52 protein-coding genes (2 of these 52 only partly in view) are annotated in these 57,671 nt (G+C 52.4%); 27 read left to right on the top strand and 25 right to left on the bottom strand.

What is annotated here, in order from left to right:
* From EHSB41UT_RS02515 to EHSB41UT_RS02490, 6 genes are all read right to left on the bottom strand, one after another.
* Positions 1-390, bottom strand: partial view of a LutB/LldF family L-lactate oxidation iron-sulfur protein gene (locus EHSB41UT_RS02515; RefSeq protein WP_087106550.1) — the start only. Its footprint begins 1,056 nt before the window's first position; the window shows 390 of its 1,446 coding nt (coding positions 1-390); it begins with the start codon at positions 388-390; its stop codon lies beyond the left edge, outside the window.
* The gene (locus EHSB41UT_RS02510; protein WP_087106547.1) at positions 383-1,249 is read right to left on the bottom strand and encodes a (Fe-S)-binding protein; all 867 of its coding nucleotides are present in this window, start codon (positions 1,247-1,249) and stop codon (positions 383-385) included. Before EHSB41UT_RS02510 ends, EHSB41UT_RS02515 begins: the two co-directional genes overlap by 8 nt.
* Before the next feature lie 178 nt (positions 1,250-1,427).
* Positions 1,428-2,708, bottom strand: a complete 1,281-nt coding sequence (locus EHSB41UT_RS02505) for an NAD(P)/FAD-dependent oxidoreductase (RefSeq protein ID WP_087106545.1) — start codon at positions 2,706-2,708, stop codon at positions 1,428-1,430.
* A 103-nt stretch (positions 2,709-2,811) separates the two neighbouring features.
* A complete protein-coding gene (locus tag EHSB41UT_RS02500) occupies positions 2,812-4,113 on the bottom strand; it encodes an ATP-binding protein (protein WP_087106543.1) in 1,302 nt (433 codons plus the stop codon).
* A gap of 19 nt (positions 4,114-4,132) precedes the next feature.
* A complete protein-coding gene (locus EHSB41UT_RS02495) occupies positions 4,133-4,786 on the bottom strand; it encodes a response regulator transcription factor (RefSeq protein WP_087106541.1) in 654 nt (217 codons plus the stop codon).
* Positions 4,783-5,109, bottom strand: a complete 327-nt coding sequence (locus tag EHSB41UT_RS02490; protein ID WP_087106540.1) for a PepSY domain-containing protein — start codon at positions 5,107-5,109, stop codon at positions 4,783-4,785. Before EHSB41UT_RS02490 ends, EHSB41UT_RS02495 begins: the two co-directional genes overlap by 4 nt.
* Before the next feature lie 45 nt (positions 5,110-5,154).
* Here EHSB41UT_RS02490 and EHSB41UT_RS02485 point away from each other — a divergent pair, with 45 nt between their 5' ends.
* Positions 5,155-5,481, top strand: coding sequence for a PepSY domain-containing protein (locus EHSB41UT_RS02485; RefSeq protein ID WP_087106538.1), 327 nt, complete (start codon positions 5,155-5,157; stop codon positions 5,479-5,481).
* Between the two features lie 29 nt (positions 5,482-5,510).
* On the opposite strand, the gene EHSB41UT_RS02480 is transcribed toward EHSB41UT_RS02485, so the two are convergent.
* Positions 5,511-5,870 (bottom strand): NirD/YgiW/YdeI family stress tolerance protein, encoded by a 360-nt coding sequence (locus EHSB41UT_RS02480; RefSeq protein WP_087106536.1) that lies wholly within the window; start codon positions 5,868-5,870, stop codon positions 5,511-5,513.
* Positions 5,871-6,074: 204 nt separating this feature from the next.
* Between EHSB41UT_RS02480 and EHSB41UT_RS02475 the strand changes: the two genes are divergently transcribed.
* Positions 6,075-7,769: an aspartate:alanine antiporter gene (locus EHSB41UT_RS02475; RefSeq protein WP_278248134.1), complete on the top strand. Its 1,695-nt coding sequence runs from the start codon at positions 6,075-6,077 to the stop codon at positions 7,767-7,769.
* A 476-nt stretch (positions 7,770-8,245) separates the two neighbouring features.
* Here EHSB41UT_RS02475 and narL read toward each other — a convergent pair whose 3' ends face one another.
* A complete protein-coding gene (gene narL, locus EHSB41UT_RS02465) occupies positions 8,246-8,899 on the bottom strand; it encodes a two-component system response regulator NarL (protein ID WP_087106532.1) in 654 nt (217 codons plus the stop codon).
* The gene (locus tag EHSB41UT_RS02460) at positions 8,896-10,740 is read right to left on the bottom strand and encodes a histidine kinase (RefSeq protein WP_087106530.1); all 1,845 of its coding nucleotides are present in this window, start codon (positions 10,738-10,740) and stop codon (positions 8,896-8,898) included. The genes narL and EHSB41UT_RS02460 overlap by 4 nt, the downstream gene beginning before the upstream one ends.
* Positions 10,741-11,009: 269 nt before the next feature.
* Between EHSB41UT_RS02460 and napF the strand changes: the two genes are divergently transcribed.
* The 10 genes from napF to EHSB41UT_RS02410 all read left to right on the top strand — a co-directional run bounded on the left by napF (position 11,010) and on the right by EHSB41UT_RS02410 (position 19,370).
* The gene (gene napF / locus EHSB41UT_RS02455; RefSeq protein ID WP_087106528.1) at positions 11,010-11,543 is read left to right on the top strand and encodes a ferredoxin-type protein NapF; all 534 of its coding nucleotides are present in this window, start codon (positions 11,010-11,012) and stop codon (positions 11,541-11,543) included.
* Entirely contained in the window at positions 11,530-11,808 is a 279-nt protein-coding gene (locus EHSB41UT_RS02450) for a chaperone NapD (protein WP_087106527.1), read from the top strand. The genes napF and EHSB41UT_RS02450 overlap by 14 nt, the downstream gene beginning before the upstream one ends.
* Positions 11,805-14,354: a nitrate reductase catalytic subunit NapA gene (gene napA / locus EHSB41UT_RS02445; RefSeq protein ID WP_087106525.1), complete on the top strand. Its 2,550-nt coding sequence runs from the start codon at positions 11,805-11,807 to the stop codon at positions 14,352-14,354. Before EHSB41UT_RS02450 ends, napA begins: the two co-directional genes overlap by 4 nt.
* A 65-nt stretch (positions 14,355-14,419) precedes the next feature.
* Entirely contained in the window at positions 14,420-15,181 is a 762-nt protein-coding gene (gene napG / locus EHSB41UT_RS02440; RefSeq protein ID WP_087106523.1) for a ferredoxin-type protein NapG, read from the top strand.
* Positions 15,178-16,131 (top strand): quinol dehydrogenase ferredoxin subunit NapH, encoded by a 954-nt coding sequence (gene napH, locus EHSB41UT_RS02435; protein ID WP_087106521.1) that lies wholly within the window; start codon positions 15,178-15,180, stop codon positions 16,129-16,131. The genes napG and napH overlap by 4 nt, the downstream gene beginning before the upstream one ends.
* Positions 16,128-16,601 (top strand): nitrate reductase cytochrome c-type subunit, encoded by a 474-nt coding sequence (locus tag EHSB41UT_RS02430; RefSeq protein WP_207626542.1) that lies wholly within the window; start codon positions 16,128-16,130, stop codon positions 16,599-16,601. Before napH ends, EHSB41UT_RS02430 begins: the two co-directional genes overlap by 4 nt.
* 36 nt (positions 16,602-16,637) lie before the next feature.
* Positions 16,638-17,231 (top strand): NapC/NirT family cytochrome c, encoded by a 594-nt coding sequence (locus tag EHSB41UT_RS02425; protein WP_087106520.1) that lies wholly within the window; start codon positions 16,638-16,640, stop codon positions 17,229-17,231.
* 14 nt (positions 17,232-17,245) lie between these two features.
* Complete coding sequence (locus tag EHSB41UT_RS24315) at positions 17,246-17,374, top strand: TIGR02808 family protein (protein ID WP_106408267.1); 129 nt, start codon at positions 17,246-17,248, stop codon at positions 17,372-17,374.
* Between the two features lie 194 nt (positions 17,375-17,568).
* Positions 17,569-18,273, top strand: a complete 705-nt coding sequence (locus EHSB41UT_RS02420; RefSeq protein WP_133060365.1) for a hypothetical protein — start codon at positions 17,569-17,571, stop codon at positions 18,271-18,273.
* An 86-nt stretch (positions 18,274-18,359) separates the two neighbouring features.
* Positions 18,360-19,370: a hypothetical protein gene (locus EHSB41UT_RS02410; protein WP_133060364.1), complete on the top strand. Its 1,011-nt coding sequence runs from the start codon at positions 18,360-18,362 to the stop codon at positions 19,368-19,370.
* A gap of 97 nt (positions 19,371-19,467) precedes the next feature.
* On the opposite strand, the gene EHSB41UT_RS02405 is transcribed toward EHSB41UT_RS02410, so the two are convergent.
* From EHSB41UT_RS02405 to ald, 3 genes are all read right to left on the bottom strand, one after another.
* Entirely contained in the window at positions 19,468-20,688 is a 1,221-nt protein-coding gene (locus EHSB41UT_RS02405) for a M24 family metallopeptidase (protein ID WP_087106512.1), read from the bottom strand.
* 120 nt (positions 20,689-20,808) lie between these two features.
* Positions 20,809-22,215: a hypothetical protein gene (locus tag EHSB41UT_RS02400; RefSeq protein WP_087106510.1), complete on the bottom strand. Its 1,407-nt coding sequence runs from the start codon at positions 22,213-22,215 to the stop codon at positions 20,809-20,811.
* Between the two features lie 442 nt (positions 22,216-22,657).
* On the bottom strand, positions 22,658-23,779 hold the full coding sequence (gene ald / locus EHSB41UT_RS02395) for an alanine dehydrogenase (protein WP_087106508.1): 1,122 nt from the start codon (positions 23,777-23,779) through the stop codon (positions 22,658-22,660).
* Between the two features lie 312 nt (positions 23,780-24,091).
* On the opposite strand from ald, the gene EHSB41UT_RS02390 reads away from it, so the two are divergent.
* Positions 24,092-24,964 (top strand): prepilin peptidase, encoded by an 873-nt coding sequence (locus tag EHSB41UT_RS02390; protein ID WP_207626541.1) that lies wholly within the window; start codon positions 24,092-24,094, stop codon positions 24,962-24,964.
* 66 nt (positions 24,965-25,030) lie between these two features.
* Here EHSB41UT_RS02390 and EHSB41UT_RS02385 read toward each other — a convergent pair whose 3' ends face one another.
* Positions 25,031-25,924: a carbon-nitrogen hydrolase gene (locus EHSB41UT_RS02385; protein ID WP_087106506.1), complete on the bottom strand. Its 894-nt coding sequence runs from the start codon at positions 25,922-25,924 to the stop codon at positions 25,031-25,033.
* An 11-nt stretch (positions 25,925-25,935) separates the two neighbouring features.
* Positions 25,936-27,009 (bottom strand): agmatine deiminase family protein, encoded by a 1,074-nt coding sequence (locus EHSB41UT_RS02380; protein WP_242667227.1) that lies wholly within the window; start codon positions 27,007-27,009, stop codon positions 25,936-25,938.
* Positions 27,010-27,098: 89 nt separating this feature from the next.
* On the opposite strand from EHSB41UT_RS02380, the gene coaE reads away from it, so the two are divergent.
* Positions 27,099-27,698, top strand: a complete 600-nt coding sequence (gene coaE / locus EHSB41UT_RS02375) for a dephospho-CoA kinase (protein ID WP_087106504.1) — start codon at positions 27,099-27,101, stop codon at positions 27,696-27,698.
* 3 nt (positions 27,699-27,701) lie between these two features.
* Here the strand turns inward: coaE and EHSB41UT_RS02370 are convergent, their stop codons facing one another.
* Both EHSB41UT_RS02370 and EHSB41UT_RS02365 read right to left on the bottom strand, forming a co-directional pair.
* The gene (locus tag EHSB41UT_RS02370; protein ID WP_165767124.1) at positions 27,702-28,346 is read right to left on the bottom strand and encodes a histidine phosphatase family protein; all 645 of its coding nucleotides are present in this window, start codon (positions 28,344-28,346) and stop codon (positions 27,702-27,704) included.
* Between the two features lie 222 nt (positions 28,347-28,568).
* A complete protein-coding gene (locus EHSB41UT_RS02365; RefSeq protein ID WP_165767123.1) occupies positions 28,569-29,228 on the bottom strand; it encodes a TetR/AcrR family transcriptional regulator in 660 nt (219 codons plus the stop codon).
* A 107-nt stretch (positions 29,229-29,335) separates the two neighbouring features.
* On the opposite strand from EHSB41UT_RS02365, the gene EHSB41UT_RS02360 reads away from it, so the two are divergent.
* Positions 29,336-30,124 (top strand): hypothetical protein, encoded by a 789-nt coding sequence (locus tag EHSB41UT_RS02360; protein ID WP_087106499.1) that lies wholly within the window; start codon positions 29,336-29,338, stop codon positions 30,122-30,124.
* A gap of 125 nt (positions 30,125-30,249) precedes the next feature.
* The gene (locus tag EHSB41UT_RS02355) at positions 30,250-31,491 is read left to right on the top strand and encodes a dicarboxylate/amino acid:cation symporter (RefSeq protein ID WP_087106496.1); all 1,242 of its coding nucleotides are present in this window, start codon (positions 30,250-30,252) and stop codon (positions 31,489-31,491) included.
* A 19-nt stretch (positions 31,492-31,510) separates the two neighbouring features.
* Here the strand turns inward: EHSB41UT_RS02355 and bioA are convergent, their stop codons facing one another.
* Entirely contained in the window at positions 31,511-32,839 is a 1,329-nt protein-coding gene (gene bioA, locus EHSB41UT_RS02350) for an adenosylmethionine--8-amino-7-oxononanoate transaminase (protein ID WP_341350344.1), read from the bottom strand.
* 170 nt (positions 32,840-33,009) lie between these two features.
* Here bioA and EHSB41UT_RS02345 point away from each other — a divergent pair, with 170 nt between their 5' ends.
* On the top strand, positions 33,010-34,146 hold the full coding sequence (locus EHSB41UT_RS02345) for an endonuclease/exonuclease/phosphatase family protein (protein WP_087106494.1): 1,137 nt from the start codon (positions 33,010-33,012) through the stop codon (positions 34,144-34,146).
* Between the two features lie 46 nt (positions 34,147-34,192).
* Positions 34,193-35,047 carry a 6-pyruvoyl trahydropterin synthase family protein gene (locus EHSB41UT_RS02340; protein ID WP_087106492.1) on the top strand — a complete coding sequence of 285 codons (855 nt, stop codon included), beginning with the start codon at positions 34,193-34,195 and terminating at the stop codon, positions 35,045-35,047.
* 15 nt (positions 35,048-35,062) lie between these two features.
* Here EHSB41UT_RS02340 and EHSB41UT_RS02335 read toward each other — a convergent pair whose 3' ends face one another.
* The 6 genes from EHSB41UT_RS02335 to EHSB41UT_RS02310 form a co-directional block, all read right to left on the bottom strand.
* The gene (locus tag EHSB41UT_RS02335; RefSeq protein ID WP_087106490.1) at positions 35,063-36,787 is read right to left on the bottom strand and encodes a hypothetical protein; all 1,725 of its coding nucleotides are present in this window, start codon (positions 36,785-36,787) and stop codon (positions 35,063-35,065) included.
* 155 nt (positions 36,788-36,942) lie between these two features.
* Entirely contained in the window at positions 36,943-38,583 is a 1,641-nt protein-coding gene (gene groL, locus EHSB41UT_RS02330; RefSeq protein WP_087106488.1) for a chaperonin GroEL, read from the bottom strand.
* 37 nt (positions 38,584-38,620) lie between these two features.
* The gene (locus EHSB41UT_RS02325) at positions 38,621-38,917 is read right to left on the bottom strand and encodes a co-chaperone GroES (protein ID WP_087106486.1); all 297 of its coding nucleotides are present in this window, start codon (positions 38,915-38,917) and stop codon (positions 38,621-38,623) included.
* Between the two features lie 294 nt (positions 38,918-39,211).
* On the bottom strand, positions 39,212-39,691 hold the full coding sequence (locus EHSB41UT_RS02320; RefSeq protein WP_087106484.1) for an FxsA family protein: 480 nt from the start codon (positions 39,689-39,691) through the stop codon (positions 39,212-39,214).
* Between the two features lie 74 nt (positions 39,692-39,765).
* Complete coding sequence (locus EHSB41UT_RS02315; RefSeq protein ID WP_133060363.1) at positions 39,766-41,592, bottom strand: hypothetical protein; 1,827 nt, start codon at positions 41,590-41,592, stop codon at positions 39,766-39,768.
* Positions 41,593-41,792: 200 nt separating this feature from the next.
* Positions 41,793-42,500, bottom strand: coding sequence for a HugZ family pyridoxamine 5'-phosphate oxidase (locus EHSB41UT_RS02310; protein WP_087106481.1), 708 nt, complete (start codon positions 42,498-42,500; stop codon positions 41,793-41,795).
* 186 nt (positions 42,501-42,686) lie between these two features.
* On the opposite strand from EHSB41UT_RS02310, the gene EHSB41UT_RS02305 reads away from it, so the two are divergent.
* The 8 genes from EHSB41UT_RS02305 (at position 42,687) to EHSB41UT_RS02270 (ending at position 52,759) form a co-directional block, all read left to right on the top strand.
* Complete coding sequence (locus EHSB41UT_RS02305; protein ID WP_341350343.1) at positions 42,687-44,543, top strand: acyclic terpene utilization AtuA family protein; 1,857 nt, start codon at positions 42,687-42,689, stop codon at positions 44,541-44,543.
* Between the two features lie 163 nt (positions 44,544-44,706).
* Positions 44,707-45,588, top strand: a complete 882-nt coding sequence (locus EHSB41UT_RS02300) for an SDR family oxidoreductase (protein WP_087106479.1) — start codon at positions 44,707-44,709, stop codon at positions 45,586-45,588.
* A gap of 3 nt (positions 45,589-45,591) precedes the next feature.
* Positions 45,592-47,208 (top strand): acyl-CoA carboxylase subunit beta, encoded by a 1,617-nt coding sequence (locus EHSB41UT_RS02295; RefSeq protein WP_087106477.1) that lies wholly within the window; start codon positions 45,592-45,594, stop codon positions 47,206-47,208.
* A gap of 27 nt (positions 47,209-47,235) precedes the next feature.
* Positions 47,236-48,393 carry an acyl-CoA dehydrogenase family protein gene (locus tag EHSB41UT_RS02290; RefSeq protein ID WP_087106475.1) on the top strand — a complete coding sequence of 386 codons (1,158 nt, stop codon included), beginning with the start codon at positions 47,236-47,238 and terminating at the stop codon, positions 48,391-48,393.
* A gap of 11 nt (positions 48,394-48,404) precedes the next feature.
* Positions 48,405-49,295, top strand: coding sequence for an enoyl-CoA hydratase/isomerase family protein (locus EHSB41UT_RS02285; protein ID WP_087106473.1), 891 nt, complete (start codon positions 48,405-48,407; stop codon positions 49,293-49,295).
* A complete protein-coding gene (locus tag EHSB41UT_RS02280) occupies positions 49,292-51,259 on the top strand; it encodes an acetyl/propionyl/methylcrotonyl-CoA carboxylase subunit alpha (RefSeq protein ID WP_087106471.1) in 1,968 nt (655 codons plus the stop codon). Before EHSB41UT_RS02285 ends, EHSB41UT_RS02280 begins: the two co-directional genes overlap by 4 nt.
* The gene (locus EHSB41UT_RS02275) at positions 51,256-51,861 is read left to right on the top strand and encodes a TetR/AcrR family transcriptional regulator (RefSeq protein ID WP_087106469.1); all 606 of its coding nucleotides are present in this window, start codon (positions 51,256-51,258) and stop codon (positions 51,859-51,861) included. The genes EHSB41UT_RS02280 and EHSB41UT_RS02275 overlap by 4 nt, the downstream gene beginning before the upstream one ends.
* 64 nt (positions 51,862-51,925) lie before the next feature.
* Positions 51,926-52,759, top strand: a complete 834-nt coding sequence (locus EHSB41UT_RS02270; protein ID WP_087106467.1) for an SDR family oxidoreductase — start codon at positions 51,926-51,928, stop codon at positions 52,757-52,759.
* A gap of 1,069 nt (positions 52,760-53,828) precedes the next feature.
* Here the strand turns inward: EHSB41UT_RS02270 and EHSB41UT_RS02265 are convergent.
* Positions 53,829-54,599: an SDR family NAD(P)-dependent oxidoreductase gene (locus tag EHSB41UT_RS02265; protein WP_087106465.1), complete on the bottom strand. Its 771-nt coding sequence runs from the start codon at positions 54,597-54,599 to the stop codon at positions 53,829-53,831.
* Positions 54,600-54,666: 67 nt separating this feature from the next.
* The gene (rssA, locus tag EHSB41UT_RS02260; RefSeq protein ID WP_087106463.1) at positions 54,667-55,662 is read right to left on the bottom strand and encodes a patatin-like phospholipase RssA; all 996 of its coding nucleotides are present in this window, start codon (positions 55,660-55,662) and stop codon (positions 54,667-54,669) included.
* 148 nt (positions 55,663-55,810) lie between these two features.
* On the opposite strand from rssA, the gene EHSB41UT_RS02255 reads away from it, so the two are divergent.
* Positions 55,811-57,671: the 5' portion of an alpha/beta hydrolase gene (locus EHSB41UT_RS02255; protein WP_133060362.1), read on the top strand. 416 nt of this gene lie beyond the right edge of the window; 1,861 of the gene's 2,277 nt are visible here — the first part of the coding sequence; the start codon lies at positions 55,811-55,813; its stop codon lies off the right edge, out of view.

Raw genomic sequence — 57,671 nt, 5'->3', positions numbered from 1 at the left:
ATGCTCCAGAAACTCGTTCAGCTCGGTTTCCTCACTGACCATGGACTTGCCCTTGATCATGGTGCGGGCATTATGATGGCGGGCAATATCAAGAACGATCTGGTTGGCCTGCTCCGGAGTTTCTGCCCAGTGCACACGAATGCCGTTGGCACGCAGTTTCTCTTCGAGCGCTTCCAGAAGGTCCGGAAGTTTGGAGAGGGCCCGACGCCGGATACTGGCCCCCAGGTCTCTTAACTCTTGCAACTGGTCATAGTCTGGAAACTGCCCGCTGCGCTTATCCATCAGGAAGTCCATGGCTTCCCGAAAGTTCGTGCGTAGCAACGGGTTATTGAGGTCCCGCTCTACTCGCTCATCAAAGCTCAGCTCTTTAATAGGAATCGTATCAGCCATTGCTCGACTCCCCTGCACTATTGACTGTCGTTCTCTGCCAAAGATAAGAGGCAATATGTTCGCCCTTAAGCGGCAGGTTCCGATACTCCATCGCGCCATTGATATTCATCAGGCAGCCATAATCGGCACTGATCAAACGGTCGACTTGTGTCGCAGAGATGGCATCAACTTTGTCGTTCACCATAGCACCGGAAATATCCGGATAACGTACACAGAAGGAGCCGCCAAACCCACAGCATTCAAACTCATGGTCATGAACAACGCGGGAGACGTTCTTCAGCTGGTCGATCAATGCCCAGCCGGTCTTGTGAACATTCATCTCGCGGCGAGCCGTGCATGAAGTATGAACGGCAACGGTTTCCTGTTCGCCCTGATCGTCTGGCTGATAGCCCAGCACATGCACCAGGAACTCGGTGAATTCAAACACCCGCTCCGCAAACTTGATGGCCTGTTGCTCTTCCGGCTGTCCGGCAAACATCTTCGGGTAATGATGATGCATCATGCCTCCACAGGAGCCGGACAGAATCACTACCGGCCAGTCTCCAGGCATGGCTTCCATCTGTAGACTGGCTACGGCACGGGCTTCATCATCATAGCCGGAGGTGTAGGCTGGCTGGCCGCAGCAAGTCTGCTGCTCGGCAAAAACGACATTGATTCCTTCCCGCTCCAAAAGCTTGAGCGCATCAAGCCCGGCCTGGGGCTGAAGAAGATCAATCAGACAGGTGCCATAGAGATAAACGGTCTGTGGCCGGGATGGGTAGTCTCGATCTAAATCATGAGTCGTATGATGAGTGTCAGCTGAAGCCGACTTGCCAGTACCCGTAGCTTCAGGCATGGCATTAGTGAACAGTTCCGGCATATTTACACGACGCCAACTATTTAATTTTAATTATCAGGAACTTGGGTATTGAGCCGGAGATTAGTCATTCGCGCCAAGCATTGTCAATGCGGCCAATGATTTTTACACAATAGGTAACAAAAGAAAGGAGAAATACCGATGGAGTGCAGTACCCCATCGGCAGATTTATAGTCGGTAATCAGGAAGCCAGTGCGTCTTCCAGCTCGGCTTTCCAGATCGCCATGGCCAGAGCCGGCTTGCGCAGCACCTTCGGCGTAGGAATCCACTTGTGCTTGATGCGGGAGAACACATCAAAGCGCTCGGCATTGCCTGCCATAGCCTCGGCCACAACTCGTCCGGCAATATTGGTCAGAGAAACACCATGGCCGGTGTAACCATGAGCGGCGTAAATATCATTACCCAGATGCTCGATCTGCGGCATGTATTCACGGGTCACCGCAAACAGACCACCCCAGTGATATTCCATCTTCACATCATCTAGCTGCGGGAAGACTTTCACCATGCGTTGGCGGCAACGTTCCATGGAGTCCTTGTATTCACCATTCAGAGGATGGTTCACACCACCAAACAGGATGCGGCCATCGGCAGTCGGACGGAAATAATCCAGACTGCTGTTCAGGTCAGACATCGCCATCTTATTGGAGATAGGCTGACGATCACCCAACTGTTCGGTCACAGCCATATAGGAAACCACCGGCAGAGTCTTGTTTTCTGCCTTCTTGAACAGACCATCGATATAAGCATTGCAGGCCAGCAGAACCTGTTTGGCCTTCACGCTGCCTTTGGCAGTACGAATCTGATTTGGTGAACCCTTAACAACCTTGATCGCACGGCTGTGTTCGTAAACCTTCACACCCAGATCAATCGCAGCCTTGGCCAGACCAAGCGTGTAGTTCAGCGGATGGATATGAGCACTGTTGGTGTCGTACAGGCCGCCCAGATAACGGTCAGCGGTCGTTACTTCCTGAATTTTCTTGGCATCCCACCATTCGGCACTGGTATAGGCATAGTGCCCATCCATCAGGCGCTTATAAGCTTCAAGCTCCTCGATCTGATCTTTATTCAGACCGACTTCAATGCAGCCCGGTTGGAAATCACAGTTAATGTTGAATTCTGCAATCCGCTCGCGAACGACATCCAGCGCTTCACAGGAGAGATCCCACAGCTGCTTGCCCCACTCAGGGCCAAACTCAGCATCTACATCGTGCAGGCCCAGGCAGTAACCCACCAGACACATGCCGCCATTACGGCCGGACGCGCCCCAGGACAGACGACCGGCTTCCAGCAGAGCCACCTCATAACCTTTTTTACGCAGCTCGATAGCCGCGTTAAAACCGGTCATACCACCACCAATGATGCACACATCAGCTGTGATATCTTCGGTCAGCTCTGGCTGTTGAGGCACAACATGGGAGGTCGCCTGATACCAGGAGTCAATGTATTCGAGGGGTTGGCTCATTGTGAAAACTCAACACAAAGAAGGAGGGAAAATGACGAGGGATTATCTGCCTCGAATCTGTATCTGACAATTGAGCAAAATCACTATCCGTGTCTGCTGACGGTTAGCCGAAAACAGGTATGCTCAGGCGTGCACTTAACCCACCTAAACGACTTTGATCCAGTGTCAGGGCTCCGCGATAGCTGTGCACAACATCGACTACGATACTTAAACCCAATCCGCTGCCGGGTGTCAGTTCATCAATACGCGCTCCACGGTTCAGCACGGACTGTCGCTGTTCAGCAGGAATACCTTGTCCATCGTCGTCAATAATTAGCGTCAGCTGGTCTTCTTCCTGACAGCTGTAGACCCGGATCAAGCCACTGGCCCACTTAAAGGCATTTTCAATCAGATTGCCAAGCATCTCTTCAAGGTCACGGGCATCCACGGCGACACTCAACTCACTGTCCAGCTCATTAACCAGCACCACATCCCGATGAAAATAGGCTTTTTCCATTGCACTGGTAATCGTATCGACAACTTCCGCAGGATTGCTGTGAACGGCAAGAATACCCGCCGTTCCCGCAACCCGCGCCCGTGACAGGTGATAATCAATACGATCCTGCAACTGCACAATGGAAGGCATAACCGCCTGTTTTTCATCTGCCGGCAACTGCTCCACATGATTACGAATCACGCTAAGCGGAGTTTTCAGGGCATGGGCCAGATTACCGATATGTGTACGCGCCCTTTCCAACAGCTCCCGGTAATGGAACAGCAGTTTGTTCAGATCATTAACCAGAGCCAGGACTTCATTCGGATACTCACCATCCAGGCTTTCCGCCTGCCCATCACGCACCTGCAACATATCCGCCCGCAATTGTTTCAGCGGTTTCAGAGACCACTGAATCTGCAGCCAGACCAGCAACACCATGCCCAAACCTATCGCTCCCAGCACCATCAGCACCAGAGAGGTAAGACGTTGATAGCTTTCTTTAACCGGTGCAGGATCAATGGCCACAACCAGGTTTATGGGCTGATCGCTACTCCCGAAATGTATGGTTCGCGCGGTTACGGCCAGAGGTTCTTCCCGCGGCCCCAGACCATTTGCAAGTTCAACAGAGGCATCCCATAGTGAACGGGAATCCAGCGTTTGGTTATCCGAGCTGATCTGCCAGTAATAACCGCTATAAGGCTGGTTAAACCGAGGATCTGGCAATGGCGCCAGCAATGACACCTGCCCCTCATTGTTCACCTCAACATAGGCACTCAGCTCATCCAGATAGAGTTCACTCTGATTATAAAGCTGCTGATAAAGAAACGATTGAATCTCGGCAGGAATATAGAAAGCGGCAAAGATCAGAACCAGACTGACCCACAACAACGCACTGCCCAATAATCGCCGATGCAGAGAAAGACGACGCATTCCAGTCTTGGGCAACGGGTTAATCAAGCCGATACCCCATGCCGCGTACCGTGGTAATAATATCGCCATCAATCTTGGTACGAATGCGGCGAATAAACACCTCAATAGTGTTGGAATCCCGGTCAAAGTCCTGCCGGTAGATATGCTCGATCAGCTCGGTACGGGAGACCAGCTTGCCACGGTTATGTAGCAGATAAGACAGCACCTTGAACTCCAGCGCAGTCAGTTTAACTGGATCGCCATGCCAATAAACGGCGGAGGTTCGGGTATCCAGCATAAGACCACCCGCTGTTAAGACTGGCGACGACTGCCCGGTTCCTCTGCGCAACTGCGCCCGCAGCCGAGCAATAAGTTCAGCCATCTGAAAAGGCTTGCACAGGTAATCATCGGCTCCGGCATTCAAGCCATCGATGCGATCGCCCAAGGCGCTACGGGCACTCAGGATAATCACCGGCCAGCTATGCTCCTGATTTCGCAGGGCATGCAGAACACTTAATCCATCCAGCTTGGGGAGTCCCAGATCCAGCACCATGGCATCAAAGCTTTCCTCGGTGGCCCGATACAAACCATCCAGACCATCAACAGCCAGTTCGGCCACCCAGCCGGCCTGTTCAATAGCCTCAACAATCTGACCAGCCAAAGCCGGTTCATCTTCTACAACCAGAATCTTCATAATGCTTTAACGACGGTTTCCAAACTGCGCCCTTCGATCTCAAGAACCTGCAACGTACGGGCATTCAACTCCATCTCCACAACCCGGCCATCGTCCTGTAACAGACGTAGTTCATAGATCCAGATACCATCATCCTTTTCCATCTCAACCCGGATAATCCGCCCGTAAAAACGCTGTCGTATGCTGCTTTCCAGAACGTCATAGCTTACGGCATCCCCTTTATCCACAGCCTCGCGCGCCTTATGGCTATCAAGGTCATAGTCACGGGCCTGCGCCGCCAAAGGCAGACAGAAAATCAGTAAAGCAAGAAGGAGTTGTTTCATTTGTCAGAACAGCCGCTGGAAACGTAAACTGCCCGATCGTTCACGATGGGATTGGGTCACGATGAGGTTGGCGAAGTGTATTCCCGGATTAAGTCTCTGAAAAGAGCTGCTGCTATCGGTATAACCCTTTCTACCCTGTTCAGCCTGCCTCTTCAGGCAGCAGATATTCAACAGCCTGAAGCACAACAACCAATTGATCTGCACCAGGTAGTTCGGATACTTCAGGATCAGGGCTTTCATGATATTCGCAGCATTGAGTTCAACGATTCACGACAGCAGTACGAAGTCGATGCCCGTAATCAAAGAGGGAAGAAAGTTGATATTGAGCTGGATGCCAACAACGGCAAGATACTGAAAGTCGAGAGAGACTGAAAAGGGGCGCAAGGCCCCTCTTCTCTGAATCAGCTGTTGGTGCTGAGAACCTGCAGCTGCTCCACTTCGATTTCCTTATCCATACCTGCGTCATACTCACCAAACAGGCGAACACGAACGTTTTCGTTCAGGCCTTCTGCCGGCAGGCGGATATCGTCGTCCAGCTCAATCATCATCTCACCCGTGCCATCACTGAACATAAAGGTGTCGTGATTGATCTGGCGAACAATATGACCTTCCACAACCACATCCTGATCGCTGAGGGTAAAGCCCTGCAGGTCTTTAAGAGCGGTGATTTCAACCGGCCCCTGGTAAGTACCCGGATTGGCCAGAACCAGAGATGGAGTCAGAACGGCAGCAGCAACAAAAGCCAGAATCATATTACGCATGGTGAAAACTCTCGGGGTTGTTCGTTTCGATGGGGCTATTGAAACAAACCCTCCCTGAACAAACCCTTAAGCTGTTGTTCATCTTCCGTTCATTTTTCCAATAAATAACTCGCACAGAAAAATAATCTCACTGAATGCAGAACTATTGATCTAACCAATAGTTATGTTCTCAAAGCAGGCCTATTATGCGCGCCCAATTTCCCCATGCCTCGGCCCGCTGCTGTGACCATTAATCTCTTGTCACTACTTAAACAAAGTCCGGAAATGCTGATATTCCTGATACTGGGAATCGGTCTTCTTATCGGAAAGCTCTCCATCGGCTCATTTAAACCCGGAGCCACCATCGGGGTTTTGATTACGGCTTTGTTTTTTGGCGAGATGGGGTTCACGCTGCCGGGAGGCATAGAAAGTATCGGCTTTATGCTGTTTATTTTCTGTGTCGGCATTGAAGCAGGTCCACACTTCTTCAGTGCCTTTCTCCGCGATGGTAAATATTACGTAGCGTTATCCCTCTTTCTGACTGCCTGTGCGGTTCTGCTTTCCGTACTCCTCTCCCGTATCTTTGGTTTCGATAAAGGCCTGACCGCTGGCCTTCTGGCCGGTTCCCTCACGTCCACCCCCGCACTGGTTGGCGCCCAAGAAGCCCTTCGCAACCTGTTTGCCGGTGACAGCGCCCAGCTCTCAACCATGCAGGATAACCTTGGGGTAGGTTACGCCCTGACTTACCTGTTCGGTCTGATCGGCCTGATGGTGGTTGTTCGTTATCTGCCGTCTATTGCCAGAGTCGATCTTGTTGATGAGGCCAAGACCATTGCCCGTGAACGCGGTATAGACGACAGTGAAAACCAAAAGGTATACCTTCCGATCACCCGCGCCTATCGAGTCAGTAAAGAGCTGGTTGAAGCGTTTGAGGAACAGAATCTTAGGGAAATTGGTATCTATCGCCGAACCGGCTGCTACATCGGCAAGATCCGCCGCCGAGGCATCCTGGCTGTACCAACCGGCGATGCCGTACTGCAGGAAGGTGATGAGATCGCCCTGATCGGTTATCCCGACAGCCATGCCATGCTGGATCCTCTGTTCCGGGAAGGCAGCGAAGTCTTTGACCGCGATTTGCTGGATCTTCAGCTGGTCACAGAAGATATCGTACTCAAGAACGATCACTACGTCGGCAAGCACCTGACTGAGCTGAACCTGACGGAAAAAGGAATCTTCCTTAACCGAATCACCCGCTCTCAGATCGAGATGCCGGTGGATCGGGATATCATCCTGAACAAAGGAGATGTGCTGCGGGTCAGTGGGGAAAAACGACGGGTTTCCGATGAAGCCAACCGCTTTGGTTTTATCAGTATTCACAGTAAGGTCACTGATCTGGTGGCGTTTTCCGCCTTCCTTATCTTGGGTCTGTTTATCGGCAAGATCGCTTTCCAGATCAACACATTCCAGTACCTGATTGGTAATGCCACCGGCCTGCTGATTTCAGGCATTATGATGGGTTATGTGCGAGCCATGCACCCAACCATCGGCCATATTCCTGATGCTGCTTTGCGGTTACTGAAAGATATGGGTCTACAGGTCTTTATGGTAGGCATCGGTCTCAAAGCGGGTCAGGGTATTTTCTCCCACCTCTCCGCCATTGGTCCGGTGATGATTTTCTCCGGCCTGCTGGTTGGTACCGTCCCCGTAGTTCTGAGTTATGTCTTTGGTCGCTTTGTACTGAAAATGAACCCGGCCCTTCTTCTGGGAGCCATTACCGGCGCCCGTACCTGCGCTCCGGCCATGGAAACCGTTAACGATCTGTCCAACAGCAATATTCCGTCTCTGGGTTATGTGGGCACTTATGCACTGGCCAATGTGTTGTTCACTTTTGCCGGCTCGATCATCGTCGGGGTGTTCTAGAACTTACCGTTCAACCTCGATCAAAGAAAAGGCGCTGATGATATAAATTCATTCAGCGCCTTTTCCATTATTACTGTAAAACCCTGCATCAAATCTCATTCTGTAAAGATCCCTTACAAACACAACCAGACTGACGCCCATCAACATTTTGCTGATCAAAGAGTATTAGATTCCCGCCCAGACTCCTCTCGTCTCATGCCATTGATCGCCATGTTTTACAAACAGTCGTTTCTGTCAGGTTCTGCTCTTACCAGCCTTATTCAGGGTTGCATGATTATTGCCGGCACGGTTGCAGTTTCCGCTTATTCTTCCAGCACAGAATCCTGTATATCCTGTGCTCCAACCGCTGTTTTACTCACACAGAAAGCTCCCGCCAACGTAGGATTTATGCCTGAAGCGGCATGGGCGGAATGGCTGCGGTCTTCTTTATAGTCTCACTTTTATCAGACAGACAGCCGCTAAGATAAGTTGAAGCTTTAGACGACCCGATCGGAGATTCTGCGATTCTGGTTCACAACCCAGACTGCGGCCTCAACCCGGGACTTCATATTCAGCTTCTTGAGCAGATGCTTAACGTGAACCTTGACCGTCGCTTCGGTCACATCCAGTTCCCGGGCAATCATTTTGTTAGACAGACCATCGGCAATCAGCATCAGAATGTCGTGCTGCCGACTGGTCAGAGCATCCAGCAAACTGCTCTCTTCACGCTCAGGGCGCAGTACACTAGCCAACACCGATGCCAGACGATCATCGACAACAATCTTGCCTGAAGCCGCATTCCGAATGCATTCAATCATGTCATCCGGTTCCATATCCTTAAGCAGATAACCATCTGCCCCGGCTTTAAACAGTGCGGCAACATCATCCTTGTGATCAGACACCGTCAACATAACGATCCGACTGGCAATCCCGTGATTGCGCATGGCCCGCAAAGTATCCAGCCCGTCCATCCCTTTCATATTGAGATCGAGCAAAATCAGATCCGGCTTGAGAGACTCTGCCAGTTCCAGCCCGGACTTGCCATTACCGGCTTCACCGATCACTTCCAGATCCGGATAGTCGCTGATTAGCTGCCGAAGTCCTTTCCGCAACAGGGGATGATCATCAATCAACAGCACAGATGCAGTCACTGACTGACCTCCGCATCATGCTTTTTATTTATATCGTTGTTCATATCTTGTTCTTCTGTTTCGGCAACAGGAAAGCGTAATTCTACCCTGACTCCACCTGCCGCCGTGCTGACATATGACATATGTCCGCCCAGACTGTTTGCCCTCTCGGACATGATTGAGAGTCCATAGTGCCCGGCTTTCTCAGGAGACTCACTCAAACCACAGCCATTATCCGTGACCGAGACGACAATTTCATGATCCTCCTGATAACAGCGAACCGTAGAACGGGTCGCCTGAGAGTGCTGAACGACATTGTTCAACGCTTCCCGAATAATTTGCAGAATATGAACTTCCTGATGAGCATCGAGAGGCAAAAAGCGGATACGGTAATCAAGATCGAAGGTGAGAGATTTACTTTGTTTGGAAAAGCCTTCCAGGGTTCGTTCAATATTCTCCCGCAGGGTTCCATCGCCCATACTCAGGCGGAAGGTGACCAGCAACTCCCTGAGGTGCTTGTAGGCTGAAGCCACAGCCTCCTGCAGATCCTCAACAATAACCTTAACCTTCTCCGGGTCCTCCCCCTGCTGAGTCAGTCGTTGAATACGTGCCAGCTGTATTTTTTGATACGACAACGACTGTGCAAGAGAATCATGCAGCTCCCGGGCAATCACCGTTCTCTCTTCCATCAAAAGGATACGCCGGTCCAGCTCCCGCTTGCGATACTGACCAAGCGCCTTGCCGATCACATCCACAAACAGCTGTATCCATTGTCGCTCTTCTTCCGTGAGTAGCTGATCCCGTGCCGGAGTAGCCCGCAGGAACCCATATTCCATGCTGCCGCCACTGCCTTTGATCACAAACTGAATTGAAGCCAGACTATCACCACCCGCAGAGAGCTTATCCCCACAGCTCAAACAGCTTGAACAGTGTCCGTCAGCGCAGGTCATCATCAGGCTTCCCGGTGCGGCTATACGCTCCAGCCAGTCCATATCCTGCTGAGTGGTCAAACAGACATAACACTCCTGAAGATTTAACAGTTTCTGCCAGCGTCCCAGGTAGGCTTTTAGCACCTCTTGATTGAAAGGGTTACTGGCCAGCATTTCCGAACTTTCATACAACAATTCAAGAGCGGCATTCGATTGGGTTAATGCCTTGGTCTGTTCAGCAACTTTCTCTTCCAGCTGCTGATAATAAAGCTTGAGATCAGAGGCCATTTTGGTAAATGCACCGGATAAATGACCCAGCTCATTATTACCCCGGTAAGGGATATGAATATCAAACGTTCCCTTTCGTACATCACGTGAGGCCTGCATCAACAAACGCACCGGGGTCAGGATATTTCTACGCACATCCCAGAAAATCAGTATGGAGATAAACAGAAGTAATCCCAACGCCACCAGCATGGCAGTGAACAACACATTTAATTTTTCTTCATTATCCTGCTGCAGGCTGAACACCATGCGGTCAATTTTATCTACGAAAGCAGGGACATCTTCGACATAACCGGCAAAATTCCGATGCACCAGCCGAGGGCGCATCACTTGCTCCCACTGGAAAACCACATCCTGATACTGCTCTTGAATTTTGCCACCTCGCTGATTGAGCAGAGTCAGGGAGGGACGATGAATACTCAAGTCATACACATCGACCAGCGGGGCAAGAATCTCTTCTGTCACTAACTCCGCAACCACTACATGCTCTGCAATACGCCAAGTCTGCATGCGTAGTGAACCGGCAACATTAATGGCGGCTGCATCGGTTTCCGATTGCTCAATAAACGTCAAAGAGATTCCAATCACTGTAGCGGCCAGCGCAGTGATAGAAAGAATCATCAGACGAAGTCGGGAATGGATAGTCATTGTCTTTTTTACAGTTGACCTTAATCAATATTTGCTTCGATTTATGGCCTTACCACCAAAGAGCTGGATAAGCGCTACAACACACTCAAAAACACCCGGAATACCATGATACAGCCCGCCCTTAAAAAAACACTTACCACTAAAGTGGTAGTTCGTACCTACCCCCTCCTTTAAACAGTCATTTCAGCATCTTTTTTTGATTTTTTGCCCGTTTAACATGAGCTCAAAAGCAGCCAAAAACCACAAGCCAATCAATAAATAACGGGATCATGGAACAGGCAGTCAATCTCTCACGCAGACGCTTCTTCCGGGCTCAAACCGGAAACAGTCATGCTATCCGCCCTCCCTGGAGTGTTGCGGAGCAGACTTTTTTTAGCCTCTGCCAGCGTTGTGATGATTGCGTTAAAGCTTGTGAAACCGGGCTGTTAAAACGTGGGGACGGTGGTTACCCGGAAGCAGACTTCAATCGTGGTGAGTGCACCTTCTGCCAGCAATGTGTCGAAGCCTGCCAGCATGAAGCCCTGCTCTACAGCCCGGACAGCCAACCCTGGCGTATCAAAGCGGCAATAAAAGACAGCTGTCTGGCACGAAACGGTATTCATTGCCGTACCTGCGCCGAACGCTGCGATCTGGAAGCCATCACCTTTCGCCTGATGCCCGGCGGCATTGCCCAGCCGACTCTGGATACGGAGGCATGCACAGGCTGTGGCGCCTGTGTTGCAGATTGCCCAAGCCGCTCAATAACCATGAACAACGAACAACAGACTCATGATTCGGGAACACAAAACCATGGAAGCTGCTGATAAGCCCCTTCCGCAAGAGCTTTCTGTGACCGGCCTGGTCGTCATGGCCACACCGGGAATGGTCGATACCGTCAAACCTCAGCTGGAGATGATTCCGGGCGTCGAGGTTCACGGGGCATCACCGGAAGGCAAGATGGTCGTCACCATCGAAGAACTGCCGGGCCAGAAAATCATGGTCGACACAATTACTCAAATCAGCCTGGTGGACGGGGTGTTGTCTACTGCGCTGGTCTATTCGCACACTGAAGACTGGAGTGACGCATGACACGCTCTCTGAAAAATAAGGTTGGGGATACACTATCCCGCCTCGTCCCCCAGAGCCGCAGGGATTTCATCAAGACCAGCGCCGCTGCCGCAACTGCCGCTGCCGCAGGTGTTTCCCTGCCAGCCTCCGCCACCAACCTGATTACCAGCAGTAAAGAGACTGAGATTCACTGGGACAAAGCGCCTTGCCGCTTCTGCGGTACCGGCTGCTCTGTTCTGGTCGGCACACAGAATGGTCGCGTGGTTGCGACTCAAGGTGACCCGGAAGCACCGGTCAATAAAGGCCTGAACTGCATCAAGGGTTACTTCCTTGGCAAGATCATGTACGGCGAGGATCGCCTGAACCAGCCGCTGCTGCGGATGACAGATGGCGTCTACGACAAAGAAGGTGAGTTCCAGCCAATCTCCTGGGATCAGGCCTTCGACATCATGGCCGAGAAGTGGAAAGCCGCTATCGCGCCGGTTCGTAACAGCGAAGCCATGCCGCCCGTCGGTATGTTCGGTTCTGGTCAGTGGACTGTCTGGGAAGGTTATGCCGCATCCAAGCTGATGAAGGCCGGCTTCCGCTCCAACCATATCGACCCTAACGCCCGTCACTGTATGGCGTCTGCGGTTGTAGGCTTTATGCGCACATTCGGTATGGATGAGCCGATGGGCTGTTACAACGACTTTGAGCATGCCGATGCGTTTGTTCTCTGGGGTGCCAATATGGCCGAGATGCACCCAGTGCTCTGGTCCCGTATTACTGACCGCGCCCTGTCGTACGACCATGTAAAAGTTGCCGTACTCTCTACCTTCAAACACCGCTCTTTCGAGCTGGCTGATAACCCAATCGTCTTTGCTCCACAGTCCGATCTGGCGATTGGTAACTACGTGTGTAATTACCTGATCCAGAACGACGCCATCAACAAAGACTTTATCAAGAAACATACCCACTTCCGTATGGGTGTAACAGATATCGGCTACGGTCTGCGTCCTGAAGACCCCCGTGAACAGGCTGCCGCTAACGCAGGCAACGGTGGTTCCAAAGAGATCGACTTTGACGCATTTGCCAAGTTCGTCAGCGAGTACACCGTTGAGAAGGCCTCCGAGATTTCCGGCGTACCGGTCAAGAATCTGGAAGAGCTGGCCAAACTCTATGCCGACCCTAAACGCAAGGTGATGTCCCTGTGGACCATGGGCGTAAACCAGCACACCCGTGGCGTATGGATGAACAACATCATCTATAACATCCACCTGCTCACCGGCAAGATTTCCGAACCGGGTAATGGCCCGTTCTCCCTGACCGGCCAGCCATCTGCCTGTGGTACCGCCCGTGAAGTGGGCACCTTTGCCCACCGCCTGCCAGCCGATATGGTTGTCGCTAACAAGAAGCATCGTGATTTCGCAGAAAAAGTCTGGAAACTGCCGGAAGGCACTATTCCGGGCAAGGTCGGTTTCCACGCCGTACTGCAGAGTCGGATGCTGAAAGACAGCAAGCTGAACTGCTACTGGACCCTGTGTACCAACAATATGCAGGCCGGGCCTAACGTCAACAACGAGCTATTGCCTGGTTGGCGTAATCCGGACAACTTTATTGTTGTCTCCGACCCTTACCCAACTGTTTCTGCGCAAGCCGCCGACCTGATTCTGCCAACTGCCATGTGGGTTGAGAAGGAAGGTGCCTACGGTAACGCCGAGCGTCGTACCCAGTTCTGGCATCAACAGGTTGAGCCACACGGTCAGGCCCGCTCTGATGTCTGGCAGATGATGGAGTTCTCCAAGCGCTTCAAAGTGGAAGAAGTCTGGTCCGATGAACTGCTGGCCAAAGCGCCTGAGTACAAAGGCAAGACACTCTTTGATGTGCTCTACGCCAACGGCCAGGTCGACAAGTTCCCGAAAGAAGAATGCGCCGGCCGTATGAACAATGAAAACGACCACTTCGGTTTCTATGTCCAGAAAGGTCTGTTTGAAGAGTACGCTGTCTTTGGCCGCGGCAAGGCTCACGATCTGGCACCGTTCGATATGTACCACCAGAGTCGTGGACTGCGCTGGCCGGTTGTCGATGGCAAGGAAACCCTGTGGCGTTACCGTGAAGGTTATGACCCATACGTGAAAGCCGGCGAGGAAGTGAGCTTCTACGGCAAGCCGGACAAGAAGGCCTGGATCTTCGCACTGCCTTACGAGCCACCACACGAAATGCCGGATAAAGAGTATGACCTGTGGATGTCCACCGGCCGTGTTCTGGAACACTGGCATACCGGTTCCATGACCCGCCGCGTAGCCGAGCTCTATCGCTCCTTCCCGGATGCCGTGCTGTTTATGCACCCGGACGATGCCAAGGCCCGAGGCATGCGCCGCGGCATGGAAGTGAAGGTTACCTCCCGTCAGGGCTCAGTCACTACCCGTCTGGAAACCCGGGGCCGTAACCGTGTACCGAAGGGGCTGGTGTTTATGCCTTTCTTCGATGCCGGCCAGCTGGTCAACAAACTGGTTCTGGATGCGACCGATCCGCTTTCCAAAGAAACAGACTTTAAGAAAACCGCGGTGAAGGTTGAGATTGCCTGACGGCAATCTCCCCACTGGCAAGAGCAGATGTAAACAGGACGCTGTGGCATAAGAAGGGCGATGGCATGAGTAAACAAGACGACAAAGTAAAATCGTTGGCACGACGGAGGTTCCTGACCGATACCGCTCAGGCCGCCTGTGCAACCGGCCTTTTGGGGCTGGGGCTGACGTATGTTGCTGAGAAGTCCAAAGCTCATGATGCTCTTGCTCTTCGTCCGCCGGGTGCGCTGCCGGAAGAAGAGTTTCTGGCATCCTGCCTGCGCTGTGGACTGTGTGTGCGTGACTGCCCCTGGGACACCCTGAAGCTGGCAACACCGGAGGATCTGATTGCCTCCGGCACGCCTTACTTCACCGCCCGGGAGATTCCCTGCGAACTGTGTGAAGACATTCCCTGCGTGTTGGCCTGCCCAAGTGGTGCCCTTGATCCTGCGCTGACCGATATCAATGACTCCCGCATGGGGCTGGCGGCTTTGGTTGATCGAACCAACTGCCTCAGCCTGCAGGGGCTGCGCTGCGAAGTGTGTTATCGGATCTGCCCGTTGATTGATGAGGCAATCACCCTGAAGCGCACCCGCAATGAGCGTACCGGTGTCCATACGGCTTTCGAGCCGGTGATCAATCCGGATGTCTGCACTGGTTGTGGCAAGTGTGAGGAAGCCTGTGTGCTGGAGGAAGCAGCGATCAAGATCTTCCCGCGGGATCTGGCACTGGGGCAATTAGGCGAGCACTACCGTCTGGGCTGGGAAGAAGCGGCGAAAGCCGGTAAATCCTTTACCCCGGATATCCTCGATCTTCCTGACCGTCTGCCGGAAGGAGTGACGTTATGAGTACTCTGAAAAGCAACGCTCCTAAAAATAAACGCACTGAACGCAATCCCGGCAAAGAAGCAACAGAGACTCTGGGTTGGTGGGCTGCCCACCGATTCCTGATTCTTCGTCGTCTGTCACAGCTGACCGTACTGACTCTGTTCCTGATCACTCCGCTGATCAGCGTCAAGCTGATTGAAGGGAATCTGTCGTCCAGTCGCATCCTTGGCACGGTGCCAATGACCGACCCACTGCTGGCGCTGCAAACCCTGACAGCTCTGCATGCCCTTGAGCTGACCGCTGTCGTTGGTGCCCTGATCGTTGCTGGCCTGTACTGGCTGGTTGGTGGTCGGGCGTTCTGCAGCTGGGTCTGTCCGGTGAATCCAATTACCGACCTTGCCGCCTACCTGCGCCGCAAACTGGAGATACGCAACAGTCATCGTCTGCCCCGCAATGCCCGCTACTGGGTGCTGGGGCTGGTACTGGTGCTGCCTCTGGTGACCGGTGTGCTGGTATGGGAACTGGTGAACCCGGTAGCGATGGTTTATCGGGGCCTGCTGTTCGGTATGGGCAGTGGCTGGATGCTGATTGTCGCCATCTTTCTGTTTGACCTGCTGGTCAGCCAGAAAGGCTGGTGCGGTCATATCTGTCCGCTTGGTGCCTTCTACGGTCTGATCGGCAAGGTCAGCCCGCTGACTGTTTCCGCCGTTCAACGGGAGAAGTGCGATGACTGTATGGATTGCTATGCCATCTGCCCCGAGCCTCAAATTCTGCCAGCGGCTTTGAAGCCGGCCAAAGGCGACGGCCCTCTGCTCAACACCCAGGACTGCACACGCTGCGGACGCTGTATTGATGTCTGCTCGCAACAGGTTTTTTCGTTCCAGATTAATAAGCCCGACTCTACGGACAGCCAATGCCGAACACAGGCGGGCCAGCAAACAATCACTGACCAAGTGAGTGAAACACCATGAGAACACGTAACTCTGATTTTCGCGTCGGCCTGAAAGGCCTTCTGGCAACCCTTGCTGTTTGCATGAGCATGGTCAGTTTTCAGGCCACAGCTGCTCCTGCCGGTGAAAGTTCAATACGCAACAACAGTGATCTGACCACAGATGCGCCGGCTGAGCCCATGAAGAAAATGGTGGATACCGACGTTACTTTCGATCGTGACTTTGTCGAGCAGCCACCGCTGATCCCGCACGATATCCGTGGCTACCAGGTCGACAAGAACGTGAACAAGTGTCTGACCTGCCACAGCTGGAAAAATGCCAAGAAGTGGAAAGCGACACGCATCAGCATCACCCACTTTAAGGATCGCGATGGCAACCAGCTGGCTGATGTTGCCCCAAATCGCTACTTCTGTTTGCAATGCCATGTTCCTCAGGCTGATACCAAGCCGTTGATTGAGAACAAGTTCAAGCCTGTTGAGTCCCTGAAGTGATGGCCATGGGCAGACATAAATTCAAGGGGAAACATTATGGCTAAGGAATTTTTTGTAAAACGTTACTGGAAGATGCTGAAGCGTCCGGTCTCCGTGGCGTTCGGGTTAATCCTCCTGTTTGGCTTCGGCGCCGGCATTATTTTCTGGGGCGGCCTGCATACCGGTCTGGAAATGACCAATACCGAAGAGTTCTGCATTGGCTGCCACGAGATGCGGGACAACGTTTACGAGGAATACAAGACCACCGTTCATTACAGCAACGCCTCCGGTGTAAGAGCGGAATGTTCTGACTGTCACGTGCCTCAGGAATGGGGACCAAAGATGGTGCGTAAGATTCAGGCCAGCAAGGAGCTCTGGGGCAAGATCGCCGGCACCATCGATACCCGTGAGAAGTTCCTCGACCACCGCCTGGAAATGGCCAGCCGGGAATGGGCCCGCATGAAGGAAAACGACTCCCAGGAATGCCGTAACTGCCACAACTTCGAGTTTATGGATTATTCCATGCAGTCCAATCGCGCCATGGATATCCACTACCAGGCCCAGAAGAACGGCGACACCTGTATCGACTGCCACAAGGGTATTGCTCACGAGCTGCCTGATATGAGCGGTGTCGCGGACTGGGAAGGCTGATAAAGGAGATTATTATGAGTGAGTTTATCTGGCTGTTTCTGGGTTATTCCGCCACTCCGGCTATCCTGCTGTTTGGCTTCCTGACCACTGCCGCAGTTGGCTGCTTTCTGGTCGAGCTGATCAAGGGCAAACAGACCCATTAACCGAAAGTCTCAGTTCCAATAAAAACACGGGAGTTAACCTCTGGTTAAGTCCCGTGTTTTTATTAAGCGACTTTTTCCTACCAAGGTTTTAGCCTGCCAAAACACCATCCGACCTAAGCCTGATTCCTGACAGGCTCATACCTCCTGTAGCTTGGTTTTCACAAACAAAACACCAGGGACACGGAGGTCTCGTTATGACAGCACCAATGAAAGTTGAAGGAAACCAGTTTGGTAATCTCGCCTTCCATACAGATGGAAAGAACGATCATGCGTACATCAGGATTTTTGGCAAAATCTTTCACGCTGTCGTCGATACCCCAAAGCTTATGACGGAGCAGGAAGCTCTGGCGAAAAAGAGCAAGCTGATGAAAAAGTATCGGGTGACCAGATTCGATCGTTTCTGCTTTTTCTTCCGCAAACTCAAAAAGCATCCTGCAAAAGTAGCTCTCAAGCACGCCAAGGCCATGACCTGGGAAACCAACGTCAAGCTGAGACTGGCATCGTTAAAGAAGCGCTATATCAAAGCTGACCGGGATATGACGGAAGCCATGTTACGCCGCAACAAAGGTATTAACGACACTATACCAACAGGTGCAGTTCAATTTGTTTCAGCGACAGCCCCCGGTGCGGGTGGAGACAGGCAGATTCCCGTGATGAGCCCGGCTCTCAGAGGTGACCTTGCGGCAAGGCTTGCAGGTGAACTCTGCACCCGTTCTGCAATGAGCCAACAGACTCCGCAGGAAAAGGAAAAACTGAAACAGTGTCTTTCGGTGTTGATGACAGAGCATATTGTCGGCAGGGTCTACCACAAGACCGTTGAAGAGACTCATAATCTCTGCGGCCTGCTGGGAATCGCTCCCCAACAAACGATGCAGTTTCTGAATATCCTTAAAACCTGATCTTTCCTCGAAAGCGTCTGTCACTCGACAGGCGCTTTTATTTTATCGTCAGCCCTGCCAACACTCTCGTTACCAACAGATTCCCAATGCTCTGTCTAAAGGTCTTTCGTTCCTCCAATGGTGACACCGATATGACCTTCCCTAAAACCCTGAGCGCAGTCTTTTTTGCAATCACATTCTTGATGAGTAGCCATACCATTGCAGCAGATGCAGACAGTGAGTGTAGCTTCCGCATATTAACTATCACCCTGTCCAATTCCTCTACTGACAGAACATACCCATCAGTGCTGAAGCGCTTGCGCGGTGATGCTCCCGACTGTTTCATTGAGGAGCCGATCGACCAGTGCGCCAGCATCGAGACCGAAAGCGACCTGCTGAATGAAATCAAAGAGACATGGATCAAATCCCCCACATGCTCAAGAGACAGGCTGGATACCCTGTTCGAGAACCTGTTAAGCCAGGAACCGCTCGTGCAGGCCAGCCTTAAAGACATGATGAAAGCGGCCTTCGAGAGCCACGAACTTCCAAGCTTTGAGCACATCCTTATCCGAACTCGTAGCGATGGCCATGAAGAGCCGGTTCTGAGCCAGCTGTTCAAACCCTCACGTTTTACCCTGTCTATCGCACGTCGCCACAAGACAGATACGGCACTGACATTACTTAATCGGTTTGAGGGTGGTTTGACCGGAGGCAGCGACAGCGAGCAGAACAATCGCGCCAGTGTAGCTGTTGAGATGGCTCCAACCGGTGATCTTGTAGCACCGGCTGATACCAATCTTGCTGTTCTCATTAACCCCGACAGCGAGAAGACCTACTGGCGTGATGAACTGGCACATCTTGGTAAAGAAACTCAGGTGGAAGGCATCTTTTTCGTATTGTCCGGTAATAACAGAGATGAGGTCATGGATGCGATGGCAGAGGTGCTGCCAAGGTTCCAGCTGCAGGGTGAGAGTTCTGATACCGGGAAGCTGGCCAGGCCGTTCAGCAAACTGGAAGGCGCTGCCACTCATTCACTCTATAGGGATGTGCTGTTTTTCCGCCGAACCGTCATGCTTGATCTGTCCGATATTCAGCAGCGTATGTCACAGCTTCAATAAGCATCTATCTCCTTACTCCGTCCCACCTAAACAAATGCCCCACTACGACAGTTCATCGTGGTGGGGCATTTTCGTTCTGCCATCAAACGCTCTTATATCAAGCCTTCAGGGCGAACGGATCATCGATCGATAAAGAAGGTTCGGTAAACCAGCGTGGACCCTCGTCTGTCATATAGAAGTGATCTTCCAGACGAATGCCGAACTCACCCGGTAACACCAGCATTGGCTCATTGGAGAAGCACATGCCGGTAGCCAGAGGCTTAGTATTTGACCGCACCAGATAGGGCCACTCATGGATATCCAGACCAATGCCATGGCCGGTACGGTGCGGGCATCCCGGTGTTTCATAATCTGGCCCCATGCCCTGGCTGGCCAGATAAGCACGGGCAGCAACATCCACCTCACCGCCGGGAACGCCAGGTTTGGCAGCTGCAAACGCGGCCGCCTGGGCATTCTTTTCCACCTGCCACATGGCCCGCTGACGCTCCGTCGGCTCACCGAATACATAGGTGCGGGTAATATCGGAAAGGTATTCCTTCACCTGACAGCCGGTATCAATCAGTACCACATCGCCTGCTTCCAAATTCTTGGGGGTTTTCACACCATGGGGGAAGGCGCTATCTGGGCCGAACAGAACGATGCAAAAATAGGAACCCGCCGGAGCTCCGACCTTGCGGTGAGCCTCATCAATAAAGGCCGTCACCTCAGCCACAGAGATGCCTTCGTAAAGAATGCTGGCAGTGGCCTTGTGTACTTCCAGAGTCATATCCATGGCCCGCTGCATCAGTGCCAGTTCATTCGGAGATTTGCGGCCACGGCATTCTGCTGTCACCGGTGTGGCGCTGGTCAGCTGCCAGCTATCACTCAGAGATTGACGAAGACCATCCGAGACAAAGAATTGAGTGGATTCATCAATGCCCAGCTTACCGCTTTCACCAAACTGCTCCTGCAGCCACTGAGCAGTGAGATGATATGGGTCTTCGTGCTCCTGCCAGGTCAGCAGCGGTGCTTCAATCAGACTGTGCTGCTTGAAGGTATCCAGTTCAAAGTGAGGGACGATATAAACCAGCTCGCCTTCGACAGGCAGAACCGCACCTACCATACGTTCGCTGGCGCGCCAGCGGGTGCCGGTAAAGTAATAAAGATTGGTTCCCGCATTCAGGTATATAGCATCAAGCCCCTGCTCCTTCATCAAGGCCTGGGCTTTGTGAATACGTGTATGGAATTCACTCAGGGGAATATCCTGAAGATCACCGGTCATATCAGACAGCAGACTTAATGCTTCTGCCGGCGTCTTGCCCCCAACACCTATGGTCATTCGGCTACCTTTTACTGGCTGGTTTTAATAATCGTTGTTGCCAGTAAAAATACCCCGAACGCCGTGAGGCTGCCAACAGGAAATCAGCAGCCTTTGTCGTATTTTTGCAACAGGGAAGAGTTAACTGTCATCCTCTTCAGGAATCGCACGACCGATCTTTCTCACGACAGAGCCACGAACTTCCAGAAGCGTTTCTGCGTAAAGTTCTGCCCGAGCTTTACGCTTACGGCTTCGAGCTTCTGACTTTTCCAGCGCCTGGTCCTTTTCCATCAGCTCACGCTCCAGATTGTAAATGCGTTTGATCAGCTCATCTTTGGTATAAGCATAGTAACGCGTGCCATCGGCATTCAGCTCTGCCAGTTCAATCTCCCTCTTTAATTGTCGGGACAGGGTGCGCCAGTTAAAGGTTGGTCTATAGAGATTCTCACTGCCGCGCTCGGCGTTATCGAAGGCCAGAGCCACGGTCCAGTCCAACCAGAGTTGAAGTAGCTGTACCGGCTTACTCTCAGGAGAGTCGTCATACCGCTTTTGCAGATTATCAAGCCATTTCACCAACTCACTATGATCGCGGAGAATAAGCTGACGGATATGCGAGGTCTTACTGCTCATAAACAGCTTACCACCCAGCTTATTCACCAGCCGGTCGGCAAATTGCACAATCTTTTCCCAATCATCCACTGAAATATTGGCCCTACGTACATCCAATGTATGGTCTCTGGCGTTCAGCAATTTATTAAGATGGAACTGTTTGGCAAAGACTTCAACGCTCTTTGAGGCAGGAACATACTGGTCGCAGAATGGTATCTCAGTTATCCGCCGGGGAGATCGGGCCTTTCTTCGGCTACCACCTTCCGAACAGCTGCTACTCGTACTTTTGCGGCGTTTTTTCTCCGCTCGCAGCGCTTGCAGATGGCCCTTTTTGGAGCCCTCGCCCTCATTCCGATTCTTTCGTTTATCTGCGGCACGTGCGCGCATTCGTCTAGGCTGAGAGCCGATCTCTGCATCAGGAGTAGCGACCTTAATCTGACGCCAGTCAAACTGTACATCAGACATATCACCAGTCGTGGTATTCGCCAGAGAGTGAGCCACCATATAATCCAGACAGGCTGCCAGTCTTGGATCAGCCTGCTTTGCCTCTATTTCCATGGCATACCGACCAAGAGCTTCCAGTGTTTCGGGACTCTCTTGTTGAATCAGTTCCTCCACCTCTTCTTGTTTACCCTCTGCAGCCTTTTTCTTATTCTCCAGAATCAGTGTTTCCAGCTGCTGATAAATAGCGACGGAACGATCGTCGAGATGGGTACCCACCACGCTGGAATTAAACCCTGTTGTACGCAGAACAGTGTTCACTGTTTTACGGCAAGAAGCATAATCCGGACGGTGATGACTGACCCGGTGCAGAGCTGTCGAGGCGACAGGTGTGCCGGAATCACCATAAGTGTCTTCTGGTTCTGTTTTGATGGTCTGTTGAATAGTATGCGTCGGCGACGCGATCGGTGTTCCCTGTGCTGCAAGATGCCTTTCCACTGCCTAAATCCTCACTGCTGAACGATTCAAAGCCGATTAGACAGTCAGCAGGCGCTGACAGGGCAGTCAAAGCTGTCAGTTTCACTGACCAAAGCCCATAAAAAAACGCCACCCGATGCGAGGAACCGGATGGCGTTGAAAAGTACGAGGGACTTCTGAAGCTAGGGGCTGTTCACAATTAAACATCGAACTCAGCATTCCCAAGAGTTTTCATGGTTAGGCACAGCTTTGCAGGAAGGCTTGCTGCCTTTCAAAAAGCTGCAACGCAGCCATGGAGACTCTTGGGAATGCCCTTCGGGTGGAGCTGAAAACCGCCACTCGCTGCGTCGAGCTTGTTTAATGTAGGTCAACTACGATTTTCACAAGCTCTTCTAACGATTGGTGGTTTTCAGTTCCACTGAGTCGCATGTTTAATTGTGAACAGCCCCTATATGAAAGAGGTTTAGATCTCTTTCAGCATATCTGCCGGGCTGCGGTACTCAAGGCCTTGGGCTTCGGCTACGCTTTCGCAGGTGATAATACCCTTGCAGACATTGAGGCCGTTGAGCAGGTGAGCGTTTTCTTCCAGTGCCTTACGCGTGCCCTTATTAGCTAATTCAAGCACAAATGGCAGCGTTGCGTTGTTCAGGGCCATGGTGGAGGTACGGGCCACAGCGCCTGGCATGTTGGCAACACAGTAGTGCACAACATCATCCACAACATAAACCGGATCAGCGTGAGTGGTAGCGTGGGCAGTTTCTGCACAGCCGCCCTGATCGATGGCTACGTCCACAATCACGGAGCCCGGCTTCATCTTGCTGACCAGCTCACGGGTAATCAGCTTAGGAGCGGCTGCGCCAGGAATCAGAACACCACCGATCACCAGATCCGCTTCGGTCACATACTGCTCGATAGCAGCTTTGGTGGAGAAGACAGTCTTGATACGGTTGCCATACTGGGCATCCAGACGACGCAGTACATCAACAGAGCGGTCCAGAACCACAACATCAGCACCCATGCCAACAGCCATAGCAGCTGCGTTAGCACCAACAACACCACCACCGATCACAACAACCTTGCCTGGCTCAACACCGGGAACACCACCCAGCAGAACACCACGGCCACCGCGGGCTTTTTCCAGACAGTGTGCACCGGCCTGGATAGACATACGACCAGCTACTTCAGACATCGGAGCCAGCAGAGGCAGACGACCAAAGCTGTCGGTTACGGTTTCATAGGCGATGCAGGTTGCGCCGGAAGCAATCAGATCATTGGTCTGCGGAACATCCGGAGCCAGGTGCAGGTAGGTGAACAGCGTCTGTTCAGGACGCAGCTGCTTGCGCTCAACTTCCTGAGGCTCTTTGACCTTAACAACCATGTCAGCACGGGCGAAGATCTCTTCAGCCGTGTTCACAATCTCTGCGCCGGCAGCGGTGTAATCTTCGTTCATAAAGCCGATAGAGGCACCGGCATTGGTTTCAATAATAACGCTGTGACCGTTGCTGACCAGCTCCTGTACGGAGGTTGGTGTCAGACCTACACGGTATTCGTGATTTTTGATTTCCTTAGGTACGCCTACCAGCATTATTCTCTTCCCCGCTCTTCGTAATAAGTATTTATACCCAGTTTATGACATGACAGGCAGTGAATGATTCTGTTTTTTATTGATTAACAGAGATTCCCTCGAGCAACCCAAATGAAAACAGGGGGCCAACAGGAAAATTATCTGATGGGTTATTTTTTGCTCAGTCGCAGTTAAAAAACACCCTGCCTATTCTCTTTCGATAAGCCTGGTGCATCACATAGGAGCGATTTCGTGCCTGTGAATGGCTGCAGCAACTCCCTATAATCACCAAAACAGTAAAAGCGGATATAACGCTAACAGAGGGACGGGTCTGTGACCGACGCAATAATTTTTCTCAGTGATCCCGTGTATTGGAACGGGACTGCACTGGTGCTTGGCCTGCTGGTCGGCAGCTTTTTGAATGTGGTTATCCATCGTCTGCCAATAATGATGGAGCGGGAATTTAAGCAGGAGTGTCAGCTGGCTTTGTCCGGTGAGCAGGATCAGGAACCAGCCCCTCAGGAGCGTTATAACCTGATTGTGCCAGCCTCGACCTGCCCAAAGTGCCAGCACAAGATCAAGCCCTGGGAAAATATTCCTGTTATCAGCTATCTGTTTTTGCGTGGTAAATGCAGCGGCTGTCAGACACCGATTTCTGCCCGTTACCCTATTATCGAACTGGTTTCCGGCCTTCTGGCTCTGATGTGTGCGGTTATCTACGGGCCGGGTATGACATCATTTATGGTGATAGTCCTGTGCTGGCTGCTTCTGTCCATGTCGATGATTGATATCGACCATCAATTGTTACCGGACTCTCTCACTCTTCCACTGCTCTGGCTGGGCCTGCTGGCAAATACCACAGGCATGTTTACTACGTTGGAAGAGGCTGTTTACGGCGCGGTGGCCGGTTATCTTACGCTCTGGTCGGTGTACTGGCTGTTCAAGCTGGTAACAGGCAAGGAAGGAATGGGTTACGGTGACTTTAAACTGCTGGCGGCACTCGGCGCCTGGATGGGCTGGCAGTATCTCCCACTAATTATTCTACTCTCGTCGTTTGTTGGTGCCTTTGTCGGTATCGCCATGATTGTGATTCGTGGCCGTGATCGCAATATTCCAATCCCATTTGGCCCTTATCTGGCAGCTGCAGGACTGATCGCGATGTTCTGGGGTGATGCCATTCTCAAGACGTATCTGGGCTCGTTTTAAAAGCTCACTGGCACCACACACAAAGGGCAGCGTAAAAGCTGCCCTCTTCATGACTACGGTTATAACTCAGTCACGCCAGCGTTTGGTCAGATCACCATAGGCATCGATACGACGATCACGGAAAAACGGCCAGATGCGTTTCACATCCTCACCGCGCCCCATATCCAGCTCCACCAGCAGGTTCTCTTCATTCTCTGTTGATGCCTTGGCCAGCACCTCGCCTTGGGGTCCGGCGATAAAGCTCTGTCCCCAGAACTGAATACCGGGATCGCCTTCTACCGGAGATGCTTCAAAACCGGTTCGGTTGGCTACCACCACCGGAACACCGTTGGCTACAGCATGACTGCGCTGGATTGTTTCCCAGGCTCCATGCTGGCGTGTTTTTTCGTCTGCAGAGTCACGGTTATCCCAACCGATAGCGGTTGGATAAAGCAAAAGATCTGCCCCGGCCATAGCCATTAGCCGTGCAGCTTCCGGATACCATTGATCCCAGCACACCAGCACACCGAGTTTACCGACACTGGTTTCTACCGGGGTAAAGCCCAGGTCTCCCGGAGTGAAGAAGAACTTCTCGTAGAAGCCCGGATCATCAGGGATATGCATCTTCCGGTATTTGCCGACCATACCTTTATCCCGATCAAACACGACAGCGGTATTGTGATAAAGACCAGCAGCACGCTTCTCAAACAGAGACGTCACCAAAACAATATTTAACTGGCGGGCCAGCTGTTCAAAGAAGCTTGTAGCTTCGCCTGGGATTGTCTCGGCCAGATCAAAACAGTCGGTATTTTCTTCCTGACAGAAATACAGGGTGCCGTGCAGTTCCTGCAGCATCACCAACTCTGCGCCCTGTTCAGCGAGTCGGGTTACCTGTTCAGCCGAGCGTTGCCAGTTACGGTGCTTATCATTATCCGCAACCGCCTGTTGAACCAGACCAACCTTAAGAGTGGCTTTTTCCATAGCAATTCTTTTTAACCTGTTTCAATAATTCCCTGACCCGCCTTACCGATAATATCGGCGCGCAGCATGCCCTTCGGGATTTGCATGGTTATACAATGCAGACTGCCAGCCTGCATCGGCAAAATTCTGCAGTCCACAGGCACAATGCGGTACCCGGGGTAGGCCTGAGCCATAACCGACAGAGCCTCTTCATCTTCCGGCTCCCGATAGACCGGCATCATAATCTGATCATTATTAATGAGAAAATTGGCGTAGGACGCAGGTACGCGTCTGCCTTCAGCATTTGTGAGTAAAGACAGCGGCAGTTCAAACAAGGTGTGTTCAGGAAATGCGGCTACCAGTTCTTGCGCCATAGTCTGCAATGTATAGCAGTGATCATCATCCGGCCGGTTCGAGCTACCTTGATAAACAATACCGCGATTCGGGGTAAAGCGAGCCAGTGTATCAATATGACCATCGGTATCATCGCCATCGAGATACCCGTGTTCGAGAAAAGTAACCGATGACACGCCCAGGGTATTGATAAACAGTTGGCGATACCCCTCCAGAGACAGACGACCGTTGCGTTCCGGGTTCAACAGGCATTTCGCCGTCGAAAGCAGATGACCGTCATCATCCACCTCCAGCGCGCCCCCCTCACAGACCGCAGGACTTGATCGTATGGGGGAACGTAATAAAGCCGACAAGGCACTTTGGTTGACGGCATTATCCTTGTTACTGATAAATTTATTGCCCCAGCCATTGAAGGCAAACTCAAAAGCTACCGGGCTCTGCTCACCCTGCAAAGACAGGACCCCATAATCCCGCACCCAGGTATCGTTATAATCCGCCTCGACCAACAGTACTGAGGTTATCCCGCCAGCCTTCTCAGCCAACTGCCGAAAGGCTGCCTTTTCCTGATTGCGAAGCAACAGCACCACCGCACAGTTGTTAGTGTTGATCGCCCTGATCAAAGCCAGATAAACCTGCTGCACCTCACCCAGACAATCACGCCAGTCCGTCTGCTGATCCGGCCATGCCAGCAACACGGCCTCCTGAGGGAACCATTCGGGCAAAAGCCGCAATATTTCACTATCACTATCCACTGCCAAACTGCCCGCCTGTTCTGCATGACTCTTAACAGTATCGCGGGTTAGTATCACTCTTGCCCAAATTGATCACAGGAACAGAGCACGTGTTAACTATCGGGGTAACGGGGGGAATTGGCTGCGGGAAATCTGCGGTTACCGACTATCTGACCCAAAAAGGCATTCTGATTGCTGATGCAGACCAGGCTGCCCGCAAAGTCGTAGAACCCGGCCAACCGGCTTTAAAGGCAATCGCCGAGCATTTTGGTGATCATCTGATTCAGGCGGATGGCAATCTGGATCGCAGAGCTCTGCGGGATATTGTCTTTAATGACCCTGAACAGCGTCGCTGGCTGGAACAGCTCACCCACCCGCTGATCAACCAGCAATTGAGCGATGAGATAGCCTCGGCCACATCCCCCTATGTGATTCTGGTATCACCTCTGCTGTTCGAGGCCCGCCAGAATCAGCTGGTCGATCGTGTTCTGGTGATCGACACCACAGAAGAGATGCAGATCAGCCGCGCCATGGCGAGAGATAACATCAGCCGGGAACAGGCCAGCGCCATCCTTAATGCACAGGCATCCCGCGAACAGCGCTTGTCCATGGCTGATGATGTCGTCGAAAACAGTGGTTCACTGGATGAACTCTACCTGCAACTGGATAAGCTGCACGAAACCTATCTCACGCTCACCCGGCAACAGTAGGCATTAACGCTGATTGGGGTCTAAGAGCTGCCCATCCAGATTAAGCTGCAGAAACTGCGCGTTCTTTATCCGGATCTCTTCCCCGATAAGAGATTCCATCAGGGTGGCAATAGAGACACCGTGAGAAACGACCAGGATATGTCCATCCCCCGGGATGTTGTGCATATCCTGCCAGGCATCCAGCATACGAGCCCTTACCTGTATCGTTGTTTCACCGCCAAACTCTTCCGGATTTGCGGGGAACCAATGGTCAGCTTCCTGATAGTCGGAATAGAGACCACCATCTCTTTGGCCAAAATCCCGCTCTGTAATCCGGGCATCTTCATGCAGTTTCTCCGGATTAATGCCCAGCTGCTGCATAGCAATCAACGCCGTTGAGCGTGTTCGCGGTAACGGTGAGCTAATAACCGCAGAAACATTCCCATCATTGAAACCTCTGGCCTGAAGACGTTCAGCCAGTCTTATCGACTGCATCTCCCCTTCAATTGTCAGAGGTGCCGGGAAGTAACCGGCATTAGCCGGATTACTACTATAACGGCGGGCAAGGTTGGCCATGGACTGGGCGTGGCGGATAAAGGTAATGGTACGTTCTTCATTCATGCTGGTCGGCGGTGCGTTAAACTCCGGGTTTCGAGGTTCACTGCGCATCGTATCTCCGGGCTTTACTTCACTGGGCAGGGTATCGCCACACATTGCTTTTCCTGATAGAACCAAAAGCAACATCCACAGCACTGTATATCCTGAAGGTAACCGCAGTGACCACCTTTGCATTCTGAACCCCTTCGGTATGGGTATGAATAAGGGCACTTAAAATAGCAAAGCCTGCGGAATTCGCTGGATTCTTTGTTACGCGCGGTCTGGAGAGAAAAATTAGCCGGTTAGAGAGCTCTTAAGAATATGCACCACAACCTTCTTTACCCGGTTAATATCATCCATGCTGTAGCGCTGGTCCCGCATCAAATTCAAGGATGCAGACTCCATCGTCCAGATGAGGGTATAAAGAACCATAGTGTCCGGTGGTGAAGGTTGGCGATCGGCAATCGCTACTTTCAGACGTGAAGCGACCTGGTCATAAATTTTCTGTCGCATGGCAGCCAGAGGAGAGTCACGGCGCATGGCCTCTTCTTCCAGCAAAAGAATCAAAGAGCCAATACTGGCGTGGTGTTCAAAAAACAGTCCTACTGACTCCTCCACCAGACTGTCCACACAAGACGTTCGACTGATGATCTGATCCAGCCGGGTCACAAACAGCCGTCCACCCGCCCGATAGATATGCTCGAGAACAGCGCTCTTGCCTGCGTAATATTTGTAAAAGGTGCGGCGGGATACGCCTGAAGCATTAATCAGATGATTGACCGTCGTGCCAGAAATCCCCCGGGCGACAAACACCGGAACGGCCCGCAGCATAATTTCAATCATGGTCTGGCTGTCCGACAGCACATCATGACCGTCGAGATTGTCAAAGACCTCCTGAACAATGCCAAGGTCTGCACTGGGGAAATTAACCGGTTGAAGCCACTCTGTAGACATGCGCGTAATTATTATTGTTTTGCTGTCGGATTGAACTGCTATGGAAGGGTATTGTACTGTTGGATGCAGCCAAGTGTATAACCATAATTCCAAGCCGGCGCTTAATAATGAATTCACCTGCATCCTTTTTTTCTGTTGCCCTGCTTCTGCTGACCTTGCTCAGCGCCCCACTCAAAGCCAATGAACTCTGGTACCTGGGCCAGAAAATCCCGGATGTAAATCGTGCATGGAATTCCGCAGACTACCGGGAACTGCTACAGGCATTGAAGACCATCGATGAGACTCAACCGGATGCACTTCCGCGCCGTGATGGCAGCTACACCGGTGCAGTGTTTGAGCGTATGGTCAGTGAAGACAATCTGCGGGAACAAATGGATATCTACCAGTCCCTTGATTACCGCCGGGAAGAGGCCAGTCGTATTCTTTACAGCCTGCGGGAAATTATGCGGCTCTACTTCGACTTCTCCGCCAAACAACAACCCTATGGGCGGGAAGCCTTGAGCCTGATGCGCCACTCACTGCGCCAGCAGGCGGTGCTCTTTGAACTGACTGTCGAATTCTGGCTGACCCTGCCGGAGAGCGATCAACAGAGCCGGGACCGTCTTGAAGGCTTGATGGATACCAAAAGTGCCGCCGCACTGCTGGCCAGCAGCTCACTGGACTATCTGAGCCTGGACAGCCAGTTCAACCCGGATGTGCTGGAGCTCTACGCCTATGAGCTGGGCAAAACCTTTCCGGAACTCTTTGTTCACCTGCTGCCGGATGATCGCGCCAGACTGCTGACCAAAGTCACACAGCAGAGCCAGCAGCATAAGCTCCCGGCCGTACGCCAGGCTATGGAAACCCTGAAGCCGGTGCTTGAACATATCGATCGCAAAGCCCGGGAAGCCAGCTGACGCCATAAGTGAATAAGCAAATAGCAAAACAGACTGAGTAATCGGGCTGTCTGCGTCTATTGTCCCTGAACTCTACAACTACCACCCTGTCATATTGCTAGGGTCAAAAGAGACAGGGAGGGATTATGAGACAGCGTTTTGCCAGCCTTATTCAGCATTCCGGCTTCTGGATTCTTATTGCGGCTGCCGTTGGGGTTGTCTGCGGTCTGTTAAATATCCCTGCTATTAATGATCTGGCGACCGGCATTGGCGAGTTGTTTATCCGCCTGCTGAAGCTGGTCAGCACGCCGATTATTTTCTTCTCTGTCCTCTCCACGCTCTGCGGCATGGGCAACCTCCAGCAGGCAGGCCGGTTGGGGGGAAGAGTTATCCGCTACACACTGCTAACAACCGTTATTGCCGCAACGATTGCTCTCAGCCTGTTTCTGATTCTTGATCCGGCCGGTGGCTTGTCCACGCCACCAGAGGCCAACCCTGCTCAAAATGCACCCCAGACCGGCTATTGGCAGTACGCTTTGAATATTGTGCCAGAGAGCTTTCTGACTCCCTTTGTGGAAGGACAGGTGATCAGCGTTCTGTTTCTGGCTCTGATCTTCAGTCTGGCCATTCTGTCGATTCCCGATGAAAGACGCCAACGTCTCCAGGTGCTGTTTGATGATATTTTCGCGGCAGTGATGAAGCTGACCAGCGGCATACTCAAACTCCTGCCGGCGGGTGTCTGGGCCTTTGTGACCACCTTTGTTGTTTCTCTGGGGCAGGATGATGTCGGCCGCCAACTGGCTCTTTATTTTGCCTGCATCGTGCTGGCCAACCTTGTGCAGGCTATGGTGGTACTGCCTCTGCTGCTATCACTTAAAGGGCTCTCGCCCTGGCAAATATTCCGGGGCATGTTGCCAGCTCTGACTGTGGCCTTTTTTGCCAAATCATCCAGCGCCGCATTGCCGGTGGCTATGGAGGCCGCGAAAGACCGCCTTGGTGTCAGCTCCCGGGTAGCACGATTCAGCTTCCCGCTGTGCACAACCATTAACATGAATGCCTGCGCCGGATTTATTCTGATTACCGTGCTGTTTGTCTCCATGCTCAACGGAATGTCCTTTTCCACCGCTGAGCTGATTGCCTGGATTGCCATCGCCACCATTGCCGCCGTGGGCAATGCAGGTGTGCCCATGGGCTGTTTCCTGCTGGCCAGCACATTGCTGGCCACCATGAATGTGCCTATTGAACTGATGGGTGTGATCCTGCCGGTCTATGCCTTGATCGATATGCTGGAGAGCGCCATCAATGTCTGGTCCGATGCCTGTGTGACCTGCATTGTGGACAGAGAGTCAGCAGAAGAGGAACGGGCATCAGACGCTTCGGCCGCCTGATGCCTTGATAAGAAAATAATTAAACCTGTTCCGGGCTGGAGAGTTCTTCTACAACACGGCATATAGCTGCGCACAGGAAGCTGAGTTCCTCTTTGCTGATCACATAAGGCGGCAGCAGGTAGAGCAGCTTGCCAAACGGGCGTACCCATACGCCCTCTTCCACCAGCCGAGGCTGGATCACCTGCATATCAACCGGTTGCTTTAATTCGACCACGCCGATGCCACCAAGTACACGGACATCAGCCACCGCAGCCATATCACGGCAAGGTTCCAAACCTTCCTTCATCCCCGCTTCCAGGTTCGCGACCTGCTCCTGCCACTCCCCAGTCGCAATAATATCCAGGCTGGCACAGGCCACACTGCAGGCAAGCGGGTTACCCATAAAGGTCGGTCCGTGCATCATCGCACTGCGGTCACAGATAGTTTTACTGACGTGCTCTGAGCAGATCACCGCCGCCATGGTCATATAACCACCGGTCAGAGCTTTACCCACCGTCATAATGTCCGGAACGATGCCGGCATGCTCGCAGGCAAACAGCTTACCGGTTCGACCAAAGCCTGTGGCGATCTCGTCCAGAATCAGCAGGATGCCGTACTCTTTACACAGTTCACTGACCCGGCGCAGATAGTGAGGGGAATAGAATCGCATCCCGCCAGCGCCCTGCACTACCGGCTCCATAATGACACCCACCAGATCTCTGTGGTGTTCCTTCAGCGTGCAGGCAAACTCTTCGATATAGCGTTCGTCCCACTCATCCTCGAAACGGCACTCCGGTGAATCTACAAATACATGCTCCAGCATAATGCCGCGGAACAGACTGTGCATGCCGTTGACCGGATCACAGACTGCCATGGCGCCAATGGTATCGCCGTGATAGCCATTGCGAATGGTCAGCAGTTTGCTCCGCCGTTCATCGTCCCGGCAACGCCAGTACTGAACCGCCATCTTGATCGATATCTCAACAGAGACAGAGCCAGAGTCTGCAAGAAAAACCGTTTGCAGAGGTTCCGGTGTCATCTCCACCAGTTTGCGACACAGTTCAATCGCAGGCTTGTGGGTCAGACCACCAAACATCACATGGGAGAACCGGTCAATCTGGGCATGGGCCGCCGCATTCATTTGTGGATGGTTGTAGCCATGAACCGCCGACCACCAGGATGCCATGCCATCGACCAGTTCGCGGCCATCCGCCAGACGAATCCGTGCACCATGTGCTGACTCAACCGGAAACACCGGAGTGGGATGTGTAACAGAGGTATAAGGGTGCCAGATATGGTCCCGGTCAAAAGCCATATCATCAGGGGTAATGGAACTCAGCTCAGCAGAGGCGGGCTGTTTAGGTGTCACGTTTAGCACTCCTGTTACTTCTGTTACACGCTGATCATTATTGTGTCCTGCGAGTATGGCCCCAAAAGCCGGAGCAACTCAATAACGGCGAATGATCACCGGCAATCTCTGCGCTTTTGTCTAAGCTTGCGGCGGCTCGCAACAGTCACCAATAACAACGGCAAACAGCAATGCAAAAACCAGTAAAATCACAACAGGGATTTACGGTTATTTCGACAGCACTCGTGCTCGTACTCTCAACGGCCGGAGCACTGACCTGGAGCATTCCCCGTTTATTTGGCTATCACCCACCGCTCCATCAGGCCTTGCCTGTTCATTGCCCAGCCTCGTCACCTGTCGCCCCCGCAGACAGGCCGTTGAAAGTTATGAACTGGAATATTCAGTTTCTGGCAGGCGAGTACTATCCCTATTGGTCCAGCACCTTCGATAAGCCGCCCCTGACGGAGGAGCTGCTTGATAAGAATCTGGATAGAATTGTTGAGATTATCCGGCAGGAACAACCGGATATCCTGCAGCTGCAGGAAGTTCTCCGAAGCCACCCCATCACCTTTTATCAGGATCAGCTTGATCGGCTCTACCAAAAACTGAAAGACATTCTGCCTTGCTACAGCTATGGCAGTTACTGGAAACCAAAGCTGGTTCCCCAGAAAAACATGATGGGGCCTATTGATCTGGGGCTGGTCACTATGAGCCGTTACCAGCTGGACAGTGCCCAACTGGAGCGCCTTCCGGCAACCCGCAATGTGCGAGTTCTGGTCCCTTTTTACCCACGCCACTCTTTAATGGAAACCCAGCTGCCTCTTGAAAACGGCGAACGCCTTACTCTGATCAACACCCACCTTGATGCTCCAACCCTGCAGCGGGGCAAAATGGGAGCACAGATATTTCGTGTTTATCAACGCTTGACCCAACTCACGAACGCCCACATTAACTGGTTGCTGACCGGTGATTTCAACCTGATCCCCCCAGGGTTTCATGAGGAGTTACCTGCAAACCAGCAACACCACTATGCGCCGAAATCTCCACTGGTACCTTTTTACCAACACTTTACGGGGATTCCCGCCATCAAAGATGTTGAGCAAGAGCGCTCCCGCTGGCTAACCGCTTATGATTTGAACACCGATGGACTGGACTTGATTGTCGATTATATTTTTCATCCCCACTACCTTCAGTCACAGGACTCTCGCATACGGCATCTGCCTTTGGATATCTCGGATCATATGCCGGTGATCACGACCATTCGCCCGATCAAAAGTCATTCTGGAACTGCGCACCCACAAACGACGGATAGCACTGATGACGGATAACCCCTAAAATCCCCAGTCTTTGATCGCAGTAATAATAAGACCAGATATGAGCTCACTCTTCGTAAACCAGCTGACCACCATTGATTTCTCCTACCTCTGTCCTGAGCGCGGGCTGGTTGGAGAAACCTGGCTGGTCGATGTCATTCTTTCCGGTGAACTGAACGAAGAGGGGATGGTGTTTGACTTTGGTCACGTCAAAAAAGAGATCAAGGCCATGATCGACAGTTCAGCTGATCACGCATTGCTGGTTCCTGCACTGCACCCAGCCATACAGGTTGAAGAGTTGGCTGATAAGCAACGCTCTGTTCGTCTTAATATAAATTCAGGCAATGAGATTATCTGTCAGGCTCCGGAACAGGCGATTATGTCTCTGCCGGTATCCGAAATTACCCCCGAGAATGTCAGACCACTGCTGGAAGAGCATGTATTGAAACAACTGCCGGATAACGTGACCGGCATCGAGTTCTCCCTCTACCCGGATACGATTCAAGGCGCCTACTTCCATTACAGCCATGGTTTAAAAAAGCACAGTGGCGACTGCCAGCGCATTGCCCACGGACACCGGTCACCACTAAAGGTTTTTATCTGCGGTGAAGAGAGAGAAGAACTGGCTCAAGAACAGGCGAAGTCCTGGCGGGATATTTATCTAGCCACAACAGAAGACCTTCAGTCTCGTTACCAACATAACGGCCAGCAACATCTGACCTTTGCCTACACAGCCAATCAGGGCGACTTCCTGCTATCGATTCCAGAAAGCCATTGCTACCTGCTGGAAACCGACACCACTATCGAACTGCTGGCCGACCATCTGGCTCAATGCATGCTCGATAAAACCGGCAGCGAAAATATTAAAGTCATTGCTAACGAGGGTTTTTGCAAGGGTGCCATTGGTATCCGTTAAGCCCCACTAAGATCGCTATTGCTTACGCCCATTGCTGGACAGGCTGCCGGAGCTGTTGAACATAGTGGATATTTGTCGCCGCTCCGACATACTCGGATAACTGCTTGCCACATGCTGAACGGCATTCGGTTCCTGAATATAAGGATGTGTTGATGCTGGACAAGCGATACTTTGGTGCCTTCGCCTGGGCATAGCGCCTCCACTGTAGGAGTTTCGCCGCACGTCATCGCCCACACTTTCTGAGGAACTTTCACTGTCATGCCCTTCAGAAGTGCGCCAGTTACGCCAGCCCATGCTATAGGGTCTCAACATACTGCCTGAGGCAGAGCGTAAATGTGAAGGCTGACGTGGTAACCCCGTTATAGTCGGAGAGGTCAGCCAGGCTGCTCGGGGATCTGTCTGATTGCTATCCACGCTCGCAGTTGACGAGCTGGGTGAGTAACTACTGGTGTCCGGCAACTTATGCAGCGGAACCTTGAATACCAGGCTGGTATTATCAGAGGTTTCCATCGGTGACATGCCCGCAGCCCCCAGAGTATCCTCCTCGTCATTATCCTCATCACCTGGTTTGTTTTCCGGCCAGACCTGAACTCTGTGATTTTGAAAATAGGCGGCAAGATCAGGAAGTTTGCTGGTACTCTCGTAGGGTTTACAAACTAACTTCTCGCAGCCAGAATCATCCAGAATGCTTTTTTCTTCGGTATAAAACATCTTTTCCGAGGTATCGAGAATGGCCAGCAGAGGCTTAATATCCAACTCCTTCTGTCCCATTACCGGATGGAAGTCATGCCAATACTGTCCTTCACGCCCGACCAGAATGGCATCATCCAATCCCAGAGTAAGGAACTCCTGCCCTTTCGCACTCTTCGTCACAGTCATTGACTGAATAGTTTGCCTGACATCGGTATGGCGCGGGTGCTTGCTGTGCCCGACGGACAGTAGATCATTGGGATCAATAGTCTGCGTCGGCTTCTTGATATGAAGCCCATAAGGAGACATTTGAAACCAGTAAAGCCGTTTTTGCGTTGCCAGATAGAGTCCGTTGTTCAACAGGGCGACGCCTTTCACCTGCTCCTCAGGTGGCAAAAACCTGTCCAGCTGGATAGCGCCAACCAGATAGAAATCCACTTTCCCTTCCTTATGTTGGATCTGATAAAAAGCCAACTCATTATCCAGCTTCACTACTACATGGAAATTATCTCCCTGATAAAGCTTCACTCCCTGGGAGAGTATCTGTATGCCGGAAATAGAAACCTGATGATTGGAGGGAATAGCTGGCTGCAAAGTGGTGAATACTGGCACATAAGCCGAATCCGGTAAGCCACTGATTGATTCAACATCCGTCAGGGAAAGATCGAATGGGAGTATGTAAAGACCATAGGAACTGCCCAGCATTAACCAGCAAAGCTCATCAGGGTCCTCGGGCTCATAAACGGTAATAGCTCCCTGAAGTACTGACTGAGAACTGGCGCCACTGGATCCGGATAAGAAGAAACTTTCCGGCAGCGTTAGATCGGTGAGTGCCCACCTTTTGGGTTTTATCAGATCAAGATTGCCCCGAGACTGGTAGTAAATAGCCCGTCCGTCATTGGACAACCAGATAGACATTCTCTCCGAGCTGTAAATCAGACTGGCCAGTGTAGGTAAATCGTCCTGCCCGATAATGGCACGGGACAGAGATGGCAGGATGAGGAAGGCACAGCACATCATCAGCCAGATTTTCACCCATGCCTTGATCAAAGACCTCCCCCCATACACCGCAAACATCTTAAAAGAGATATTTATTTAGAACGAAATCAATCATCTTGCCAGTTATAAGCAGGCACAAAAAAACGCGCCCTGATTTCTCAGGGCGCGTCGGGGTTTTCTAAAAGAGTTTATGGGTTGGGGGATGATTACATCATGCCGCCCATGCCACCCATACCACCCATACCACCCATATCAGGCATAGCTGGTTTCTCTTCTGGAATCTCGGCAACCATGGCTTCGGTGGTAATCATCAGACCAGCAACGGAAGCAGCTGCCTGCAGCGCAGAACGGGTTACCTTGGCTGGATCCAGGATACCCATTTCCATCATGTCGCCGTATTCGCCGGTTGCAGCGTTGTAACCGAAGTTACCTTCGCCAGCGCGAACCTTGTCAACAACAACGGAAGCTTCGTCACCACAGTTGGCAGCGATCTGACGGATAGGGCCTTCCAGAGCACGCATGGCCAGAGCGATACCGGCTTCCTGCTCCTTGTTGATACCTTCAACAGAGATCTTGCTCAGAGCGCGAACCAGAGCAACACCACCACCAGCAACTACGCCTTCTTCAACAGCGGCGCGGGTTGCGTGCAGTGCGTCTTCTACGCGAGCTTTCTTCTCTTTCATCTCAACTTCGGAAGCTGCGCCAACCTTGATAACCGCAACACCGCCAGCCAGCTTGGCTACGCGTTCCTGCAGTTTTTCTTTGTCGTAGTCGGAAGTAGAGTTTTCGATTTCAGCGCGGATCTGCTCAACACGTGCCTTGATGTCGGCCTGGTTGCCGGCACCGTCAACAACGGTAGAGTCGTCCTTGGTGATTACGATGCGCTTGGCAGTACCCAGGTCGTCCAGGGTTACTTTTTCCAGGCTCATGCCGATCTCTTCGGAGATTACGGTACCGCCGGTCAGAACAGCGATATCCTGCAGCATGGCTTTGCGACGATCGCCGAAGCCAGGAGCTTTAACAGCTGCAACCTTCACGATGCCACGCATGTTGTTTACAACCAGAGTCGCCAGAGCTTCGCCTTCTACGTCTTCAGCGATGATCAGCAACGGCTTGCCGGCTTTGGCTACGCCTTCCAGAACTGGCAAAAGTTCACGGATGTTGGAGATCTTCTTGTCGAACAGCAGTACGAATGGCTCCTCCAGCTCAGCAGCCATACGCTCCTGGTTGGTTACGAAGTATGGAGACAGGTAGCCGCGGTCAAACTGCATGCCTTCAACAACATCCAGTTCGTTTTCCAGGGAAGTACCTTCCTCAACAGTGATAACACCTTCCTTGCCTACTTTTTCCATCGCTTCAGCGATGATCGCACCAACGGTTTCGTCGGAGTTGGCAGAGATGGTACCAACCTGGGCGATAGCCTGAGTGGTTTCACAAGGAATGGACATGGCAGCCAGTTCAGCCACAACAGCAGCAACAGTCTTGTCGATGCCACGCTTCAGATCCATTGGGTTCATGCCGGCAGCAACGTACTTCAGACCTTCGTTAACGATGGACTGAGCCAGTACGGTCGCGGTAGTAGTTCCGTCACCAGCCTGATCGTTAGCCTGGGAAGCCACTTCCTTAACCAGCTGAGCGCCCATGTTCTCGAACTTGTCTTTCAGTTCGATTTCCTTGGCTACGGAAACACCATCCTTAGTGATGGTCGGTGCGCCGAAGGACTTCTCCAGCAGCACGTTACGGCCCTTAGGGCCCAGAGTTGCTTTAACAGCGTCGGCCAGAACGTTTACACCCACCAGCATTTTTTTGCGGGCGTCGTCACCGAATTTGACTTGCTTGGCAGCCATCGTGATGTTCCTTTAGTTTGAGTTAGAAGTCGTTCGCTTATTCAGCTTCGATAACAGCCAGGATGTCAGATTCAGACATCAGCACGTGCTCAACGCCATCGATCTTGATGGTGTTGGAATCGCTGTGGTAACCGCCGAAAACGACCTTGTCACCCACCTTCACAGCCAGTTCAATCAGGTTGCCATTGTTATCGATACGGCCAGCGCCGGCTGCAACAACTTCACCGCGATTGGTCTTCTCGGCCTTTCCTGGCAGAACGATACCACCGGAAGTTGTAGTTTCACTTTCGAAACGGCGCACGAGCACCTGGTCACGCAAAGGACGGAGCTTCATTGATAGCCTCTCCAACTCTTTTCTTAGAGATTAAATAGTCACTCGGCCGGTAAGCCGGCAATTCCCAAAATGTTGCGGTTTAACCCGCAACCGACAAGGCAGAAAACACTACCATATCGGTCAAAACAGTTGATCACAGAATTCTGCATTTCGCCGATGCTGTCCGTTGAAGCGTACCAACGGCTTTTTTACCGGTATTAGATAGCAGAAGTTTTCTGTTTTTTCCGATCGCCCGACATGAGTGGGGGCAGCCATTTCGCATTTCAACCCCACTCCAATAAAAAAACGAAAATTTTATTCGTCCCGGCGGTACTCGCCTTCGATCACATCATCGGTGCCGGAACGCTGGTACCCGGAATAGCCCTGAGACGGGCCAGACTGAAAGCCTCCACCCATCATGGAAGCGCCGGATCCATAAACCTGAAAGCGCTTGCTGGCCATGGCTTTCTTAATCAGTGCCTTGCGAATTGGTGGCAGCAGGCCACAAAGAGCAATCACATCAGTAATAAAACCAGGTGCCAACAGCAAGGCGCCGCAGAACGCGATAACCAGACCTTCCATCATTTCCGTGGCTGGAATCTCACCGGTTGCCATCCGTTCACGGGCTCGCGCAAGAGTGCTGAAGCCTTCACGGCGCATCAGATACAGACCGGCAGAGGCGGTCAGGAAAATCAGGGCCACCGTTGGCAGTACACCAATCAGGCCACCCACTTTAATTAGGATCATCAGCTCTGTAATAGGAAACAGAACCAGAAGCATAAAACCCAGACGCATTGAAACCTCCGTTGGTTACAGGCTGTTATATGGAGTCACCAACGGAGATTTCAAGTGCCAGAGTATGTTGATACTTATCTTTTCCAGCAACTCAAAAGACTCTGGAGCAATCCCGGCCGTACGGTCTCATTTCTTCTGACCAAACCTGCCACCACGGGTTGTACCGGATTATCTCTTGGTGACTTGCCATGCGGTTCGAGAAGAGGTTCGCGATCAGATGACATATGGGAATACTGATACGGAGCCCGATAGGTATTGCCTTGCTCATAATAAGGAGGTGGTCTCTGGTCGCTGGCAGGCTTGAACTTTGTGAGTGGCAGTGTCAGCGTTTCCGGATACTCCACATTAATGATGTAGAAAATCTGGTCATCATTGGCATCAAAAGCAGACTGGACAAAAGAAAGCTGTCGTCCACCCGATGCTCCCAGGCTCACGCTCTCCGCCGACGCAAGCTGCCCAAAATCAACAAGCCCCGGCAAGCCGGCAGGATCAACACCATTTCCGGGCTGGGACATCAACAGGTTATCGGGAACATAAAAGTCCTGAGTGGGCTGGTAGGAGACTTTGCTCCCTGCCGTGCCCTGCAAAGAGAAAGAGCTGCCACGAATCGCCCCGAGAATACTTCCACCAAAAACCGGGCTGGTTTGGCTTGCCGGCCAATGCTGAGCATCGAAGGGAGAGTCATAACCTGATGAAGTCGCATCATGGGCTGCCCACCCCAAACCCAGCTCCTCAGCTGAGTTCGGCATAACCTCGGTCTTGCTGACGGTACTGTCCTGCAGATGTTTGAAAAATACCGTGCCAGATGTATCAACAACCAGCGCCCCTGAACCATCACCACTCAGGGCTACGATTTGACTAAACCCATGCTCAGCAACGACCTCAACAACAGGTTTGGACTCTGCATCCGGTTTGTAAACAAGTACGGGCTGACAACTATATTTCTCCCCCATTGCTTGACCCGTAGATACCTTGTTCAAGGCCACTGTCGAAAGATCGTAAGATGCACTGGCCATGCGAAACTGATAGAGATCACTCTCAACGCCCTGCTCCAGCAAATCGGGGAATTTAACAACCTCAGCTGCCTGATACTGCCCGTTGGAACCTTGTTCCCAAAAAACATAATTCAAAGAGACCTTACCTTCACTGCTGTTATCCTGCCTATCCGAAACAGATCCCAAAGACTCCCAATAGAGCCCAAACAGTCGCTTTCCATTATCTCCTCTGGAGGCTCTTAATATTGTGCTCTCCCCTTTTCCGTTATCGGGGGTTGGCAAGAGCTTAAGCTCAGGGCTGACCGGATTTTTGGATGTACTGCTCTTCAGGCTCATAACCCCGGCTGTTCTTGTTTTATCCTTTGATTCCTGAAACATGCCATACAGCCTGCTCCCATCGACCTGAGAGATGTAACTTTTAACCTCGTTGAGTCGGGTAAGCTCATCTTTCGAGTAATGCTTGGTTATATCGTCCTTTACATCTATCCACCTGGTATCAACAACAGTGGTTAAAATCGCATACTGTTTTTTATCGGGATCATAAAGTATGGGAAGTACGGCATCTTTAATCGCCTGTATCCTGAAAAAACTCAGGGTGGCAACGATACTGTTTTGAGATGTTCCAGCAATCCCACCATTCGTTTTTAGCTCTGCCACAAGACTTGTGTAAAAAACTGAACCTGTCGGCAATTCCAGTACCTGTACATTAGAATCGCCCTTATTAGCTAAAACACTCGCACTAAAAATCAGGCCGGCAAATACTGCACACAATAAACACTTCCAGAGGCGCATTTCCTTTCGTGACAGCATTCTCCACAGCAACCGATAACAATGCTGTCGAAACCAAAGCTTCCCATTAAGCCGCAAGATAGGATTTGATAGCGCCAGATTCTGAAAGGCAAACACCACTACACCTCTTCTTTATTAAAAAGCAGGAGCAATATAGTTGGTATTAAGGAAGGTATATGCGGGGAGAGTACGGGAGCCAGATTAGCTGACCGGGAGATTATTTAAATTTTTTGCCCAGCTCACTCAGTCTAACCAGGCTATTCCCTCTCAACATTGAGGCATCAAAGACACCCCAACGTTGATAAAGGAAGTTCTGATCAGGCGGCTTTCGCCATAGCCACCAGAATACGACGGATATCGCCGGCTTCTTCAGCCTTCTCGGCAAAAGGAATACGAACAATCTTCTGATCGAAGCGAATGTTCATACCAAACTGATCAACACCTGCCATTTGCGGCTTGCTGCCTTCAGGAAGCTCAATACCTGCATTTACGCAGTATTTCACGATGGCATCGCCATGGTCGTCATTCATATGGCTGACGACACCATGCTCAACAGCACCGGCAAATGGATTAGGCTCAACGATCAGGTCATTTTCCAGCCAGTGGATATCACCGAAGCCGCCAATGTAACGATTGCGAACCGGTACAATGCGGTAGAAGTTGAATTCGTGGGTCTTGTGGTAACCACGGGCTTCAGGGAAGAACTGGTAGTAGCGCTCAATGGTCTCTTCGTCAGTAATCTGCTCGGCATCACCAACCCAGGTCAGACGTGCGCCGGTCTGAACATCGTCCATACCGGACTGGGCAATGATCAGGGAAACTTTGCTGTTCTTATCAATATTGCGGGTGTGCTGAGCCAGCGTGCTGATCTGCAAAACCGGGTAGCCGTCACCATCCAGGCAGTAAGGCACAACGGAACCAAACGGGTAGCCCTCAAGAACGCGGGACTGGGTAGATAGAACACCATGGTATTCTGTTCTTAAAAATTCCCTAGCCTGCTGTGCAGAGAGAGTCTTATCGCTCACATCCGCCTCCTCTGTTTTTAGTTATGTAAATAATTTCTCGCAATTAGAAATGATAAACACACTCAAATGCAAGTGATTCTCATAACGTTCTAATAATTTACAAATCTCTCAACCTTGCCGACCAAGCGCTTGCTTGGTAACCTGACTTTTGATTTCTGACTTTGTTTTCAAAACAGGATCACGGCAGTGGGACATAACAACGATTCAATCTCCACCGGTACTGCAAAACACATGAGCAAGAACAACAGCAAAGTGGTGCGTATTGGCTGTGCCAGCGCCTTCTGGGGTGATACGGAAACGGCGGCTCACCAACTTGTACGACAGGGTCAGCTCGATTACCTGGTCTTTGACTATCTGGCCGAAGTCACCCTCTCCATCATGGCCGGAGCCCGCCTTAAAGATCCCAATGCCGGTTTCGCACCGGACTTTGTCAAATACGCCCTCAAACCTGTGCTCTCCGAAATTGCCGTACAAGGCATCAAAGTCATCAGTAATGCCGGTGGTGTGAACCCGCAGGCCTGTCGTGATGCGCTGGAAGCTCTGATTAAGGAAGCCGGTCTGAGCCTGAAGGTTGCTTTGGTCACCGGTGATAACCTCCTGCCCCAGGCCAAAGAGTTAAAGAAGGCCGGTATCACCGAAATGTTCACCGGTACCGAGATGCCCGGTGGCATGGTCACCATGAATGCCTATTTGGGAGCGGCTCCGATTGTTGAAGCCCTGAACCAGGGTGCGGACATTGTGATTACCGGCCGTATTGCCGACAGTGCTGTGGTCACTGCCCCCTTGGTTCACGAGTTTGGCTGGAATATGGATGACTACCAACATCTCGCCCAGGCCAGTCTGGCCGGCCATATTATTGAATGTGGCGCTCAGTGCACCGGCGGCAACTTTACCGATTGGGAAACCATTGCCGATGGCTTCGACAATATGGGCTTCCCGATTATTGAATGCGCAGCAGACGGCAGTTTTATTGTATCTAAACCGGAAGGTACCGGTGGCAAGGTGACTCGTGAGACAGTCGGGGAACAGCTGATCTATGAAATTGGCGACCCCCGTGCCTATTACCTGCCCGATGTCGTGTGTGACTTCTCCCATGTTGAGTTGGAGGACGTTGGCGAGAACAAGGTGCTGGTGACCGGTGCAGTGGGCCTGCCGCCCTCCAATCAATACAAGGTGTCTGCCACCTGCATGGATGGCTTTAAATGCTCCGCGGCCTTCCTGCTGGCTGGCATCAATGCCAAAGGCAAAGCCGAAGCCGTTGCCAATGCCATTCTGAAAAAGACCAGCCGATTGTTCAGCGAGCGTGGTCTGGGTGATTACAAAGATACCCGCATCGAGGTTCTGGGCAGCGAAGCCACCTATGAGCAACGTTCCCAGGCTCAGCACACTCGCGAAACCGTTGTCCGCATTACTGTTTCGCATGCGAACAAGCAAGCGCTTACCCTTTTCTCCCGTGAGATTGCCCAGGCTGCTACAGGTATGGCACCCGGCATTACCGGTGTACTTGGTGGACGCCCAAGTGTCTGGCCGGTTATTCGACTCTGGTCCTGCCTTGTGGACAAAGATCAGGTGCAAACCAAAGTAGAGTTTGAGGGGCAGACAACAGATGTCGGCTTCCTTACCTCTCCAGGATTCAAAGAACCCGGCGATCAGTCTCTGCAGGAGTTTATTCCGGAAGCAGCCGGTGAGTTCACCACCACCGTGCCACTGATCAAACTGGCCGTGGCCCGCTCCGGTGATAAAGGCAACCATGCCAATATCGGGGTGATGGCTCGCAAGCCGGAATACCTGCCATTTATTGCAAGTGCCCTTACTGAAGAAGCGGTAAGTAACTGGATGAACCATGTGATTGATCCGGAAACCGGCAAGGTGACCCGTTGGGTTATGCCAGGCATACATGCTTTTAACTTCCTGCTGGAAAACAGCCTGGGAGGTGGCGGTGTCGCCAGCCTGCGTATTGATCCGCAGGGTAAAGCCTTTGCTCAGCAGTTATTGGAATTCCCGGTCCCTGTGCCGGATGAGCTAGCGCGGGATTTGATGTAATTGAAAACTCGGTATTCACGAGCAGGGATGATGGTGTTGTCTGGCAAAGGCCAGGGACTGGCCTGAGAGCCCATCAGAGCAGGGACAGCTCTGCAGGGCGGCCAGACAATTCCATCATTCCTGCGGAAAACACACATATAACAATAAAAACCCGGAGCCCCAGATGTCCTACAAATCCATTTTTCGGGACGACATTTTCAAAGACCGCACCATTATCGTCACCGGTGGCGGCAGTGGTATCGGCCGCTGCACGGCCCACGAGCTGGCTGCACTTGGTGCCAATGTAGTGATCGTAGGTCGTAAACAAGAGAAGCTGGATACCGTTGTCGCCGAGATTACCGAAGACGGTGGCAAGGTCAGCGCCTGGTCCATGGATATCCGCGATGAGGATGCAGTCAAGGCCACCATTGCCGAGATTGCCGAAACCTTCGGTGCCATTCACGGTCTGGTGAATAACGCCGGCGGCCAGTTCCCATCCCCAATGGAAATGATCAACAAGAAAGGCTTCGAGGCTGTAGTCGCCACCAATCTGACCGGTGGTTTCCTGGTGGCGAAAGAAGCTTACAACACCTCCATGCGCAAGCATGGCGGTGCGATCGTCAATATTACCGCCGACAACTGGGGCGGCATGCCCGGCATGGCGCATTCTGGTGCCGCTCGTGCCGGTATGGATAACCTGACCAAGACTGCGGCCTATGAATGGGGTCCAAACGGTGTGCGTGTAAATGCCGTAGCGCCGGGCTGGGTCGCTTCCAGCGGTATGGACACTTACGAAGGTGCAGTGAAAGCCATGATCCCAAAACTGCGCGACAGTGTTCCGCTGGGTCGTATGGCGACAGAAGCCGAGATCAGTTCCGTTATCTGCTTCCTGTTAAGCGATGCTGCGTCCTTTGTGAATGGCGACACTATCAAGGTAGACGGCGGTGCTCCACTGGGCAGCAATATCTGGCCGCTGCGCAAAGCCAATGGCAACAGTCAGGCCTGGGATGGCTTCCACCGTGCGGTGATGCCGGATGTTCTGAAACCAAAAGAAGAGAAGGAATAAGCCATGCCCGCAATAGAATCCCTCGTCGATACGGGCAGTCAAAGCTTCCAGGAAAACCGGGAAGCCATGGAACAACATGTTCGTGGCTTCCGGGCTTTGGAACAGGCCATTGAAGATAAAGCGTTCACCAAGAAGGCCAAGTACGAGAAACGCGGACAACTGCTGCCCCGGGAACGTCTGGAGCTGCTGATTGATCCGGATCGTCCATTTCTGGAACTGTCCTCCCTCGCCGGCTACAAAATGTACGGCGATAAAGATGGCACCTCTGCTGGCGGCAGTGCCATTACCGGTATCGGTTATGTGAGTGGTATTCGCTGCATCGTGATGGTGGACAACTATGCCATCAAGGGCGGAACCATTACCCCGATAGGTTTGCAAAAGCGTCTGCGTCTGCAGCAAATCGCCCTGGAAAACAAGTTGCCGATTGTCGCCTTGTCCCAGAGTGGGGGTGCCGATCTGAATCATGCGACTGAGACCTTCTCACCCGGTGGTCGTGCTTTCTACAATCAGGCGCGTATGTCCGCTGCCGGTATTCCCCAGATCACTGTCGTCCATGGCAGCGCTACCGCCGGCGGAGCCTATCAGCCGGGGCTTTCCGATTACACGATCATGGTTCGCAAACAGGCAACCATGTATCTGGCTGGCCCTCCCCTGCTGAAAGCCGCAACTGGTGAAATTGCTACCGACGAAGAGCTGGGTGGTGCCGAGATGCACTGCCAGACAGCCGGCACCGGTGAATATCTGGCCGAGAATGATGGCGATGCCATTCGTATCGTGCGGGAAATCATGTCTATGCTGCCCTGGGAAAAGAAACTGCCACCCAAAGCCGCTGTCGAGTTTGAAGAACCGCTTTACGGCATCGATGAGTTAATGGGTCTGGTGCCTGCTGATGCCAAGACACCTTATGACGTGCGGGAAGTCATCGCCCGTCTGGCGGATGGTTCACGCTTCCTGGAATTCAAAGGCGAATACGACCAGCAGACCATCTGTGGCCATCTCACTATTGAGGGTATGACCTGCGGCGTGATTGGCAATAACGGCCCGATTACCCCGGAAGGCGCCACCAAAGCGGCACAGTTTATTCACACCCTCGACCAGAGCGGCATCCCTCTGTTGTTCCTGCATAACACCACGGGCTTTATGGTCGGTACCGAAGTGGAACGAAAAGGCATTATTAAACACGGCTCCAAGATGATTCAGGCTGTGGCCAATGCCCGTATACCGCGCATCAGTATTGTGATCGGCGGTTCCTACGGTGCCGGTAACTATGCCATGTGTGGCCGCGGCTTTGATCCTCGCTTCCTGTTCGCCTGGCCTAACAGTACCACTGCGGTTATGGGTGCAGCCCAGGCCGGCAAGGTGCTGCGTATAGTCGCCGAGGCCAAGATGGAACGCATGGGTCAGCAGATGCCTGCCGAAATGATTGATGCTCTGGAACAGAAAACCGTTAAACAGATGGAGGACGGTTCCTCGGCTCTGGCCTGCACAGCCCGTCTTCTCGATGACGGACTGATAGACCCACGGGACACCCGCAAGATTCTTGCTTTGGTATTGGATATTTGTCGTACGGCTGAGGTTCGTGAGCTGAACAGCTCCACCTTTGGCGTTAGTCGTTTCTAAAAATAAGAACAACTCTGGAGAAACAGCATGAAATTTACCCAGGAACACAAAGAGCTGCAGCGCACCGTTCGCCAGTTTATCGATTCCGAAATGAACCCTTATACCGAGCAATGGGAAAAGGAAGGTCACTTCCCGGCTCATGAGCTGTACAAGAAGCTGGGCGATCTGGGCCTACTGGGTATCTCCAAGCCTGAAGAGTATGGTGGTCTGGGTCTGGATTACAGCTACCAGATGGCGTTTGCGGAAGAGCTGGGTACAGCCCGTGCTGGCGGCGCGGCCCTGGCGATTGGTGTTCAAACTGATATGGCGACCCCGGCACTGGCCAAGTTTGGTAGCCCGGAACTGAAAGAAGAGTTTCTTGCGCCAGCCATTCGTGGGGAAAAGGTCGCCTGTATCGGTGTGAGTGAGCCGGGCGCCGGTTCCGATGTTGCAGCACTAAAAACTACCGCCAAGAAAGACGGTGATGACTATGTGATCAATGGCACCAAGATGTGGATCACGACGTCTACCCAGGCTGACTTTATGTGCCTGCTGGCCAACACTTCCGACGACAAGGTTCACAAAAACAAGTCTCTGATCGTAGTGCCAATGGACACTCCGGGAATCAGCTTCTCCGACAAGCTCGACAAGATGGGCATGCGTTCATCGGATACTGCTCAGGTCTTCTTTGATGATGTCCGGGTACCTCAGCGTAACCGTATCGGTGCTGAAGGCACAGGCTTTATGATGCAGATGGTACAGTTTCAGGAAGAACGTTTGTTCGGCGCAGCTATGGCGGTTAAAGGTCTGGAACAGTGCATCAATGACACCATTACCTACTGCAAGGAACGCCACACCTTTGGTCAGCCACTGATCGACAATCAATACATTCACTTCCGTATGGCCGAGCTGCAGACAGAAGTGGAAGCTCTGCGCGCTCTGATTTATCAGGCCACTGAAACTTATGTGGGTGGTGGTGATGTTCTGCAGCTGGCTTCCATGGCCAAGCTCAAGGCCGGTCGTCTTAGCCGTGAAGTGACTGATGCCTGTCTGCAGTTCTGGGGCGGCATGGGTTACATGATGGAAAACGACGTAAACCGTGTATACCGAGATATGCGCCTGACTTCCATTGGCGGCGGTGCTGACGAGATCATGCTGGGCATTATCTGCAAAACCATGGGCATCTTGCCTGGCAAGCGCAAGTAAGGGAGAGGTTTATGTCCGATAAACATTCTCCTACGCAACCTTCTGCAGGATTGCCGGATTGCTCACACCTGCTGTTGTCTCGTATGGGTCCGGCACTGGTCGTGACCTTCAACCGACCTGAGGTGCGTAATGCCCTGAGTCTGGCAACAGTTGAAGAGCTGCTAAGCGTTTTTGATGCGGCATCGGTGAACCCGAAGATTCGCGCTATCGTTCTGCGCGGTGCAGGCGGCCACTTCTGTGCCGGTGGTGATATCAAGGATATGGCCAATATCCGCGCTGCGGCAGCCAAGGCCCAGAAAGAGGAAGGGAAAGAGCAAGGGGAAGATCCGTTCTTTTCCTTCAATCGCAGCTTTGGTCGCCTGCTGGAAGCGGCAGAACAGCTGCCACAGGCGGTTATCTGTGTGCTTGAAGGCACAGTGATGGGCGGAGGTTTTGGTCTGGCCTGCATTTCCGATCTGGCTCTGGCCCATAAAGATGCCCGCTTTGCCTTGCCGGAAACCAGCCTTGGAATTACTCCAGCCCAAATCGCTCCCTTTGTCGTGAAACGTATCGGCCTGACCCAAGCCAGACGACTGGCGTTGTTTGGTAACAAGCTGAGCGGTGAACAGGCAACGGAGCTGGGCATTGCCCATGAAGCGTTTGAGACTACCGAAGAGCTGGATCAGGCACTCCAGGATGCTCTTGGTCGTCTGGTGCGCTGTGCGCCGGGCGCCAATGCCACCACCAAAGCGCTGATGCTTTCTGTCGGCGAAAAGCCTATGCACGAATTGCTGGATGGTGCCGCTCGTGGGTTCTCTGCAGCGATCCAGGGACCGGAAGGTCAGGAAGGCACCATGGCTTTTGTCCAGAAGCGTCTACCGGCCTGGGCTGATTTTGAAAACAATCAGGAGGAAGAAAAATGACAACCAACACTTTCTCCACAGTATTGATCGCCAACCGTGGCGAAATTGCCTGCCGGGTTATCCGTACCGCCAAAGACAAAGGCTATCGGACGGTTGCCGTATTCAGTGAAGCCGATGCGGGTGCTCCCCATGTCGCCCTAGCCGATAAAGCTGTCTGCATTGGTGCCGCCCCGGTTGGTGAGTCCTACCTCAGCATTGCCAATATTATGGAGGCGATAAAGCTATCCGGTGCCGATGCTGTTCACCCCGGTTATGGATTCCTCTCCGAAAACGCTGAGTTTGCAGCCGCCTGTGCAGAGGCCGGTGTCGTGTTTATTGGCCCGCCCTCTTCTGCCGTCGCGCTGATGGGCAGCAAGCGGGAATCCAAGATTGCCATGCAGGCGGCGGGTGTACCCTGCATTCCTGGTTATCAGGGCGCTGAACAGGATGATGCGACGCTGCTTGCCGAGGCTGAGCGCGTTGGTTTTCCACTGATGGTCAAAGCCTCCGCCGGTGGTGGTGGCCGTGGTATGCGTCTGGTGATGGATAACGCTGATCTGGCCGAACAGATTCGCAGTGCCCGCAGTGAAGCCACCAGCGCCTTTGGCAGTGGTGAGCTGATTCTGGAACGGGCCATTCTGGAACCTCGTCACGTCGAGATTCAGGTCTTTGCTGATCAACAAGGCAATGTCGTTTACCTGGGCGAGCGGGACTGTTCCATCCAACGCCGTCATCAGAAGGTGGTTGAAGAAGCGCCTTCTCCGGCAGTGGATGAAACCCTGCGCCAACGTATGGGTGAAGCCGCCGTGCTGGCAGCAAAAAGCTGCAACTATGTCGGTGCCGGCACCGTAGAGTTTCTGCTGGATAAAGATGGTCAGTTCTACTTCCTTGAGATGAACACCCGTCTGCAGGTGGAACATCCGGTTACGGAATTGATAACTGGTACCGATCTGGTGGCCTGGCAGCTGGATATCGCGGCAGGTAAACCCTTGCCGCTGCAGCAGAATGAGATCACCCTGACCGGCCATGCCATGGAAGTGCGTCTCTATGCCGAAGACGCCACTAATAACTTTATGCCGCAGACAGGCCTGATCCAGCAGTGGCAGCCAGCCACAGGCGCAGGCGTACGGGTTGATGACGGTATCGTCTCCGGCCAGGAGGTCACACCGTTCTACGATCCAATGCTGGCCAAGGTGATTGCCTGGGGTGCTGACCGGGAAGAAGCTCGCCGTCGTTTGATTCGGGCGGTAGAAGATTCCCAACTGACCGGCGTGCATACCAACAAGCACTGGCTGGCCAGTATTCTCAAACACCAGAACTTTGCTGAAGGCGAAGCGACCACCGCTTTCCTTGAACACTTCGGGCAGGAAGAGAGCCTGCAGGCTGTACCTGCCGATCTGGGTTTGCTTGGTCTGGCTGGTTTGCTGCTGCGCAATCCACAGGCAGCCAACAACTGGCGCAGCACTGGCAGCAGTCGTTTTACCTGTGAGCTGACAACAGGCGAGAACAAATATGCCTTGTCCCTGACCAACTCTGTCGGCGATCTCTGGCAGGTTAACTGTGGTGAGGAAAGTGCTGAATTTTCTCTGCACCAGATCGACGGCACGCAGTGCATCTGCACATTAAATGGTGTTCGCCAGTCGATTTATTTCACCCGTGATAAAAACGAGATCTGGCTGGATAACGGCCGGGGCTGCTATCAGATCAGCAACCAGACTCTGGCTCCGGCCCAGGCTTCAGCCGGACAGGGTTCCGGTGATCTGCGCGCCAGTATGGACGGGCTGATTGTTGATGTTCTGGTGAACGAAGGCGATACGGTAATCCAGGGTCAGACTCTGGTAGTGCTGGAAGCCATGAAAATGGAACACCCGCTGAAAGCCGGTTGTGACGGTACTGTTGCCTCACTCAACGTTAATGCTGGGGAGCAGGTCAAACTGCGTCAACTGCTGGTAACCGTCGCAAAAGACGACAATGAGGCGGCATGAGTGACACTGTAGCGATTAGGCCACCAGCCGCAGCCATCGATGAGCAGTCGCCCCGGGAGCGGCTGCTCATGGCTGCCGCCAGTCTGTTCCGTAGCAAGGGTTATGACCGTACAACCGTTCGGGATATTGCCAACGAAGTAGGCATTCTGTCCGGCAGTATTTTTCATCACTTTCGCAACAAAGATGAAATCCTGCGGGCGGTGATGGCCGACTGCGTCGATACTCTGCTGATCAATATGGATAAGGCTCTGGCCAGTGCACAAACCCCGGAGCAGCGTTTGCGCGCCATGATCCGCTGTGAGCTGGAATCCATTCTTGGTGAGCAGGGCAACGCTCTGACCGTACTGGTGTTTGAGTGGCGAGCATTGTCTGAGGAAAGCAAGACCTCACTGCTGGCCAGCCGCAGTCAGTATGAACAGCTCTGGCATCACGAGCTGCAACTTGCTGAAGATGCCGGACTGGTGAAAGAGTCCATAGACCCTCTGATTCTGCGACGCTTCCTCGGTGGCGCCCTGTACTGGACCACCCACTGGTATCAGTCGGACGGTGATTACAATATCGATCAGCTGACCGAACAGGCTATGGCGCTGGTGATGAAGTAGCTGCCGTGCAGCCATACACCAGCGCCAGACAAAACAAAGAAGTAAAGGGAGTGCAATAAACACTATGCAAGAAGTCTCACTCAAGAACAGAACCATTTTTATTACTGGTGCCAGCCGTGGTATCGGCCGGGAGATAGCCCTGCGCTGCGCCCGGGAAGGTGCCAATATTGTGATTGCTGCCAAGTCCGACGAGCCACATCCCAAACTGCCGGGCACCATTCACTCGGTCGCGGAAGAAGTTGTAGAGGCTGGAGGTCAGGCTCTCGCGATCAAGGTGGACGTTCGTGATGAAGAGAGCGTCAAAGCGGCAGTCGCCAAAGCGGCCGAACATTTTGGCGGCATTGATGTGGTGATTAATAATGCCGGTGCTATCAGCCTGACGCCGGTGGAAGTCACCCCGGTGAAAAAATATGACCTGATGAACCAGATCAATTCCCGGGCGGTATTCGTCTGCTCCCAGGCAGCACTGCCATGGCTGAAGAAGTCCGAGTTCGGTGGTCATATTATCAATCTGTCACCACCGCTGAATCTGGATGAGAAATGGCTGAAGCCTTACGCCCCCTACACCCTGAGCAAGTACGGTATGACTCTGCTGACTCTGGGTATGTCCGGTGAGTTCCAGCGTTACGGGATTGCAGTTAACTCACTGTGGCCACGCACTACTATCGCAACTGCCGCGCTGAACAATGTTGGCGACAGCTCACTGAACGACCGCAGCCGTACACCTGCAATTATGGCAGACGCAGCACGGGAAATTTTGGTTACACCGGATCTGGCACTGACCGGTCAAACCCTTCTTGATGAAGATCTTCTTCGAGAGCGTGGTCATACGGAATTTGATCACTATGCCTATAACCCGGAAAAAGCTGATCAGCTGTTTCCGGATCTGTTTCTATAAATCGATCTTCTTCATCCAACTGGCGGCGGGCTTGCTGAATCAAAGCCTGCCGCTGGTCTTCCAGACGCCGCCACGCTGCCCTATTCACCGCCAGATCATCTTCGACCTGAGCCAGTTGACTGTCCAGCCATTTAGAAGCCAATCCCGTTCTTAGCAGATAGTACCCCACGGTTCCCAACAGGCTGCCTGCCACATAATGACTGGCATGGTTATAAGCATTCCAGCTGGTTGCGGAATACACCTTTGGAAAGTCTTTTGTCTTGGCAGAGGCATCCAGCACGGAAACCAGCCAGCCTGGGGCTGACACCAGAGCGCGGCTCCATAAATCCTGACTGAGCGTCCAGGTCAGAAATCCAACCACCTGCCCCACCCCAACAGACTCCAGCGCATACTGAACCCGTTTGGACAAAACCACCGTATTGCCAACATCCAGATAACGCATCACCTGCAACGCCAAAGCGAGAGAGAAGCCGGCATAGAGAGATTGCATCGGCATCTGATCACCAAACGCTCCCTCCTTCGCCATCACCTCACTCAACTGCCGGCTGAAAAAGGTCGTAACCAATCCATGGGTTATGGAAACCCCAATCCCACCAGCAACAGCGCCAAGAATATCCAGCTCATGGCTGTTGCCATAATGGCTTTTCAGCAGGGTGCTTAATTCATCAATCCGGTTAAGAACGGCTATTCGTTCCAAAGTTTTCTGGTGAGGCTCTTTGTAACCCAGCTGCTCGTAACGGGAGAGCGGATCCGGGTTCCAGCCCAGATCATTTCGACCCAGACCATAGCTGTCATCAGCAAAATATCCCTGCGCATCGGCACCAAACTCAGCCTGAGTGAAGGGGCTATAGAAAACACAGCAAAGACTGAACACAGCCATCAGCCCTGCAAATACCGCAGGCCGTACGCTTGGTAAATTTATAAGGAGAGTCATGCTCCCGTCCCGTTATTTTTTGCGTTTTGTTATCACGAGCGGGGAGTATAGAAGCCCTCAGGCACAATGCCTGCGGGCTTTAAAGGCACTTTGTAAGTGACCGGTAAGCGGGAGATAGCAACAGTAACTAATAACTTAATAATCTTCTGCCATCATCTTGCTGGTAATAAAGCCCACCACCGGCTTCGGAAGAATGCGGGCCAGACGAATCAGCCAGCGCATGGGGAAAGGGAACAGGTAATCCCGCTTCTCCTTTTCCATGGCATAAATAATGTGATCAGCAGCAGCCTGCTCGGAGATTTCCATAGGGGCCGGAATACCATCTGCCGCGACCCGCTCCGTCGCTACAAAACCCGGATAAACACTGACAAAGCGGATATTCCAGGGAGCCAGCTCGATTCGGCAGGTATCCATCAACATCCGGCCGGCGGCTTTGGCTGCCGAGTAAGGCCCTTGCTGGGGCAGCCCCAGAAACCCGGCCAGGGAATTGGTATGGGCAATCAGGCCATACTTTTGCGTCTTCATCTGGGCAATTAGCGGAATCAGACCGTTGACCAACGTATCGTAATTCAACCGCATATTGCCACAGACCGCCTCGGCGGTTTCCGTAGCCATATTAAAGGAGGGACCATCACCAATATTCAGCAGTGCGGCATCAATAGAACCGAACTTCGTCACAGTCAGATCAACAACATTCTGCATCTGGGCAGCATCGAGGGCATCAGCCGGCAAGGCCAGACATTCCCCACCCGCTGTTGTTATCTCCCTGGCCAGATCGTCCAGAAGCTCCTTTCGGCGAGCTGTGACGACAACTCTGTTTCCCTGTTGGCCCAGTTTGAGGGCAACACTGCGCCCGATACCTGAAGAGGCACCGGCGACCAAAACGGTCTTGTTACGAAGTTCCATGGCAGAAGATAACTCTTATTATTGCTTTAGATGAAACCATCGTACCAAAACAAGACTGCATTAACAGTTAATCCTGCTCAATCAATCGATCCAGTCCGCCCTTCAATGAGTCGGAAAGCGGCTGTTGAAACTCAGCATCCGGAAGAGTGTGTGGATCAATACCACAAATATGACAAATCCGCTCCCGGGCACCTTTCACAACTTCATGCCCTTCATGGATAGCATCCCGTGCTCTGTCAAAATCCATCATGCCAATATCCATCACCCGTGGAGACAGCAGAATATCCGGCGGATCACCTGCCATCCGGCTGCGAGTAATACGATCCTGCATAATGTTAATGGAGGCCGCCATCACCTCCATAATACCGGGATAATCCTGTTCATGTTCATCATGGCTGCCGGAGCTGACAAACCAGCTTTTGATCCGGTCAATCGCCCCCAGCTCTTCCCCCGGCTCAGCAATAATCTGGGGCTTGGTCGGTTCATGGGGGGTCTGGGCATGACGGGAAACCAGGTGGGTGTTCAGATCAACGGCAATAATAATATCGGCCCCCAGGGCACGGCAGAGTGAGACAGGCACCGGATTGACCAAACCGCCATCGATCATCCATCGCCCTTCATTGCTGACCGGGCGGAACAGCCCCGGGAAGGTGCAGGAAGCACGTACGGCATCCAGAACCTTGCCAGTTCGCAGCCAGTGTTCCTGTCCGGTACTGAGCTCTGTCGCAACGGCACCAAAGACACAGGGCATCTCTTCGATATCCCGATCGATACCGGACTCACGGAAAAAGCTCAGCAGCTTATCGCCACGCACCAGTCCACCGGCAAAGCTGACATCGAGCAGTCCCCAGACTTCACGCCAGTTAAGCGAAAGCACCCAGTCTTCAAACTCGTCCAGATAACCCATGCAGGCAATCGCACCGACAAACGAACCGACTGAACAACCGGCAATCACATCCGGCTCTATGCCCATGGCATGCAGCTCTTTCAGCACACCAATATGCGCCCAGCCTCGGGCCGAACCGGAGCCCAGCGCAATACCCACTTTCTTGCCGTTCAACATACCCACTTCTCCCTGTAGACCTGAGGGCTGAAGTTGTTATTCAACAACCGAATCGATCTTTGAGCAAACTTGCGATTGGTCATTTTGTGACTAATTTCGATCCTAAGCAAAAAACGATAGGAGGTGTGCCTGCGAGATGAGGTTGTCTGTGACATTACGCTCAGAACTGCAGAGTGAAAATAAGGTGCGGCTCTTTCTGCTGCGTGTTGTACTGATAACACCTCTTCTGTTTGTAGTCTCAGACCTTAATGCCAAAACCTCAGCTTATAAGCTACCGCAGCCCAAAGCCTCTACAGGTAAGCTGCGAGTAAACCCGCGCCCGGACAAAACAAATGCTGATGTGGCGCTGCCAGCGTCTTATACACCCAACCTGAATATTCATAACGACCCAGACACACGACATAATGTTAATATCTGGAATCAGGTACCGGACAGCCTGATACGCAGTGGGCAGTTTTACGCCTCGCCCCCCTCTCTGTCTAAACAGGCAATGTCACTCGCCATCTCTGATTTGCTGATCCCCGGTTCTCTGCTGGTGAGCAGTCATTTCCTGCTGGGCTTCTTAAACCGTCAGATGATGCAGACCATTCCCAGCGAAAGCCTTAGGGGAATGAGCTATCCCCTGCTGGCCTATATCTGGCAGGAACAAATGATCCCGTCAGAAAGCTGGATGGAGAAGATCATTAACCTGTTTCCACCTTTGCTTGATGGAGCCATGATTCTGGCCTCCCGCACCCAGTACTGGGCTGGACTATGGACCCATACCATTCGTGAACTGCTTGCTCTGTACACAACCGCCTATATGCTGAGTAAGCCTCTGCTGCGTGAATATGAACTGTGGCAAACCCAGCATCAGCGGCAAATCACTCTTGATAACGCGCCGGAGCTTGAGAACACTCTCAATATACTGCTGGAACGCTACTGCCCTGTAGAAGAGCCTGCCCGCAACCGGCTGACCCTTACCTTTCAACAACGCTGCCCTCAACAACCAATCATTGAAGAAGGAAATAACGCGCCCTTCACAAAGGCTTTAAAAGCTCTGTACCATAAAGCCTGCGAGCTGGGCACCTCAGCATTACAACTCTATCCAGCCGATTATAATGGTCAGGCAAGGCTATTTGTTCGCTGGAAAACCGGAGACTTCTGGACCTACCCGCAGCCAGTAGAACTACCGGAGATACACAACAAGTGGTGGACGACGCTGGTCAGTGAGCACTATTTTGAGAGCAGCTTTCAAAATAGCGAGCAAATAAAACGACTGGCCGACCCTCTCTCGATCGAGGTGCTAAACCGTATTGCCGGTCGTACCAGTCAGCCGGCCCCATCACTGGATGCCTTTCTGGTACAACACCAGCACGGCCAACAGCTGGGTATTCTATCCGGAACAGGACACGCCAATATCTGGCTGACCCAGCCAGATTCCGCGCTATTCTCAACCAACGACAATCGCCTGCCACTGATCACCCTGCAAAGTGCACCGCCATTTCAGGGAGAGACGAAACAGCTTCAACAGCACCTTAAGCAACCGCTATTGCCGGGATGGGCGCAACTGCCCTGGCAAGTGACCAGAGTCGCTCTGTTTACCAAACTGAGACTCTGGGCCTGGCAGAAAGGGCTACGCGCCGGTGACAACCTGGAAGCCTGGTTTACCTTTCCTGGCGCGTATATGGATTGGGATACTCTGCAACCTCCCGGCCATGCCCGGCGGATAAGGGTTCGATTGAGCGACGGAAAATATATGACCGGAAACCTGGTCTGCTCGACGCGAGGAGACGGTCGCTCGCTGATCGTTGTTTATCATCCAACTAAAGATACATCCGACCGTCTGGCTAATGCCGGACTCCTGACTCTGGATGAACAGGGACAAGCCACAGTGCTTGGGAAATACCTGAATGACCGGGGCTATGATGTCTTTTTTCCAGAATACCGTGGCTACCGAAACGATTTAAAGCCAGTCAACCGTAAACAGTTTTTGAACGATGCCGTTCGTTTCTTTGATCATATATCCG

Origin of the sequence: Parendozoicomonas haliclonae (assembly GCF_900174585.1) — a bacterium.
GTDB classification, from domain to species: Bacteria; Pseudomonadota; Gammaproteobacteria; order Pseudomonadales; family Endozoicomonadaceae; genus Sansalvadorimonas; species Sansalvadorimonas haliclonae.
This window is presented reverse-complemented; position numbering and strand designations above follow the sequence as displayed.

What these genes read in the sequence shown, in the direction of transcription:
- EHSB41UT_RS02510 (WP_087106547.1), bottom strand. Translation starts at nt 1,249, where the DNA reads ATGCCGGAACTGTTCACTAATGCCATGCCTGAAGCTACGGGTACTGGC.
- EHSB41UT_RS02505 (WP_087106545.1), bottom strand. Translation starts at nt 2,708, where the DNA reads ATGAGCCAACCCCTCGAATACATTGACTCCTGGTATCAGGCGACCTCC.
- EHSB41UT_RS02500 (WP_087106543.1), bottom strand. Translation starts at nt 4,113, where the DNA reads ATGCGTCGTCTTTCTCTGCATCGGCGATTATTGGGCAGTGCGTTGTTG.
- EHSB41UT_RS02495 (WP_087106541.1), bottom strand. Translation starts at nt 4,786, where the DNA reads ATGAAGATTCTGGTTGTAGAAGATGAACCGGCTTTGGCTGGTCAGATT.
- EHSB41UT_RS02490 (WP_087106540.1), bottom strand. Translation starts at nt 5,109, where the DNA reads ATGAAACAACTCCTTCTTGCTTTACTGATTTTCTGTCTGCCTTTGGCG.
- EHSB41UT_RS02485 (WP_087106538.1), top strand. Translation starts at nt 5,155, where the DNA reads ATGGGATTGGGTCACGATGAGGTTGGCGAAGTGTATTCCCGGATTAAG.
- EHSB41UT_RS02480 (WP_087106536.1), bottom strand. Translation starts at nt 5,870, where the DNA reads ATGCGTAATATGATTCTGGCTTTTGTTGCTGCTGCCGTTCTGACTCCA.
- EHSB41UT_RS02475 (WP_278248134.1), top strand. Translation starts at nt 6,075, where the DNA reads ATGCCTCGGCCCGCTGCTGTGACCATTAATCTCTTGTCACTACTTAAA.
- EHSB41UT_RS02460 (WP_087106530.1), bottom strand. Translation starts at nt 10,740, where the DNA reads ATGACTATCCATTCCCGACTTCGTCTGATGATTCTTTCTATCACTGCG.
- napF (WP_087106528.1), top strand. Translation starts at nt 11,010, where the DNA reads ATGGAACAGGCAGTCAATCTCTCACGCAGACGCTTCTTCCGGGCTCAA.
- EHSB41UT_RS02450 (WP_087106527.1), top strand. Translation starts at nt 11,530, where the DNA reads ATGGAAGCTGCTGATAAGCCCCTTCCGCAAGAGCTTTCTGTGACCGGC.
- napA (WP_087106525.1), top strand. Translation starts at nt 11,805, where the DNA reads ATGACACGCTCTCTGAAAAATAAGGTTGGGGATACACTATCCCGCCTC.
- napG (WP_087106523.1), top strand. Translation starts at nt 14,420, where the DNA reads ATGAGTAAACAAGACGACAAAGTAAAATCGTTGGCACGACGGAGGTTC.
- napH (WP_087106521.1), top strand. Translation starts at nt 15,178, where the DNA reads ATGAGTACTCTGAAAAGCAACGCTCCTAAAAATAAACGCACTGAACGC.
- EHSB41UT_RS02430 (WP_207626542.1), top strand. Translation starts at nt 16,128, where the DNA reads ATGAGAACACGTAACTCTGATTTTCGCGTCGGCCTGAAAGGCCTTCTG.
- EHSB41UT_RS02425 (WP_087106520.1), top strand. Translation starts at nt 16,638, where the DNA reads ATGGCTAAGGAATTTTTTGTAAAACGTTACTGGAAGATGCTGAAGCGT.
- EHSB41UT_RS24315 (WP_106408267.1), top strand. Translation starts at nt 17,246, where the DNA reads ATGAGTGAGTTTATCTGGCTGTTTCTGGGTTATTCCGCCACTCCGGCT.
- EHSB41UT_RS02420 (WP_133060365.1), top strand. Translation starts at nt 17,569, where the DNA reads ATGACAGCACCAATGAAAGTTGAAGGAAACCAGTTTGGTAATCTCGCC.
- EHSB41UT_RS02410 (WP_133060364.1), top strand. Translation starts at nt 18,360, where the DNA reads ATGCTCTGTCTAAAGGTCTTTCGTTCCTCCAATGGTGACACCGATATG.
- EHSB41UT_RS02405 (WP_087106512.1), bottom strand. Translation starts at nt 20,688, where the DNA reads ATGACCATAGGTGTTGGGGGCAAGACGCCGGCAGAAGCATTAAGTCTG.
- ald (WP_087106508.1), bottom strand. Translation starts at nt 23,779, where the DNA reads ATGCTGGTAGGCGTACCTAAGGAAATCAAAAATCACGAATACCGTGTA.
- EHSB41UT_RS02385 (WP_087106506.1), bottom strand. Translation starts at nt 25,924, where the DNA reads ATGGAAAAAGCCACTCTTAAGGTTGGTCTGGTTCAACAGGCGGTTGCG.
- EHSB41UT_RS02370 (WP_165767124.1), bottom strand. Translation starts at nt 28,346, where the DNA reads ATGCGCAGTGAACCTCGAAACCCGGAGTTTAACGCACCGCCGACCAGC.
- EHSB41UT_RS02365 (WP_165767123.1), bottom strand. Translation starts at nt 29,228, where the DNA reads ATGTCTACAGAGTGGCTTCAACCGGTTAATTTCCCCAGTGCAGACCTT.
- EHSB41UT_RS02360 (WP_087106499.1), top strand. Translation starts at nt 29,336, where the DNA reads ATGAATTCACCTGCATCCTTTTTTTCTGTTGCCCTGCTTCTGCTGACC.
- EHSB41UT_RS02355 (WP_087106496.1), top strand. Translation starts at nt 30,250, where the DNA reads ATGAGACAGCGTTTTGCCAGCCTTATTCAGCATTCCGGCTTCTGGATT.
- EHSB41UT_RS02345 (WP_087106494.1), top strand. Translation starts at nt 33,010, where the DNA reads ATGCAAAAACCAGTAAAATCACAACAGGGATTTACGGTTATTTCGACA.
- EHSB41UT_RS02340 (WP_087106492.1), top strand. Translation starts at nt 34,193, where the DNA reads ATGAGCTCACTCTTCGTAAACCAGCTGACCACCATTGATTTCTCCTAC.
- groL (WP_087106488.1), bottom strand. Translation starts at nt 38,583, where the DNA reads ATGGCTGCCAAGCAAGTCAAATTCGGTGACGACGCCCGCAAAAAAATG.
- EHSB41UT_RS02325 (WP_087106486.1), bottom strand. Translation starts at nt 38,917, where the DNA reads ATGAAGCTCCGTCCTTTGCGTGACCAGGTGCTCGTGCGCCGTTTCGAA.
- EHSB41UT_RS02320 (WP_087106484.1), bottom strand. Translation starts at nt 39,691, where the DNA reads ATGCGTCTGGGTTTTATGCTTCTGGTTCTGTTTCCTATTACAGAGCTG.
- EHSB41UT_RS02300 (WP_087106479.1), top strand. Translation starts at nt 44,707, where the DNA reads ATGTCCTACAAATCCATTTTTCGGGACGACATTTTCAAAGACCGCACC.
- EHSB41UT_RS02295 (WP_087106477.1), top strand. Translation starts at nt 45,592, where the DNA reads ATGCCCGCAATAGAATCCCTCGTCGATACGGGCAGTCAAAGCTTCCAG.
- EHSB41UT_RS02290 (WP_087106475.1), top strand. Translation starts at nt 47,236, where the DNA reads ATGAAATTTACCCAGGAACACAAAGAGCTGCAGCGCACCGTTCGCCAG.
- EHSB41UT_RS02285 (WP_087106473.1), top strand. Translation starts at nt 48,405, where the DNA reads ATGTCCGATAAACATTCTCCTACGCAACCTTCTGCAGGATTGCCGGAT.
- EHSB41UT_RS02280 (WP_087106471.1), top strand. Translation starts at nt 49,292, where the DNA reads ATGACAACCAACACTTTCTCCACAGTATTGATCGCCAACCGTGGCGAA.
- EHSB41UT_RS02275 (WP_087106469.1), top strand. Translation starts at nt 51,256, where the DNA reads ATGAGTGACACTGTAGCGATTAGGCCACCAGCCGCAGCCATCGATGAG.
- EHSB41UT_RS02270 (WP_087106467.1), top strand. Translation starts at nt 51,926, where the DNA reads ATGCAAGAAGTCTCACTCAAGAACAGAACCATTTTTATTACTGGTGCC.
- EHSB41UT_RS02265 (WP_087106465.1), bottom strand. Translation starts at nt 54,599, where the DNA reads ATGGAACTTCGTAACAAGACCGTTTTGGTCGCCGGTGCCTCTTCAGGT.
- rssA (WP_087106463.1), bottom strand. Translation starts at nt 55,662, where the DNA reads ATGTTGAACGGCAAGAAAGTGGGTATTGCGCTGGGCTCCGGTTCGGCC.